Origin of the sequence: Achromobacter sp. LC458 (assembly GCF_001005835.2) — a bacterium.
Classification (GTDB): Bacteria; Pseudomonadota; Gammaproteobacteria; order Burkholderiales; family Burkholderiaceae_B; genus Achromobacter; species Achromobacter spanius_B.
The window spans coordinates 1-55,387 of record NZ_LBHW02000035.1; the positions used below are offsets into that span (position 1 = coordinate 1).

General features: G+C 65.7%; 53 protein-coding genes and 1 tRNA gene (1 of these 54 cut by a window edge). 20 read left to right on the plus strand and 34 right to left on the minus strand.

Annotated features, from left to right (window positions below):
- Positions 1-163: 163 nt before the first annotated feature.
- Positions 164-2,062 (plus strand): molecular chaperone HtpG, encoded by a 1,899-nt coding sequence (htpG, locus tag YH64_RS23125; protein WP_046806694.1) that lies wholly within the window; start codon positions 164-166, stop codon positions 2,060-2,062.
- A gap of 159 nt (positions 2,063-2,221) precedes the next feature.
- Here the strand turns inward: htpG and YH64_RS23130 are convergent, their stop codons facing one another.
- The 5 genes from YH64_RS23130 to YH64_RS23150 all read right to left on the minus strand — a co-directional run bounded on the left by YH64_RS23130 (position 2,222) and on the right by YH64_RS23150 (position 9,136).
- Positions 2,222-4,411: an acetate--CoA ligase family protein gene (locus tag YH64_RS23130; RefSeq protein WP_046806702.1), complete on the minus strand. Its 2,190-nt coding sequence runs from the start codon at positions 4,409-4,411 to the stop codon at positions 2,222-2,224.
- A gap of 126 nt (positions 4,412-4,537) precedes the next feature.
- Positions 4,538-5,533, minus strand: coding sequence for an acryloyl-CoA reductase (locus tag YH64_RS23135; protein ID WP_046806693.1), 996 nt, complete (start codon positions 5,531-5,533; stop codon positions 4,538-4,540).
- 89 nt (positions 5,534-5,622) lie between these two features.
- A complete protein-coding gene (locus tag YH64_RS23140) occupies positions 5,623-6,786 on the minus strand; it encodes an acyl-CoA dehydrogenase family protein (protein WP_046806692.1) in 1,164 nt (387 codons plus the stop codon).
- A gap of 135 nt (positions 6,787-6,921) precedes the next feature.
- Entirely contained in the window at positions 6,922-7,905 is a 984-nt protein-coding gene (locus tag YH64_RS23145) for a tripartite tricarboxylate transporter substrate binding protein (protein ID WP_046806691.1), read from the minus strand.
- Between the two features lie 64 nt (positions 7,906-7,969).
- Positions 7,970-9,136 carry an acyl-CoA dehydrogenase family protein gene (locus YH64_RS23150; protein WP_046806690.1) on the minus strand — a complete coding sequence of 389 codons (1,167 nt, stop codon included), beginning with the start codon at positions 9,134-9,136 and terminating at the stop codon, positions 7,970-7,972.
- Between the two features lie 215 nt (positions 9,137-9,351).
- Between YH64_RS23150 and YH64_RS23155 the strand changes: the two genes are divergently transcribed.
- From YH64_RS23155 to YH64_RS23165, 3 genes are all read left to right on the plus strand, one after another.
- Positions 9,352-10,149 carry an IclR family transcriptional regulator gene (locus YH64_RS23155; RefSeq protein ID WP_046806689.1) on the plus strand — a complete coding sequence of 266 codons (798 nt, stop codon included), beginning with the start codon at positions 9,352-9,354 and terminating at the stop codon, positions 10,147-10,149.
- Positions 10,139-11,089: an IclR family transcriptional regulator gene (locus YH64_RS23160; protein ID WP_255444680.1), complete on the plus strand. Its 951-nt coding sequence runs from the start codon at positions 10,139-10,141 to the stop codon at positions 11,087-11,089. The genes YH64_RS23155 and YH64_RS23160 overlap by 11 nt, the downstream gene beginning before the upstream one ends.
- 147 nt (positions 11,090-11,236) lie before the next feature.
- Positions 11,237-12,436 (plus strand): MFS transporter, encoded by a 1,200-nt coding sequence (locus tag YH64_RS23165; RefSeq protein ID WP_046806688.1) that lies wholly within the window; start codon positions 11,237-11,239, stop codon positions 12,434-12,436.
- 66 nt (positions 12,437-12,502) lie between these two features.
- Here the strand turns inward: YH64_RS23165 and YH64_RS23170 are convergent, their stop codons facing one another.
- The 5 genes from YH64_RS23170 to YH64_RS23190 form a co-directional block, all read right to left on the minus strand.
- A complete protein-coding gene (locus tag YH64_RS23170; protein ID WP_046806687.1) occupies positions 12,503-12,811 on the minus strand; it encodes a DNA-binding protein in 309 nt (102 codons plus the stop codon).
- 151 nt (positions 12,812-12,962) lie between these two features.
- Positions 12,963-14,273 (minus strand): MFS transporter, encoded by a 1,311-nt coding sequence (locus YH64_RS23175; protein WP_046806686.1) that lies wholly within the window; start codon positions 14,271-14,273, stop codon positions 12,963-12,965.
- A 144-nt stretch (positions 14,274-14,417) separates the two neighbouring features.
- Positions 14,418-15,566, minus strand: coding sequence for a galactonate dehydratase (gene dgoD, locus YH64_RS23180; RefSeq protein WP_046806685.1), 1,149 nt, complete (start codon positions 15,564-15,566; stop codon positions 14,418-14,420).
- Positions 15,563-16,216, minus strand: a complete 654-nt coding sequence (locus YH64_RS23185) for a 2-dehydro-3-deoxy-6-phosphogalactonate aldolase (RefSeq protein ID WP_046806684.1) — start codon at positions 16,214-16,216, stop codon at positions 15,563-15,565. The genes dgoD and YH64_RS23185 overlap by 4 nt, the downstream gene beginning before the upstream one ends.
- Positions 16,213-17,292, minus strand: a complete 1,080-nt coding sequence (locus YH64_RS23190) for a 2-dehydro-3-deoxygalactonokinase (protein ID WP_046806683.1) — start codon at positions 17,290-17,292, stop codon at positions 16,213-16,215. Before YH64_RS23190 ends, YH64_RS23185 begins: the two co-directional genes overlap by 4 nt.
- Positions 17,293-17,623: 331 nt before the next feature.
- On the opposite strand from YH64_RS23190, the gene YH64_RS23195 reads away from it, so the two are divergent.
- On the plus strand, positions 17,624-18,442 hold the full coding sequence (locus YH64_RS23195) for an IclR family transcriptional regulator (protein WP_046806682.1): 819 nt from the start codon (positions 17,624-17,626) through the stop codon (positions 18,440-18,442).
- A gap of 16 nt (positions 18,443-18,458) precedes the next feature.
- Here YH64_RS23195 and YH64_RS23200 read toward each other — a convergent pair whose 3' ends face one another.
- The 4 genes from YH64_RS23200 to YH64_RS23215 form a co-directional block, all read right to left on the minus strand.
- Complete coding sequence (locus tag YH64_RS23200) at positions 18,459-19,079, minus strand: glutathione S-transferase family protein (RefSeq protein ID WP_046806681.1); 621 nt, start codon at positions 19,077-19,079, stop codon at positions 18,459-18,461.
- Positions 19,080-19,098: 19 nt separating this feature from the next.
- Positions 19,099-19,677: a 1,6-anhydro-N-acetylmuramyl-L-alanine amidase AmpD gene (ampD, locus tag YH64_RS23205; RefSeq protein ID WP_046806680.1), complete on the minus strand. Its 579-nt coding sequence runs from the start codon at positions 19,675-19,677 to the stop codon at positions 19,099-19,101.
- A gap of 145 nt (positions 19,678-19,822) precedes the next feature.
- Positions 19,823-20,092 carry a PP0621 family protein gene (locus YH64_RS23210; RefSeq protein WP_046806679.1) on the minus strand — a complete coding sequence of 90 codons (270 nt, stop codon included), beginning with the start codon at positions 20,090-20,092 and terminating at the stop codon, positions 19,823-19,825.
- A 1-nt stretch (position 20,093) separates the two neighbouring features.
- Complete coding sequence (locus YH64_RS23215) at positions 20,094-20,936, minus strand: inner membrane protein YpjD (protein WP_046806678.1); 843 nt, start codon at positions 20,934-20,936, stop codon at positions 20,094-20,096.
- Positions 20,937-21,042: 106 nt separating this feature from the next.
- Here YH64_RS23215 and ffh point away from each other — a divergent pair, with 106 nt between their 5' ends.
- Entirely contained in the window at positions 21,043-22,449 is a 1,407-nt protein-coding gene (gene ffh / locus YH64_RS23220) for a signal recognition particle protein (RefSeq protein WP_046806677.1), read from the plus strand.
- A 120-nt stretch (positions 22,450-22,569) separates the two neighbouring features.
- On the opposite strand, the gene lysM is transcribed toward ffh, so the two are convergent.
- The 4 genes from lysM to trmB form a co-directional block, all read right to left on the minus strand.
- Positions 22,570-23,016, minus strand: coding sequence for a peptidoglycan-binding protein LysM (gene lysM / locus YH64_RS23225; protein ID WP_046806676.1), 447 nt, complete (start codon positions 23,014-23,016; stop codon positions 22,570-22,572).
- Between the two features lie 418 nt (positions 23,017-23,434).
- Complete coding sequence (gene thiS, locus YH64_RS23230) at positions 23,435-23,635, minus strand: sulfur carrier protein ThiS (RefSeq protein WP_046806675.1); 201 nt, start codon at positions 23,633-23,635, stop codon at positions 23,435-23,437.
- A 12-nt stretch (positions 23,636-23,647) separates the two neighbouring features.
- Positions 23,648-24,589, minus strand: coding sequence for a prolyl aminopeptidase (gene pip, locus YH64_RS23235; protein WP_046806674.1), 942 nt, complete (start codon positions 24,587-24,589; stop codon positions 23,648-23,650).
- Positions 24,589-25,413, minus strand: coding sequence for a tRNA (guanosine(46)-N7)-methyltransferase TrmB (gene trmB / locus YH64_RS23240; RefSeq protein ID WP_240433995.1), 825 nt, complete (start codon positions 25,411-25,413; stop codon positions 24,589-24,591). The genes pip and trmB overlap by 1 nt, the downstream gene beginning before the upstream one ends.
- Before the next feature lie 183 nt (positions 25,414-25,596).
- Between trmB and YH64_RS23245 the strand changes: the two genes are divergently transcribed.
- Positions 25,597-25,670: transfer RNA gene (locus YH64_RS23245), tRNA-Gly, on the plus strand.
- A 93-nt stretch (positions 25,671-25,763) separates the two neighbouring features.
- On the opposite strand, the gene YH64_RS23250 is transcribed toward YH64_RS23245, so the two are convergent.
- Genes YH64_RS23250 through YH64_RS23260 form a run of 3 tightly spaced genes read right to left on the minus strand, consistent with a single transcriptional unit; the run spans position 25,764 to position 27,144 of the window.
- Positions 25,764-26,078 (minus strand): type II toxin-antitoxin system RelE/ParE family toxin, encoded by a 315-nt coding sequence (locus YH64_RS23250; protein WP_046806673.1) that lies wholly within the window; start codon positions 26,076-26,078, stop codon positions 25,764-25,766.
- A gap of 4 nt (positions 26,079-26,082) precedes the next feature.
- A complete protein-coding gene (locus YH64_RS23255; RefSeq protein WP_046806672.1) occupies positions 26,083-26,343 on the minus strand; it encodes an addiction module antitoxin in 261 nt (86 codons plus the stop codon).
- A gap of 57 nt (positions 26,344-26,400) precedes the next feature.
- A complete protein-coding gene (locus tag YH64_RS23260; protein ID WP_255444685.1) occupies positions 26,401-27,144 on the minus strand; it encodes a Crp/Fnr family transcriptional regulator in 744 nt (247 codons plus the stop codon).
- A gap of 180 nt (positions 27,145-27,324) precedes the next feature.
- Here YH64_RS23260 and YH64_RS23265 point away from each other — a divergent pair, with 180 nt between their 5' ends.
- Both YH64_RS23265 and YH64_RS23270 read left to right on the plus strand, forming a co-directional pair.
- A complete protein-coding gene (locus tag YH64_RS23265) occupies positions 27,325-28,539 on the plus strand; it encodes an ABC transporter substrate-binding protein (protein ID WP_082134601.1) in 1,215 nt (404 codons plus the stop codon).
- 13 nt (positions 28,540-28,552) lie between these two features.
- The gene (locus YH64_RS23270; protein ID WP_143215500.1) at positions 28,553-29,467 is read left to right on the plus strand and encodes a 3-keto-5-aminohexanoate cleavage protein; all 915 of its coding nucleotides are present in this window, start codon (positions 28,553-28,555) and stop codon (positions 29,465-29,467) included.
- Positions 29,468-29,517: 50 nt separating this feature from the next.
- Here YH64_RS23270 and YH64_RS23275 read toward each other — a convergent pair whose 3' ends face one another.
- Positions 29,518-30,786, minus strand: a complete 1,269-nt coding sequence (locus YH64_RS23275; protein ID WP_046806670.1) for an NAD(P)/FAD-dependent oxidoreductase — start codon at positions 30,784-30,786, stop codon at positions 29,518-29,520.
- Between the two features lie 257 nt (positions 30,787-31,043).
- Here YH64_RS23275 and YH64_RS23280 point away from each other — a divergent pair, with 257 nt between their 5' ends.
- From YH64_RS23280 to YH64_RS23300, 5 genes are read left to right on the plus strand one after another with little or no spacing between them, the layout of a single operon-like run.
- Positions 31,044-32,147, plus strand: coding sequence for an ABC transporter ATP-binding protein (locus YH64_RS23280; protein ID WP_255444686.1), 1,104 nt, complete (start codon positions 31,044-31,046; stop codon positions 32,145-32,147).
- An 8-nt stretch (positions 32,148-32,155) separates the two neighbouring features.
- On the plus strand, positions 32,156-33,154 hold the full coding sequence (locus YH64_RS23285; RefSeq protein ID WP_046806668.1) for an NAD(P)H-quinone oxidoreductase: 999 nt from the start codon (positions 32,156-32,158) through the stop codon (positions 33,152-33,154).
- A gap of 51 nt (positions 33,155-33,205) precedes the next feature.
- Positions 33,206-33,826 (plus strand): glutathione S-transferase, encoded by a 621-nt coding sequence (locus tag YH64_RS23290; protein WP_046806667.1) that lies wholly within the window; start codon positions 33,206-33,208, stop codon positions 33,824-33,826.
- 12 nt (positions 33,827-33,838) lie between these two features.
- Positions 33,839-34,312, plus strand: a complete 474-nt coding sequence (locus YH64_RS23295; RefSeq protein WP_143215501.1) for a type II 3-dehydroquinate dehydratase — start codon at positions 33,839-33,841, stop codon at positions 34,310-34,312.
- A gap of 13 nt (positions 34,313-34,325) precedes the next feature.
- Positions 34,326-35,282: a glyoxylate/hydroxypyruvate reductase A gene (locus YH64_RS23300; protein WP_046806666.1), complete on the plus strand. Its 957-nt coding sequence runs from the start codon at positions 34,326-34,328 to the stop codon at positions 35,280-35,282.
- Positions 35,283-35,286: 4 nt separating this feature from the next.
- On the opposite strand, the gene YH64_RS23305 is transcribed toward YH64_RS23300, so the two are convergent.
- From YH64_RS23305 to YH64_RS23315, 3 genes are all read right to left on the minus strand, one after another.
- Complete coding sequence (locus tag YH64_RS23305) at positions 35,287-36,108, minus strand: ABC transporter permease (protein ID WP_046806665.1); 822 nt, start codon at positions 36,106-36,108, stop codon at positions 35,287-35,289.
- Position 36,109: 1 nt separating this feature from the next.
- Positions 36,110-36,964: an ABC transporter permease gene (locus tag YH64_RS23310; RefSeq protein WP_046806664.1), complete on the minus strand. Its 855-nt coding sequence runs from the start codon at positions 36,962-36,964 to the stop codon at positions 36,110-36,112.
- A 97-nt stretch (positions 36,965-37,061) separates the two neighbouring features.
- On the minus strand, positions 37,062-38,087 hold the full coding sequence (locus YH64_RS23315; protein WP_046806663.1) for a PotD/PotF family extracellular solute-binding protein: 1,026 nt from the start codon (positions 38,085-38,087) through the stop codon (positions 37,062-37,064).
- Between the two features lie 223 nt (positions 38,088-38,310).
- On the opposite strand from YH64_RS23315, the gene YH64_RS23320 reads away from it, so the two are divergent.
- The 5 genes from YH64_RS23320 (at position 38,311) to YH64_RS23340 (ending at position 44,465) form a co-directional block, all read left to right on the plus strand.
- Entirely contained in the window at positions 38,311-38,724 is a 414-nt protein-coding gene (locus YH64_RS23320) for a RidA family protein (RefSeq protein ID WP_046806696.1), read from the plus strand.
- 118 nt (positions 38,725-38,842) lie between these two features.
- Entirely contained in the window at positions 38,843-39,514 is a 672-nt protein-coding gene (locus YH64_RS23325) for a DUF1028 domain-containing protein (RefSeq protein ID WP_046806662.1), read from the plus strand.
- A gap of 107 nt (positions 39,515-39,621) precedes the next feature.
- A complete protein-coding gene (locus YH64_RS23330; protein ID WP_046806661.1) occupies positions 39,622-40,599 on the plus strand; it encodes a LysR substrate-binding domain-containing protein in 978 nt (325 codons plus the stop codon).
- 131 nt (positions 40,600-40,730) lie between these two features.
- The gene (locus YH64_RS23335) at positions 40,731-42,722 is read left to right on the plus strand and encodes a phosphatase PAP2 family protein (RefSeq protein ID WP_143215502.1); all 1,992 of its coding nucleotides are present in this window, start codon (positions 40,731-40,733) and stop codon (positions 42,720-42,722) included.
- Positions 42,723-42,896: 174 nt separating this feature from the next.
- Complete coding sequence (locus YH64_RS23340; RefSeq protein ID WP_143215503.1) at positions 42,897-44,465, plus strand: argininosuccinate lyase; 1,569 nt, start codon at positions 42,897-42,899, stop codon at positions 44,463-44,465.
- A 5-nt stretch (positions 44,466-44,470) separates the two neighbouring features.
- Here the strand turns inward: YH64_RS23340 and YH64_RS23345 are convergent, their stop codons facing one another.
- Positions 44,471-45,373 carry a LysR family transcriptional regulator gene (locus tag YH64_RS23345; RefSeq protein WP_046806658.1) on the minus strand — a complete coding sequence of 301 codons (903 nt, stop codon included), beginning with the start codon at positions 45,371-45,373 and terminating at the stop codon, positions 44,471-44,473.
- 160 nt (positions 45,374-45,533) lie between these two features.
- Here YH64_RS23345 and YH64_RS23350 point away from each other — a divergent pair, with 160 nt between their 5' ends.
- Positions 45,534-46,985 carry an MFS transporter gene (locus YH64_RS23350; protein ID WP_046806657.1) on the plus strand — a complete coding sequence of 484 codons (1,452 nt, stop codon included), beginning with the start codon at positions 45,534-45,536 and terminating at the stop codon, positions 46,983-46,985.
- A gap of 23 nt (positions 46,986-47,008) precedes the next feature.
- Here the strand turns inward: YH64_RS23350 and YH64_RS23355 are convergent, their stop codons facing one another.
- The 8 genes from YH64_RS23355 to YH64_RS23390 all read right to left on the minus strand — a co-directional run.
- A complete protein-coding gene (locus tag YH64_RS23355; RefSeq protein ID WP_219992783.1) occupies positions 47,009-48,418 on the minus strand; it encodes an FAD-binding oxidoreductase in 1,410 nt (469 codons plus the stop codon).
- A gap of 169 nt (positions 48,419-48,587) precedes the next feature.
- On the minus strand, positions 48,588-48,950 hold the full coding sequence (locus YH64_RS23360) for a DUF805 domain-containing protein (protein WP_046806655.1): 363 nt from the start codon (positions 48,948-48,950) through the stop codon (positions 48,588-48,590).
- Positions 48,951-49,101: 151 nt separating this feature from the next.
- On the minus strand, positions 49,102-49,884 hold the full coding sequence (locus tag YH64_RS23365) for a cache domain-containing protein (RefSeq protein ID WP_046806654.1): 783 nt from the start codon (positions 49,882-49,884) through the stop codon (positions 49,102-49,104).
- A gap of 44 nt (positions 49,885-49,928) precedes the next feature.
- Positions 49,929-50,675 (minus strand): FadR/GntR family transcriptional regulator, encoded by a 747-nt coding sequence (locus YH64_RS23370; RefSeq protein WP_046806653.1) that lies wholly within the window; start codon positions 50,673-50,675, stop codon positions 49,929-49,931.
- A gap of 44 nt (positions 50,676-50,719) precedes the next feature.
- Entirely contained in the window at positions 50,720-51,514 is a 795-nt protein-coding gene (locus tag YH64_RS23375) for a nuclear transport factor 2 family protein (RefSeq protein WP_046806652.1), read from the minus strand.
- Between the two features lie 13 nt (positions 51,515-51,527).
- Positions 51,528-52,958 (minus strand): gamma-aminobutyraldehyde dehydrogenase, encoded by a 1,431-nt coding sequence (locus YH64_RS23380; RefSeq protein WP_046806651.1) that lies wholly within the window; start codon positions 52,956-52,958, stop codon positions 51,528-51,530.
- Positions 52,959-53,161: 203 nt separating this feature from the next.
- Positions 53,162-54,127, minus strand: a complete 966-nt coding sequence (locus YH64_RS23385) for a tripartite tricarboxylate transporter substrate binding protein (RefSeq protein ID WP_046806650.1) — start codon at positions 54,125-54,127, stop codon at positions 53,162-53,164.
- Positions 54,128-54,234: 107 nt separating this feature from the next.
- Positions 54,235-55,387: the 3' portion of a CaiB/BaiF CoA-transferase family protein gene (locus YH64_RS23390; RefSeq protein ID WP_046806695.1), read on the minus strand. It continues 95 nt past the right edge of the window; the window shows 1,153 of its 1,248 coding nt (coding positions 96-1,248); the start codon falls outside the window, past its right edge; its stop codon occupies positions 54,235-54,237.

Below are 55,387 nucleotides of genomic sequence, written 5' to 3' on the forward strand. Positions count from 1 at the left end.
TTTAGCGGGGATCGCGCCGCTGCCGCGACGGGGCCTTGAAAAGTTCCCGATAGCCCCCACCTCAGTAGGGTTTCCCGGATTCCGCGCGGGCTCCTCGCCCCGGGATCCCGGTATTTGCGGTCCCTTTTTATTTGTCCCTAATTTTTTTACTTCACGTAGAACCATGAGCCAAACCGCCACGTCTTCCACGTCCGAAACCCTGGGGTTCCAGGCCGAGGTGAAGCAACTGCTGCACCTGATGATCCATTCGCTGTACAGCAACAAGGAAATTTTCCTGCGCGAGCTGGTGTCGAACGCCTCGGACGCCTGCGACAAGCTGCGTTTTGAAGCCATCGACCAGCCCGAATTGCTGGAAGGCAATGGCGAGCTGGCCATCACGGTCAGCTACGACAAGGCTGCCCGCACCATCACCATCTCGGATAACGGGATTGGCCTGTCGCGCGAAGAAGCCGTGGCCAACCTGGGCACCATCGCGCGCTCCGGCACGCGGGAATTCTTTTCCCAACTGACGGGCGACAAGCAAAAAGACGCGCAGCTGATCGGCCAATTCGGCGTGGGCTTTTACTCGTCGTTCATCGTGGCCGACAAGGTCACCGTGGTCAGCCGCCGCGCCGGCGCCACGGACGCAATCCAGTGGGAATCCGACGGCCAGGGCGAATTCACGATTGCCGCCGCCGAGAAGGCCACGCGCGGCACCGACGTGACCTTGCACCTGCGCGCCGACGAAGATGAATTCCTGAACGGCTGGAAGCTGCGCGAAATCTTGCGCCGCTATTCCGACCACATCTCCTTGCCGATCCGCATGGCCAAGGAAGAGTGGGATCAGGAAAAGGGCGAGCAGGTCAAGACCGAAGAACTGGAAACGGTGAACCAGGCCAATGCGCTGTGGGCCCGCAGCAAGTCGGAAGTTACTGAAGAGCAGTACCGCGAGTTCTACAAGACGGTGTCGCACGACTACGACGACCCGTTGGCCTGGACGCACAACCGCGTGGAAGGCCGCAGCGAATACACGCAGCTGCTGTATGTGCCCAAGCACGCGCCCATGGACATGTGGGACCGCGACGGCCGCCACGGCGTGAAGCTGTACGTGAAGCGTGTCTTCATCATGGACGATGCCGATCAGCTGCTGCCGTCGTACCTGCGCTTTGTGCGTGGCGTGATTGATTCGGCCGATTTGCCCCTGAACGTGTCGCGCGAAATCCTGCAAGAAAGCCGCGATGTGCGCGCTATTCGTGAAGGGTCGGCCAAGCGCATTCTGTCGCTGCTGGAAGACCTGGCCGAGAACAAGCCGGAAGACTACGCCACGTTCTGGACGGAATTTGGCCAGGTGCTGAAGGAAGGCGCGGGCGAAGATTCCGCCAACCTGGAACGCATCGCCAAGCTGATGCGCTTTGCGTCCACGCATTCGGGCGACCAGGCGCAGACGGTGTCGTTTGCTGACTACGTGTCGCGCATGAAGGAAGGCCAAGACAAGATCTACTACGTCACGGCCGACACCTTCGCCGCCGCCAGCAACAGCCCGCATCTGGAAATCTTCCGCAAGAAGGGCATCGAAGTGCTGCTGCTGTCGGACCGCGTTGACGAATGGATGCTGTCTTACTTGCGCGAATTCGACGGCAAGTCGCTGGTGTCGGTGGCCAAGGGCGGCCTGGACCTGGCCGAGTTGGCCGACGAGGAAGAAAAGAAGCATCAAGCCGAAGTGGCTGAAGACTTCAAGCCCTTGGTCGAGCGCCTGCAAAAGACGCTGGAAGAGCAGGTCAAGGAAGTCCGCGTGACGCTGCGTCTGGTGGATTCGCCGGCGTGCGTGGTGGTGGGCCAGAATGAACTCAGCCCGCACTTGCTGCGCATGTTGAAGGCCGCCGGCCAGGAAGCGCCCAATGTGAAACCGGTGCTGGAAATCAACCCGGAACACCCGCTGCTGGCGCGCATTCGTGCCGCCGAGGACAGCGAGTTCGACCAGTGGGCGCGTCTGCTGCTGGATCAGGCCCTGCTGGCTGAAGGTGCACAAATTGCCGACCCGGCCGCGTTTGTGAAGCGCTTGAATGCCTTGCTGCTGAAGTAAGCGGCGGGGTGGTGGGATGAGAGGGCGCCTGAACGTAAGGCGCCCTCTTTTTTATTGCGCGAGGCTGCGAGGGAAGTGAATATTCCCGATCGGTAATTTTGGAGGCCTTCATGTCTGCTTGGGCTGGAAGTGCAGGTCGTGCCCAAGCGCCCAAGATTGTCATGACCGCCCAGCGCTGGGAATAAGCACCGCATCCAAGGCCAGCACCCCCTGCCCATCCGGCAGCGCCAACAAGGGGTTGATCTCCACGGAACTGAAATCTTCCCGGCGCGCATCCGCGAAACGCGACAGCGCCACCAAGGCATCCGCTAGCGCATGGATGTCGCAAGGCGGTGCGCCGCGTGCGCCTTGCAGGAGCGCGTAGCCCTTGATTTCACGGATCATCGACAGGGCCTGGGCGCGGTCGAAGGGCGCCAGGCGGAAGCTGACGTCTTTCAGTACTTCGACGAAGACGCCGCCCAGGCCGAACATGACGACGGGGCCGAAGACCGGGTCGCTGTGCATGCCCACGATGCACTCCACGCCTTTGGGCGCCATGGGCGCGACCAGCACGCCGTCGATGCGGGCAGTGGGGCAGTGCGTGCGTACGCTGTCCAGGATGGCGGCGTGGCCGTGGCGCACGGCGTCTTCGCCCGACAGGTTCAGCTTCACGCCGCCTACATCGCTTTTGTGCAAGATGTCGGGCGACACCACTTTCAAGACCACGGGGCCGGCCGCGCGGGCAGCGGCGGCCACGGCGGTGTCGGCGTCGGTGGCAAGCGTGCAGTCGGGCACGGGCAGGCCGGCTTGGCGCAGGACGTCCATCGCCTGCACTTCGTTGTAGGTGTCGCGCAGCGGCTCGATGCTTGCTGCAACTGGCGGCATTGAGGTGTGGGTGGAGGCCTCCGACGCGGCCTTGGAGATGCCATCCGTGCTGCCATTCGATACAGCATTCGACGCGGCATCCAACGTGGCCCCCGACGCCGCAGCCAAGCCCGCCACCGCGCCTATCGTCCGTATCGCGGCGCTGGGGTCTTCGAACACCAGCGTGCCCAGCCGTTCAAGCTCGCGGCGGCGCTCAGGCGGGAACAGCGCGCAGAAGGCCAGTGGCACGTCGGGGTGGCGGGCGCGCATTTCGCGGGCAAAGGTCTCGAAGGTGGGCCACAAGGCTTCCGACGACCCGGCGGCGGCCAGGAAGACCGCCAGCGCATCGTAGCGGCCGTCGGCCAGCATGTCGTCGGCGGTGGCCAGCAGCAGGCCGGGCTCGGACACCACCTGGCCGGTGACGTCGACCGGGTTGCGCGGGCCAGCGAAGGGCACGCGTTCCAGCAGCCGGGCTTGCGCGGCCGCGTCGGGTTCGGGTAGCGACAGGCCGGCTTCCTCGGCCTCGTCCGCCATCAAGGCGCCAACGCCGCCGGATATCGTGAAGATGCCCAGGCGCTTGCCTTGGGGGCGTTGCTGCCAGGTGTCCAGCGCATAGCCCAGGTTGAAGAAGTCTTCGATGCTGCGCGCGCGCAGCGCGCCGTATTGGCGAAACAGCGCGTCGTAGACGGCGTCATCGCCCGCCAGCGCGGCGGTGTGTGACGCAGCGGCCTGCGCGCCGGCCTGGGTGCGGCCGATCTTGGTGACGACCACGGGCTTGCCGGCGTCGCGCGCGGCGGCCAGTGCACCGCGCAGCTTGGCGCCGTCGCGGCAGCCTTCCATGTAGGCCATGATGACCCGCGTGTCGGCGTCGTGCGCCAGCCAGTTGATGCAGTCGGCCACGTCGATGTCGGCTTCGTTGCCGGTGCTGATCCAGTGCGACAGGCCGAGTCCGCGTTCGCGCGCCATGCAATAGGCATAGGCGCCGAACGCGCCGCTTTGCGACACCATGCCGATGCCGCCCAACGCCACGGCGCCGTTGGCGGGCGCGGGCGAGAACGTGGCGTAGACCTTGTGGCGCACGTTCATGTAGCCCAGGCAGTTGGGTCCCAGCAGGCGGATGCCGCGCTCGCGCGCGATGGCGCATAGCGCCTCTTGCATGGCGACGCCTTCCGCGCCCGTTTCCGAAAAGCCTGACGTGAATACGACCGCGCCGCCAATCTGACCGGGGCGCGCGCTTTGTAGCGCCTGGGCGGCATGCGCGGCGGGCACGGCCAGGATGACCAGGTCCACGTCGGTATCCAGCGCGGCCAGGTCAGGCGCGGCGGGCAAGCCCTGGATGCTATCGGCGCGCGGGTTGATGGGCAGGATGCGGCCGTCGTAACCATGCTGACGCAGCAGGCTGACGGGCATGGCGCCGATCTTGCCGGGGGTGGCGGACGCGCCGACGACGGCGATGCTGCGAGGGGTAAACAGGCGCGTCAGCGAGGAGTCGGATTGCAGGGTCATGGTGGCGACGGATTCAGGTTTGGTGAGGACGGCGCGCCGCTTCAAACGAAGCGAAGCGCGCATGCTGTTCGCATTCGGGCGCACTCGCGCGCGCTCGTGTGTCGCCGCGCGCAGCCGAGGTTGCGTTCAAGAAAAGCGCACGACGGTGCGGCCGGTGCTGCCGCGTTCCAGCATCGCGGTCAGGGCGCGTGGCAGGTCCGCCAAGGCGATCTCGCGTGATGCCAGGTCCAGCCGCGTCGGGCGGTAATCGGTGGCTAGCCTTTGCCATAGCGCGCGGCGCAGCGGCATCGGGCTGTTGGCGTTGATGCCCAACAGCTTCACGCCGCGCAAGATGAAGGGGATGACGGATGTGGGCAGGTCCGCGCCGCCCGCGTTGCCGAAGGCGGCGGCCACGCCGTCGGGGCGCAAGCCGGCCAGCGCATGCGCCAGCAAGGGTCCGCCCACGGAATCAATGACGCCGGCCCAGCGCGCGCTCATCAAGGGTTTGATGGGCGCGGACAAGTCGGGTGGGGCGATGACGTCGGCCGCGCCCAGGGATCGCAGGTAATCCGCCGCCTGCACCTTGCCGGACATGGCGCACACGCGATAGCCGCGTTGGCTCAGGATGTCGATGGCGATGCCGGCCACGCCGCCCGTCGCGCCGGTGACCAGCACGTCGCCTTGCTCCGGCGTCAGCCCGCAGTGTTCCATCCAGTGCAGCGACAGTGCGGCGGTGAAGCCGGCGGCGCCCAGCACGGCGGCATCGCGCAGGGTGATGCCGTCGGGCAGGGGCAGGACCCAGTCGTGCGGCACGCGCGCATATTCCGCGTAGCCGCCGTCGCAATCCACGCCGATGCCAAAGCCGTGCACGACAACTTGCTGGCCGGGAACTAGCGCAGGGTCGGCCGAGTGCACCACGGTGCCGCTCAGGTCGATGCCGCCGATGCGGGGATAGTCGCGGACGATGTTGCCGCGTCCGGCTTGCGCCAGCGCGTCCTTGTAGTTCAGGCCGGCGTACGCGACCTTGATGAGCGTGTCGCCGGGCGATAATTCGCCTTCGGACAGCGTGTCGAATCGCCCCTGCGGGGAGGCCCCGTCGGGGCCGGCGTGCAAGCGGTACGCCTGGAATGTCGAGATGGGCATGCAAGTCTCCAAAACGGGTCGACAACGCGTGTCGACATGGCGGGTTCTCAGACCGGCAGCGTCGATCCGCAACCGGTCCTGCACAACAGTCATCGTGGCGCCAGCAATCGCCGAGCCAGTGTTGCGCGGTGCAGTTCATTGGCGCCGTCATAGATACGAAACGGCCGCATCTCCTGCCAGATCATGGCCACGGGTGTGTCGTCCGACAGCCCCGCAGCCCCCATCATCTGCACGGCCCGGTCCGCCACGCGGTTGACGGCTTCGGATACGAATACCTTGGTCATGGCGCTGTGCTGCTTGACGGACAAGCCCGCGTCCATGCGGGCTGCGCAGTCCAGCGTCATCAGACGGCTGGCGTGCAGGTCGATGTGCGAATCGGCGACCATGGCTTGAATCTGTTGCAGGTCGGCCAGGCGCGCGCCGAAAGACTCGCGCTGCGTGACGTAGGCTTGCGCGGTGTCCAACGCGCGGCGGGCGCGGCCGATGTAGCGCATGCAGTGGGACAGGCGCGCTGGTTCCAGCCGCAGCTGCGCGTATTCCAGACCGCGTCCGGGTTCCCCCAGCACGGCCTCGTCACCGACTTCACAGTCCTGCAACTCGATCTCGGCGTGGCCACCGATCTGGTAGCCGGTGACCATGCCGATGTCGCGGATGACGCGGTAGCCCTTGGTATCGGCGGGCACGATGAAAAGCGTGGCGCCGGCATCGGTCTGCGCCAGCAGCAACGCGAAGTGCGCGCCGACGCCGCCGCTGATGTATTGCTTGTGGCCGTTCAACACCCAGCCTTGACCCCGCCGCGCGGCGCGGGTGCGCAGCATCGACGGGTCGGACCCCGCACCGGGCGCGGGTTCTGTCATGGCGAAGCAGGCGCGTTGTTCGGCGCGCACCAGCGGCAGCAGATAGCGCTCGCGCTGCGCGGGCGTGGCCAGCCGCAGCAGCGTCAGCATGTTGGGTTGGTCGGGGGCGGCGCAGTTCAGGGCAGCCGGCCCTAAGAAGCCGCGCCCGGCCGCTTCCAACACCTGGGCCAGCGCGCGCCAACCCAGACCCAGCCCGCCAAATTCGACGGGCAGTTGCGGCGCGTACAGGCCGGCATCCCGCGCCTTGAGGCGCAAGCGCGCCACGCATTGGTCCAGAGCCGCCACGTTGCGGGCGATGGCGGGCGATTCTTCGGGGATGGCGATGTCATCGATGAAGCGGCGGACCCGTTCGCACAGGTCTTGGATCGCGGCGTCGTCGTAGGGCTGGGCGGGCATGGGCTGTGTCTCTTGGCAGTGGCTTGCGAATAACGGCGAGCATGTGAAGGCATGCATGTGAAGGCGAGCATGTGAGGGCACCCTCACGCAGGCATCGTCACGCAGGCACCCTCACGCCGGCACCTTGGTAGCGCCTTACTGGATACGCGTGTTGGTGGACTTCACCAACTTGCCCCACCACACGGTTTCGTCGGCGATCTGCTTGGCGAATTCCGCCGGTGTGCTGCCCAGCGGTTCAGCGCCCAGCTCCTGAAAGCGCGCGCGCAACTGCGGGTCTTGCAGCGCCTTCACGACGGCGGCATGCAGGCGGTCGACCACGGCGGGTGGGGTGTTGGCGGGCGACATCAAGCCCTTCCATGCCATCACTTCAAAGCCCGGCATGCCCGCTTCGGTAAAGGTGGGCACGTCCGGCGAGGCGGTGGCGCGCGCGTCGCTGGGTACGGCCAGCGCGCGCAGCGTGCCGGCTTTGACCTGTGGCAGCAGCGCGGGCATGTTGTCGATCATGAAATCGATGTGGCCAGCGACCAGGTCGGTGATGGCAGGGCCGGAGCCCTTGTAGGGCACGTGTTCGGCTTGCAGCCCGGCCTTCTGCTTGAGCAATTCGCCGGCCAGTTGCGCGGGCGACCCGTTGCCGGGCGAGCCAAAGGACAGCTTGCCGGGGTGGTTGCGGGCATATGTCAGAAATTCCTGCAAGGTGGTGACGGGCATCGACTTGGTCACCACCATCAGGTTGTGTTCGCGTTCGATGCAGGTGATGGCCGTCAGGTCCCGCGCGGGGTTGAACGGCATGTTGGCGTACAGGCTGGGGTTGATGACGGTGGGGCCTGCCGCTGCTAGCAGCAGCGTGTAGCCGTCGGGCGCGGCGCGCGCCACGAAGTCCCCGCCGATATTGCCGCCGGCGCCCGGCTTGTTTTCCACGATGACCGGCTGGCCCAGGATGGGGTGCAGCGCTTCGGCCAGCAGGCGGCCCAGGATGTCGGTGGATCCGCCGGGGGCGAACGGGATGATCAGCCGAATCGGCTTGTCGGGGTAGGCGGCGGCCGCTTGGGACGGCAGGGCAGCGCAGGCGAACGCGGCCGCCAGGGCGCCGATCCACTTCGGCAGGTGCTTGTGCAGCATGTCAGTCTCCTTGGGATTGTGGGCCGCGCGCTTCTTGTGGCGGCGGTCCCGAAAACGCTCGAACCTAACGGCCGGGCGTGTAGCCGGCTTGCGCCAGCGTGTGCCGCGCGATGGTCAGTTGATGGATCTGGCTGGTGCCTTCGTACAGGCGAAACAGCCGCACGTCGCGGTAGAAGCGTTCAATGCCCTGGTCCGCGATGTAGCCGTAGCCGCCATGCATCTGCACGCAGCGGTCGGCCACGCGGCCGCACATTTCCGACGCGAAGTATTTGCAGATCGACGCGTTCATGGTCACGTCCTGGCCGGCGTCGCGTTCGCGCGCGGTTTGCAGCACCAGCGCCAGCGCCGCCTGGATGTCGGTCTGGCAGTCGGCGATCATGGCCTGGATCAGCTGGAAGTCCATCAACGCTTTGCCGAACTGCTGGCGTTCGGCCACGAAGCGCAGGGTGTCGTCCAGCATGCGAATCGCCGGGCCGATGCACAAGGCAGCCAGGTGAATGCGCTGCTTGTTCAGCACCTTCATGGCGGTCTTGAAACCCATGCCTTCCTGGCCGCCGATCAGGTTGGCGGCGGGCACGCGGCAGTCGTTGAAGTACACGGCGGACACGGGCGAGCCGGCTTGGCCCATCTTGTCGTAAGGCTGGCCGGTGGTCAGGCCGGGGGTGCCCCGCTCGACAATGAAGGCCGAGATGCCCTTGGCGCCTGGCGCGTCGGGGTCCGTGCGCGCCATGACGGTGAACAAGCCGGCAATGGGCGCGTTGGTGATGAAGCACTTTTCGCCGTTCAGCACGTAGCTGTCGCCGTCGCGCACGGCGGTGGTGCGCAAGGCGGTGGCGTCCGAGCCCGCTTGCGGCTCGGTCAGCGCGAAGCAGCCGGTCAATTCGCCGGACGCCAGGCGGGGCAGGTAACGGTCTTTCTGCTGTTCGGTGCCGTCGGCGACCAGGCCCTCGGAGCCGATGCCGGTGTTGGTGCCGACTCGGGCGCGAAACGCGACCGAGCATTGCGACAACTCGATGGCCGCCCGGATCAATTCTTCGGTGCTCATGCCCGCGCCGCCGTAGGCTTCGGGGATGGAATAGCCGAACATGCCCTGGGCGGCCATGGCGCGCACCAAGTCGTCGGGCACGGCATCCAGGCGCGCAACCTCGGCTTCGCGCGGAATCAATTGCTGCCGTACAAAGCGCCGTAGCGAATCGATGAAGGCGGCATAGCCTTCCGGGTCCCTGATCATGGGCTGTCTCCGATTGTTTTTTTGTGGGCCGGGCCGATATTTCACACCGGGCGGCGCGGAATCCAAGGTAGCAAAGCAGCGCGAAATGCGAGACAAGTGTTTTGATATCTTGAACGCTTTATGAGCGCGCGGGCCGCGGTGCAGGGGGCGCCTGCACTATCATCGACCTCACTGCCCGGCGCCTGCCCGCGCGCCGTCCCACCCGGAATGCGACCATGACCACGCCCTTGGGCGGCCGCCACCCCGACCCTGATTTCGCCACCACGCTGGCCCACGGCCTGTCGGTGCTGCAAACCTTTCGCCATGGCGAGCCAGCGCTAAGCAACCGCGAGCTTGCCGACCGCACCGGGCTGTCCAAAGCCACGATTTCGCGGCTGACGTACACGCTGGTGCAGCGTGGGCTGCTGCGGTATGACGCCGGCCTGCGCCGCTATCGCCTGGGCACGGCGCTGCTGTCGCTAAGTTATCCCTTGCTGGCCAGCATCAAGCTGCGGCAGATGGCGCGTCCGCTGATGACGCGGCTGGCCAACGCGGCCGGCGGGTCGGCGTCATTAGGCATGCATCACGGCACGCACATGGTCTATGTGGAAACGTGCCGGGGCCATGACGCGGTGGCGTTTCGGCCGGACATCGGCGCCATGCTGCCGTTGCTGGCGTCCGCAATGGGCCGCGCGTGGCTGGCGCAGGCGGACCCGGCCGAGGCGCAAGCGCTGTTGCGTCAGCTGCGCGAACAAGACCCCGCTGCATGGCAACGGCATGCACCCGGCTGGGCAGAGGCGCAGCGGGATTACGCCGCGCATGGCTATTGCGTGGCCGAGGGTGAGTGGCACGCGGACGTGCACGCGGTGGCGGTGCCGATGCGGCGCCGCGTGGATGGCCAGGTATTCGTTTTCAATTGCGGGGTTCCCACGCGGCGATTGCGCGCGGGCGATCTGCGGCGGCGCATCGCACCCCGTCTGCTGACGCTGGTGGCGCGCGTGGAAAAAATGCTGGAGCGTTCGGATGCCGGTTGAACTTGACAGTGGCCACGAGCCCCGCCGTGACCGCAAGCGCGACCCCCATGGGGACGGCGGCCAACATCAGGACGGCTCCCAACATCAGGACGGCTCCCAACATCAGGACGGCTCCGCACATCGGGACGGCAGCCAACACCGGGACGGCAGCCAACACCGGGACGGCGTCGACCCTACCCGCGACCGCGACTTCGCCACCACGCTGGCGCACGGCATCGATATCCTGGGCTGCTTTCGGGCGGACCGGCCCGAGCTGGCCAACAAGGACTTCGCGCAGCAGACGGGCCTGTCGAAAAGCGCGGTGGCGCGCTTGACGCATACGCTGGTCGAGCTGGGCTTCTTGCAACGCGTGGGCTCGCCCGCGCGCTACCGGCTGGGCGCGGCGGTGCTGGCGTTGAGCTACCCCTTGCTGGCCAGCATGCAGATCCGCCAGCTGGCGCGGCCGCTGATGAAGCAGCTGGCCGACCACGCACGCGGCGCGGTGTCGCTGGTGGTGCGCGACCGCCTGCAAATGGTGTACGTGGAAACCGCCCGCTCGAACGACGCCTTGCAGACCCGCCCCGATATCGGCGCGTCGCTGCCGCTGCTGTCCAGCGCGGCGGGCAAGGCGTGGTTGTGCCGCGTGCCGGATGCCGAGCGGGCGGTGGTGCTGAACCAGCTACGTGTGGCCGACGCGCGCCATTACGCCGAGCATTTTCCCAGCCTGGCGGCGGCGGCACGCGACCTGGAGCGCAAGGGGTATTGCGGCAACAACGTGCAGTGGCGTCCCGACGCGTATGGGTTTGCGGCCCCGTTGTGGCGGCCGTACCAGTCACTGACGTACGTTTTCAACTGCGGCGTGCCTTCCGGGGACGGACCCTTTCGCGAGCGCGCCGCTGATATCGGCCCCCGGCTGGTGGCGCTGGCGCGCGAGACGGAGCGCCTGTTGGGGCTGACCTAGCGCGGGGCTGTGCATCCCTGAACCCAGCCCCCGGGGATCGATTTGTGACCCCAAGTCAAAAGTGTTTGCCCGCCAGACGGCTTTTTCCGCAAGGATGGCGCCGTCATACTGCACGCCTGTCTTTCCGACGTGCTCCAAGGAATTCGCATGAACCCGCAAGATAATCAACCGGTCAAATCCGGGCTGCCGCTACTGGCGCTGGCCGTCGGTGCGTTTGGCATTGGCGTGACCGAGTTTTCACCGATGGGTCTTTTGCCCGTTATCGCCGATGGCGTGGGCGTGTCCATTCCCAGCGCCGGCATGCTGATCAGCGCCTACGCCATCGGCGTGATGGTGGGCGCGCCGCTGATGACGCTGGTGTTTTCGCGCTGGTCGCGTCGCAAGGCGCTGATTTTGTTGATGTTGATCTTCACCATCGGCAACGTGCTGTCGGCCCTGTCACCCAATTACACGACGCTGCTGCTGGCGCGGCTGGTCACCAGCCTGAACCACGGCGCGTTCTTCGGGCTGGGCTCGCTGGTAGCCGCCAGCGTGGTGCCGCGCCACAAGCAGGCCAGCGCGGTGGCCACCATGTTCATGGGGCTGACCATCGCCAACGTGGGCGGGGTGCCGGCCGCGACGTGGCTGGGGCAGGTGATCGGTTGGCGCATGTCGTTCGCCGCCACCGCCGTGCTGGGCTTGATTGCGATGTTGTCGCTGTGGTTCGCCTTGCCCGCGGGCGAAGCCGGACGCCGCCCCGACGTGCGCCATGAACTGGCCGTGCTGAAAAGCCCCGTCGTGCTGTTGGCGCTGTTGACCACGGTGGTGGGCGCGGGCGCGATGTTCACGCTGTACACCTACATTGCGCCCACGCTGGCCGAGATCACCGGCGCGTCGCCCGGCTTCATTACCGGCATGCTGGTGTTGATTGGCCTGGGCTTCACGCTGGGCAACGGCCTGGGTGGCCGCATGGCCGACCGTTCGCTGGACGGCACGCTGATCACCTTCCTGGTGATCGTCATCATCGACCTGCTGGCGTTCCCGTGGATCGCTTCCACCCAGATCGGCGCGGCAATTTCCCTGCTGATCTTCGGCATCGCCACCTTTGCCGTGGTGCCGCCTTTGCAGATGGGCGTGATGCGCGCGGCGACGGCGGCCCCGGGGCTGGCATCGTCGGTCAACGTGGGCGCGTTCAACCTGGGCAACGCGGTAGGCGCGGCAGCGGGCGGCGCGGTGATTTCGGCCGGGCTGGGCTACGCCGCCGTACCCATCGCCGGCGCCGTCATCGCCACCGCCGGCCTGGCCCTGGTGCTGGTGCAACGCGCCGGCAACGTGCGCCGCCGCAAGCTGGCGATGCAGGGCTGCTGAGTGGCGCGTCGAACATTAGCATTAGCTGGGCGGGTTGGGCGTTGTCGCCCAACCCGCCCATTCGCATTATCTGGCGCCCACGGGTGTCAGCGGTTGTACCGCCAGCCGCAGGCCCAAGGCTTTCAGGATTGCCGTCAGGCTGCTCAGCGCGGGGTTGCCCTGGGGTGACAGCGTGCGGTAGAGCTGGGTGGGATTCAGGTGCGCCTGCGCCGCCACGGCCTGCACGCCACCAAAAGCCTGCGTCAGTTGCCGCAGCGCGATCAAGAGCTCTGCCTGGGTCCCGTCTTCCAGCACGCTGTTGATCAGGTCAACGGCCAATGCGGGGTCATCACGATACAGCTCGGCCATCGCTTCATCGTGGGGTCTGCTTTTCATGGTGTTCTCTGGTTCCAGTCTTGCCAAGCGCGTACCGCGCGCTTCGCTATATTCGTCTATAGACGAATATAGGTCAAGTTGACTACTTGCACAGCGCACAAAAAAAGGGTGCCGTTCATCCGGCACCCTTCATCTCACCCACACACATCAATCACGCATCTATCCGTTCCACCTTGCCGACCAGCAGGATGTACGACAGCGCGCCCAGCAGGGCTAGCGACGAAACGTAGACGATGGCAGGGGCGAAGTTGTCTTTGGACACCAGGAAGCCGATGACGATGGGTGTGCAGATGGATGACAGGTTGCCCACGAAATTGAACACGCCGCCCGTCAGGCCCAAGAGCCGCACCGGCGCCAGCGTTGACACCAGCGACCACGTGATGGATGCCAGGCCGTTGCCGAAGAAGGCCAGCGCCAGGAAGAAGATGACCCAGGGCGTGGAATCGGTGAAGTTGGCGCCGATCATCGACGTGGAAATCAGCAGGCCCAGGATGATGGGCAGCTTGCGCGCCAGGCCCACGGTGGCGCCGCGTCGCACCAGGAAGTCGGACAGCACGCCCGAGCACAACACGCCCACGAACGCGGCCAGGAAGGGCACGGATGCCAGGAAGCCCGACTTGATGAAGTCCATGCCGCGGTACTTCACCAGGTAAGTCGGAAACCACGTCAGGAAGAACCACAGCGTGGACGTCAGGCAGAACTGGCCCAGGTACACGCCCCACAGCTTGCGCTTGGACATGACCAGCCCCAGGTCATTCCAGTTGAACGGCGCCTTCTTGGCGCGCGCGTTGCGGTCCAGGTCGACCACGCCGCCGCCTTGCTGGATCAGTTCGATCTCGGCGGCATTGGCGCCCTTGAACTGGCGTGGTTCGCGGTAGATCAGGTACCACAGCACGCCCCACACGATGCCCAGCAAACCGGTGCTGACAAACACCATGTGCCAGCCGTAATGGTGTTGCAGCCAGGCCAGCACGGGCGTCAGAAAGGCCAGGCCCACGAACTGGCCCGACGTGTAGAAGCCGATGGCGGTGGCGCGTTCTTTTTCCGGAAACCAGGTGGTGACGACGCGGTTGTTGATGGGGTAGGCGGGCGCTTCCAGCGCGCCTACCGCCAGGCGCAACACGAACAGAATGATGAAGCTGCTGGCAAAGCCCATGAAGAAGGTTGCCGCCGACCACAGGATCAGCGCAACGGCATACAGCACGCGGGGCGATACGCGGTCCACCAGCCAGCCGCCGGGGATCTGCATGGCGGCGTAGGTCCAGCCGAAGGCGGACAGGATCAGGCCTTCATGCCAGGTGTCCAGGCCAAACTCGTCTTTCAGCGCGGGCGCGGCGATGGACAGGTTGCTGCGGTCCAGGTAATTGATGACGACGGTGATAAACAACATCACCATGATGATGTACCGGCTGCGCGTGGGGCGCTGGGTGTGTTGCAAGCCGGCGTGGGTGGCGGTTGACACGGATTGTCTCCTCGTGCGCCCTGCTAGGGGCGGGGCCATCGGCTTGGATGCCGATGGGTTATCGATATAAAGAAGAAAAAAGCGGCGCTCGTGACAGAAGCAAGAGGCGCCGCATGGCGGTCAGTCAGCGTGATCGGGCTGGCTTTACCATTCGGCGAAGCTGCCGTCGGCGTGACGCCAGATCGGGTTGCGCCAGCGGTGGCCCACGGCGGCGCGCTCCTTTACGTATTCCTCGTTAACCTCGATGCCCAGGCCCGGGCCTTGCGGAATGGCGACCATGCCGTCTTCGTACTGGAAGACTTCGCGGTTGCTGACGTAGTCCAGCAGGTCGTTGGCGGCGTTGTAGTGAATGCCCAGGCTTTGTTCCTGGATGAAGGCGTTGTAGCAACCCGCATCGATCTGCAAGCAGGTGGCCAGGGCGATGGGACCCAGCGGGCAATGCAGCGCCAGCGCCACGTCATAGGCCTCGGCCATTGCCGCGATCTTGCGCGTTTCGGTGATGCCGCCCGCGTGGGACGGGTCGGGCTGGATGATGTCCACGTAGCCTTCGGACAGCACGCGCTTGAAGTCCCAGCGCGAGAACAGGCGTTCGCCCAGCGCGATGGGGGTGGACGTCAGCGGCGCCAGTTCCTTCAAGGCTTCGTAGTGTTCGCTCAAGACGGGTTCTTCGATGAACATCAGCTTGAACGGGTCCAGCTCTTTCATCAGGACCTTGGCCATGGGCTTGTGCACGCGGCCGTGGAAGTCCACGCCGATGCCCACGTTGGGGCCGACGGCATCGCGCACGGCGGCCACGTTCTCCAGGCACTTTTCAACCTTGTCGAACGAATCGATGAATTGCAGTTCTTCCGTGCCGTTCATCTTCACGGCGGTAAAGCCGCGGTCCACCGCGCTTTTGGCGGCGGCGGCGGTATCGGCAGGGCGGTCGCCGCCGATCCAGGAATACACGCGGATGCGGTCGCGCACGTTGCCGCCCAATAGTTGCGACACCGGCACGCCCAGGTGCTTGCCCTTGATGTCCCACAGTGCCTGGTCGATACCGGCCAGCGCGCTCATGTGGATGGCGCCGCCGCGATAAAAGCCGCCCCGGTACAGCACCGTCCAGTGGTCTTCGATGTTGCGCGGGTCTTTGCCGACCAGGTAATCGGACAGCTCTTCAACGGCAGCGGCCACCGAATGCGCGCGGCCCTCCACGACGGGCTCGCCCCAGCCGACGATGCCTTCGTCCGTCTCGATTTTCAGGAAGCACCACCGGGGCGGCACGATGTAGGTGGTGAGCTTGGTGATCTTCATGCTTGGGTCTCCTGGGCGGAATAGGCGCGTTGCCAGGCGGCGGCGAATGCGCGCGCGTTCTGGCCGACTTCGGTGGCCGTCAGGCCGGGTTTGTACAAGGCGGAGCCCAGGCCGAAGCCGCTGGCTCCGGCCCGGGCAAAGTCGGAAAGGTTGTCGGGCGTGATGCCGCCCACGGGCACCAGCGCGATTGGCGGGCGCATCACGGCGCGCCATGCGCGCAGCACGTTGGGGCCCAGCTGTTCGGCGGGAAACATCTTCAGCACGTCGGCGCCGGCTGCCAGCGCGGCGAATGCCTCGGTGGGCGTGGCAACGCCGGGGCAGGACGCCATGCCCAGCGTCTTGGCCGCGCGGATGACGGCGGCGTCGCTGTGCGGCATGACGATCAATTCGCCACCCGCATCCTGCACGCGCGCGCAGTCGTCGGGGTCAAGCACGGTGCCGGCGCCGATCAGGCAATCAGTTGGCAGCGCGGCGCGCATGGCGCGGATGCTGGCCAAGGGGTCCGGCGAATTCAGTGGCACTTCGATCAGGCGAAAGCCCGCCGCGTACAGTTCGTTGCCGATGTCTTCGGCTTCGTGCGGCTGGATGCCGCGCAGGATGGCGATCAGGCCGCAGTGGGCCATGGCGGTTTGCAGTCCGGTGTGGTTCATGTGGGTTCCTGGACGGATGCCGAAGGGGTGGGGGGGGCGTAGCGCTGCCCGGCGGCGCCCGGTTCGGCCTTGACCAGCCCGGCGCAGACGGCCAGGTGCCACAAGCCGCGTTCGGTGGCGTTCTGCGCTTGTTCGGGCGTGCCCAGGCCGTAGTGCTGCATGGCGAGGATGTAGCGTTGGCACAGCGCCGGGTCGCCGCAAAGCACGATGCGGGGCCGCTCGCCTTGCTCGTGCAGCATCTGGGCCAGTGCGGCGATTTCGTGGCCGATCAGCAGGCCGGACAGGTAGTCGGCTTGCGACGTCGGCGCCAGATCGCCGGTCAGGCCCAGTGCGCGCGTGCTGAAGATGGTGGACAACACGCCGGCGCGTCCGGCCGGTGCGCCGGCTACCTTCACGCCGCGCTCGAAGGCGGCCATGTCGGCGGCCGGCGCGTCGCTCATCGTGCGGCCCAGGATGGTGTGGCCACGCAGCGCGGCGTAGACCTCGCCGGTCATGAAGGTGTCGAAGTGGGTGACGCGGCCCCGGCGGGCGGTGACCCATTTGGAATGCGTGCCGGGCAAGCCGATCAGCACGCTGTCGGCGGCATTGGCGCCGGATTTTTCAGCCTGGTCGAACATCACGCCGAAGACCTGCGTTTCTTCGCCGCGCATGACGTTGGGCAGGCCGTGACGCTGGATCAGGCCGGGCACGATATGCAGCGGGGTGGCGTCGGGTCCGGCGCTGGTGCGTTCCACCACCGTCAGCAGGGTGCCGATGCGCGCCAGGTCGACGGGCACGTCCAGGTAGGCCGCTTCACGCCAGCCTTGCGCGCTGCCAACCATGCCGCAGGCGATGACGGGCAAGCTCGGTTCCGCGCGCAGCCAGTCGCCACAAGCCTGGTCAAACGCCAGGTCGAAACCAGACAAGGCGGTGCTGGCCGCGCCATCCTGCAAAGGTTGCGGCAGGCGCATGATGCCCCAGGGCAGATGCCGCGTATCCAGCGTGCGGCCCGTGCCGTCCAGCCGATACGCGCGTAGCGAAGAGGTGCCCCAATCCAGCGCGATAAGCGCCGCGCGGGCGGGCGTTGCGGGTGTCATCTGATGTGTCTCATCGTTGGCTGCCCTGCCTGATGCGCCCGTCCGGCGCGGGGATGCGTCAGACGGGCGGGGCCGGGAAACCTTGTTGTGTCGGTGCGCACCGGGCTTGTGCAAAGCGTGGCGCGCGCTGGAAAAAATTCTAGATCAGAGCTTGAAAAATCTCAAAATATAGAATTAAATACCACATACAGGGAATGTGGCACGGTAGAAGGCGCGCTTTGGACGGTGCCCGAATCGGATGGCCGGTTGCCCTGTGTCGCGCCCCGGCCCTCGTCATCCCGGGTATGCTTGCCCCGTTTCCGCCATTGCCTCCCCGTTTCATCCCCGTTTCATGACCTTCCCCTTGCCCGCAAATCCCATTCCCACCCTGGACCCCGACGCCGCCGCGCCGGCCGGCACGCAGACGCTGATGCGCGGTCTGGCCGTTGTGCAGGCGGTGGCCGACGGCGCGCGCGACCTGAAGGAAATCTGCGCCCGCATCGGCGTGGCGCGCAGCACCACGCACCGGCTCGCCAGCTGCTTGGTGCAAGAGCGCTATCTGCGCGCTTTGCCGGGGGTGGGTTATGTGCTGGGGCCCAAGCTGATCGAGCTGGGTTTCCAGGCGCGTGAAGCGTTTCCCATGGCGACGCTGGCGCGGCCCTACCTGGATGCGTTGGCCGCGCAGACGGGCGACACCATTCATCTGGCCGTGCGCGACAACGACGAAGTGCTGTACCTGGAAAAGATTCCTGGCAAGAAGGGGCTGGAAATGCGCTCGCGCGTGGGCCATCGGATGCCGCTGGCGGCAACGGGCGTGGGCAAGGCGCTGCTGCTGGATACCGAAGAACCGCAATGGAAGGCGCTACATCGCATCGGCGCGCCGGTGTCCTCGCGCGCACCGGGCGGCCAGCAGAGCTGGGAAGCGTTTCGCGACCGCATGCGTGACTATGCGGCGCAGGGCTATGCGTTTGACCTGGAAGACAACGAGCCGTCGATCCGCTGTGTGGCGGCGCCGGTGCGCGATGCCTCAAGCGGCATCGTGGCGGCAATCAGCGTGTCCAGCACCGTGCCGTATATGTCCCTGGACCGCATGCGCGACATGGTGCCGGTGGTGCAGGAAGCCGCCGCCGGTATTTCGGCGGAAATGGGCTGGAAGGTGGACCGCGGCTGACGCGGTCCGGCACGCCTTATTCCAGCGGCAGCGTCAGCACGCCTTGCGGGGCGGGGCGCATCATCACGCGGCGATACCAGGCGGACAGCGCCGGGGTATCGGGGCGTTCGATGGGCAGGGCCAGCCAGCGGTGCGCCGAGCTGACCAGCGCAATGTCGCCCATCGTCAGGTGACGGCCCGCAATGAATTCGCGGCCTTGCAACGCCTGGTCCAGGATCTGCGCGCGGACGTTGGAGCGCTTGACCGAATTTTCAATCGCGGCCTGGTCGCGCTTGGCTTCCGGCGTGCGAATCAGGCCCAGGAATGCGGGGCCCATCGCGGCTTGCCATTCGGTGGTCTGCCAGTCCATCCAGCGGTCGGCGTCGGCGCGCATGCACGCGTCTTCCGGCCACAAGGTGCCCGCGCCGTAGCGCGCGGCCAGGTAACGCACGATGGCGTTCGATTCCCACAGCACAAAGCCGCCGTCATCAATCACCGGCACGGTGCGGTTCGGGTTCAGCTTGGCGAATTCCGGCGTATCCACCACGCCGAACGGTCCGCCTGCCTGGGTAAAGGTGTGCGGCAGCGCCAGTTCGCGCACGGCCAGCATTACCTTCTGCACGTTGACGGACGTAAGGCGTCCCCAGATCTTCAACATAACCAGTCCTTGAGTAGTGTCAGACGGGCGGCAACTGCCGCCGCGCAAAGCCGCTGTCGCGCGAAAAACGCGTCCAGTTGAAAGCGGGCCCGGGGTCGGTCTTGCGCCCCGGGGCAATGTGTTCGTGGCCCCAGGCCGCAGCCAGCGGATAACGCGCGCGCAACACCGGCGTCAGCTTGCGCAGCGCCAGGTATTGCTCGTCGGCGTACGGCAGGGTGTCCGTGCCTTCAAGTTCGATGCCGATGGAAAAGTCGTTGCAGCGTTCGCGCCGGCCAAAGCGCGACACGCCGGCGTGCCACGCGCGCTGGTCGGTGGACACGAACTGCATGATGCGCCCATCGCGGCGAATAAAGAAGTGGGCCGACACGCGCAGGCCGCGCAGGCGTTCCAGCCAGGGGTGCGACGAATAGTCCAGCGTGTTCGTGAACAGCCCAGCAACTTCCGGGCCGCCGAATTGGCCGGGCGGCAGGCTGATGTTGTGCAGCACCAGCAAAGAGACCTGCGCGCCGTCGGGGCGCGCGTCGCAGTTGGGCGAAGGCAGCAGGGTGACGCCGGGGGCCGGCGCCAGCCAGCCATGTCGATCCAGAAGCAGAGCCATAAGAGAGAACATGCGTGTTGAAGCCAACGGGCATTATGCCGTGGTCGCCGCCGCCTCCCAAATTGGCGTTTTTGCCGGGGGGGCGTGCGTAAAACGCAACCCATGCGCCGTCGCGGGCGCCCGGTTCCCCCGCCCCGCTTTCCGCTTACTTCCTGGCGGGGCCCAGCGTGGAATGTTCGGTGCTGCACCAAGTCATGCCGTTCAGCAGCACGGCCTCGGAGCGGGGCAGGTGGATGCCGCAATGCGCGCAACGCACCATGGATTCGGGGGCGGCCGGCGCGGGCGCCGAGCGTGTCGCCTTGCCGCGCCCCTGGGTGGGCTCGCCGGCTTGGCGGGCGGCCGCCATGCGGGCGGCGATGCGGGCCACGAACAGCACCGCGATGATCAGAACGATCCAGAACAACAACTTGCCCACGTCAGCCTCGATGCAGAATCATTTCCAGCACGAACCGGCTGCCGGTGTACGCCAGAATCAAAAAACCAAAACCCGTCAGCGTCCAGCGCAGCGCCACGCGGCCACGCCAGCCCCATACATGGCGGCCAACCAGCAACACGCCAAATGTCAGCCAGGACAGCAGCGTGAAGACGGTCTTGTGGTCAAACGGCAGGATCTTGCCCGTCAGTTTCATGGACGCCACCGACCCCGAGCCCACGGCCAGGGTCAGCACGATGAAACCGATCCAGATAATACGGAACAGCAGTTGTTCCTGCACCAGCAGCGGCGGCTGCGAGTCCAGCACGCGGCCGATGATGCTGCGTTCGGCGGGGGCGTCCAGCGGGCGGTGCAGGTGGCGGTCAAGCAGCGCCATCATCATGGCGTGCAGCGCGGCGATGGTGATCAGGCCATAGGCGGCCAGCGCAATCAAAAGGTGCACGCGCAGCCAGGCGTCGTCGGCGTGCGGCACGAACTGGCCTTGCGGAAAAAGGGCGGCCAGGGCGCTGGCCAGGGCGGCGGCGGGCAGCAGCAGCAATTGCAGGCCGTCGATGCGCACCAGCAGGCTTTCCAGCCAGAACACCACCATGCCCAGCCAGATGGCGGCGGACAGGGCCAGTGCCCACCCAATGAACAGATGCTGGGCGCCCAGCATCGCTTGTTGCAGGCCGATTCCTTGAAGAACCAGGGCCCCCAGCAGGCAAAGACGGCCGATTTTGCCCGTCTGCTCAACTTCCCCGGCGCCGGCCAGGCGGATCCAAAGTGACCCCCCTAGCACTGCGTACGCCAAGGCAGCCGCTGTGTGAAATACAATGCCGAGTGACATAGAAACCGTTGTCTGGATGGGGCCTTGGGGTGCGTGCCACCCGAAAGCGCAGAATCCGCGCCTGCGGCCACCGTTCAATCAACTAGTTTAAGCGGAAACGCCTCTCATGCTCGATAACCTAACTCAACGCCTATCGCGTGTCGTCAAGACGCTGCGCGGTGAAGCCCGCCTGACCGAGGCCAACACCCAGGAGATGCTGCGCGAAGTGCGCATGGCGCTGCTGGAAGCCGACGTGGCGCTGCCCGTCGTGCGTGAATTTGTCGCCCGCGTGAAAGAAAAAGCGCTGGGCGAGGAAGTGGCCGCCAGCCTCAGCCCGGGCCAAGCCCTGGTCGGCGTCGTCCACAAGGAACTGACCGCCTTGATGGGCGGCGACCTGGGCGCCGATTCCAACGAACTGTCGCTGGCCGTGCAGCCGCCCGCCGTCATCCTGATGGCCGGTCTGCAAGGCGCGGGTAAAACCACCACCACCGGTAAGCTGGCCCGCTGGCTGTCCGAAGGGCAGCACACGCAGCACGGCCGCAAGACCGGCAAGAAGAAAGTGCTGGTGGTGTCCGCCGACGTGTATCGCCCAGCCGCTATCGACCAGCTGAAAAGCGTGGCCGCGCAGGTCGGTGTCGATTTCCTGCCGTCCGACCCCAGCCAGAAGCCCGAAGACATCGCGCGCGGCGCGGTGGACCATGCGCGCCGTCACCACTACGACGTCCTGATCCTGGATACGGCCGGCCGCCTGGGCATCGACGAAGCCATGATGCGCGAAATCCGCGCGCTGCATGATCTGGTCAAGCCGGTGGAAACGCTGTTCGTCGTGGACGCCATGCAAGGCCAGGACGCGGTCAACACCGCGCGCGCCTTTGCGGACGCGCTGCCCCTGACTGGCGTGGTGCTGACCAAGCTGGACGGCGACGCCCGTGGCGGCGCGGCCCTGTCGGTGCGCCACGTCACCGGCAAGCCGCTGAAGTTTGTCGGCGTGTCCGAAAAGCTGGACGGCCTGGAACCTTTCTACCCTGACCGCATGGCGCAACGCGTGCTGGGCATGGGCGATATCGTTTCGCTGGTCGAGCAGGCTCAAAAGAACATCGACATCGCCGATGCGCAAAAGCTGGCGGCCAAGATCAAGTCGGGCAACAAGTTCGACCTGAACGATTTCCGCGATCAGCTTGGCCAGGTGAAAAAGCTGGGCGACATGGGGTCGCTGCTTGAAAAGCTGCCGGCCCAGTTCCAGCAGGCAGCCGGTCAGCTGCAAGGCGGGCAGGCGGAAAAGCAGCTGCGCCGTACCGAAGGCATTCTGAATTCCATGACGGCCGCCGAGCGCGCCAAGCCTGAACTGATCAAGGCGTCCCGCAAGCGCCGCATCGCCACCGGTTCCGGCGTGCCGGTCCAGGAAGTCAACCGCCTGCTGGCTCAGTTCGAGCAGATGCAGGGGATGATGAAGCAGATGAAGAAGGGCGGCATGGCCAAGATGATGCGCGCCATGGGCGGCATGAAAGGGCTGGGCCGCTTCGGCATGAAGTAGGCAAAAAAATGGCCAGACATTGCGTCTGGCCAAGCAGTCGCGGCAGGCAGGGGGCGCCGTGCCGCGACACAATCCGGAAAACGCATGGGTGTTCTCCGGCTTGTCGAGTTCAGTGGCCGCTTACGACAGCGGCGGAATGCGCAGCACCTGGCCCGGGTAGATCTTGTCCGGGCTGGTCAGCATGGGTTTGTTGGCTTCGAAGATCAGCGTGTTCTTGGCGCCCTGGCCCTTGCCGTATTGCGCTTCAGCAATCTTCCACAGGTTGTCGCCCTTTTGCACCGTGTACATCTTGGCTTCCGGCGTGGCCTGCTTGACCTTCAACTGGTTGTCCACCGCCGCCACGCCCACCGTGTTGCCCAACGCCAGTGAAATCTTCTCGGCGTCTTCGGTACTGAGCGCCTCGCCGGCTACCGTGACTTTGTCGCCGTCCACGGTGATCTGTAGGCCGTCGGCGTTCAGGCCGTGCTTATCCAGTTCTTTCTTCAGTTCGTCAGCCGTCGCGGCCTTGGCCTCGCTGGCGCCGAAAAGCTTTTCGCCTACGTCCTTGATGAAATTGAGCAGACCCATAGTGTTTCCTTTATCTGTGCTGCGGTGAGAAAACCAAGTCCCTGGCGAGCGCGCGCGGTGGGCAACATGCCCTGGAATGCCGCAGAGGGCGGGTGACGCAAAGCCCCCCGCTTGACCCGCAATTTGCCGCGTAACGAGCCAACAGCAACGATTATTACTCGCACAATTGCCGCCAGACGAGGGGTTATCGTGTAACAGGTTGCTAGTCGCTCGCCAGACTACGCAACAATGCTCGTCACTTTGCACGGTGACTCGCGCGCTTGGCGCAAACCCCATCGGACAAGCCGTGCAATGAAGAAAGGTGTCAGCGTTACGATGACGCCACCCCCTGCGTCAAACTTCCGTCCGAACGCAAAGGGCCGCTGATCCTCAGCGGCCCCTTCGTCGTTGCAAGCAGGTCAATGCGCGTGGCGGACGTTCAGCCTCCGCCCACCGCCACCACGATCTCGATCTGGTCGCCGTCAGTCAGCGTGGTTTGCTCGTGCTGGCTCTTGGGCACGATTTCGCCATTGCGTTCCACCGCCACGCGCTTGCCGGCGTAGCCCAGCGTTTGCAGCAGTTCGATCACGGTCGTGTCCAACGGGAATTCGCGCGCGTCGCCGTTCAGGTTGATGTGCATGTCAGGGTGTCCTCACTGTTTTGCGTAAGCGTCGGTGGCGGCGATCAGGCGCGCCAGCGTGCCGGGTTCATCAAAGGCGTGGCCCGCGTCGGGCACCAGGTGGAAGTCCGCTTCGGGCCAGGCGCGATGCAGGTCCCAGGCCGTACGCGCGGGCGTGCAGACGTCGTAGCGGCCCTGCACGATGGTGCCCGGTATGCCGCGCAGCTTGTGCGCGTCGCGAATCAGCTGGCCTTCTTCCATGAAGCCCGCGTTCACGAAGTAATGGTTTTCGATGCGGGCAAACGCCAGCGCGGCGCGGTCGGCGGCGTGGCTTTGCTGATGGCGCGGGCTGGGCAGCAGCGTGATGGTGCTGTCTTCCCATTTGCTCCACGCCTTGGCCGCGCGCAACTGCTCGGCCGGATCATCGCCCGTCAGCCGCTTGTGATACGCCGCGACCAAGTCGCCGCGCTCGGCTTGGGGAATGGGCGCCAGATATTCTTCCCACCGATCCGGAAACAGCCACGACGCGCCTTCCTGGTAGAACCACTGGATTTCCGCGCGCCGCAAACCGAAGATGCCGCGCACGACCAGCTCGCTGGTGTGCGACGGGTGCGTCTGCGCATACGCCAGCGCCAATGTCGAACCCCACGATCCGCCAAACACCAGCCACTTTTCCGCGCCCATGATTTCGGTGCGCAGGCGCTCGATGTCGGACACCAGATGCCAGGTTGTGTTGTTGTCCAGGCTGGCATGCGGCTTGGATCTTCCGCAACCACGCTGATCGAACAGCAGCACGTTGTAGCGCTGCGGATCGAACAGCTGGCGATGCACGGGCGAACAACCGCTGCCCGGCCCGCCATGCAGGAACACGGCGGGCTTGCCGTTCGGATTGCCCGACATTTCCCAATAAATCTGGTGTCCGTCTCCGGTATCCAGCATGCCGTGGCGGTAGGGTTCGATCGGCGGATAGAGCATCAGGCGACTCGCTTGAAGATCAGGTCCCAGACGCCGTGGCCCAGGCGCAGGCCGCGTGTCTCGAATTTGGTCAGGGGGCGGTAATCGGGGCGCGGCGCGTAGCCGTCGACCGTATTGGCCAAGAGCGGTTCGCCGCTAAGCACTTCCAGCATCTGCACCGCGTAGTCTTCCCAGTCGGTGGCGCAATGGATGTAGCCGCCCGGCGCGATGCGGCTGGCCAGCAGCGACACGAACGCCGGTTGCAGCAAGCGGCGCTTGTGATGGCGCTTCTTGGGCCACGGGTCCGGAAAGTACACGTGCACGCCGGCCAGCGAATCCGGCGCGATCATGTCGCGCACGACCTCGACCGCGTCGTGCTGGATGATGCGCAGGTTCTGAATCTTGGAATCTTCAATGCGGCGCAGCAGCGAGCCGACGCCGGCGTTGAACACTTCCACGCCCAGGAAGTTGTCGTCCGGACGCGCCAGCGCGATCTTCTCGGTGGTCTCGCCCATGCCGAAACCAATCTCCAGCACCGTCGGCGCTTGTCGGCCAAACGCGGCGGCGGGGTCCAGGCGGCGGGGCGCGTACGGAATGGACCATTCGCCCATCAACCGTTCCAGCGCGGCCAACTGACCTTGGGTGATGTGGCCACGGCGGTGCACAAAGCTGCGGATATGCGTCGCGCCGGGGCTGTTCGGCGCATGCGCGGTGCTGGCCAGCGCAGCCTGCGTCTCGGGGGAAACGGGGGCGGCGGTGGACGCCGAAGCGGAGGAATCGGCGGTCGTGTCGGAGGGGTTCACGGGGGGCGTCGCGGGCTTGTCCGCGGGGTTGTTCGTATTCATAGCCCCGAATTGTAGTGGCAGGTGCCGGCCGGCGGAGTCGGTCGGATGCACTAAATAAGGGACGCATTAATCCGCCCCGACCCGCAAGCGCGGCGGCAAGCCAAAATTCCTGCCCGAATCCAAAAAAAGCCGCGCTATAATCGCCGACTCTGCCAGGGACCCGCGCCCTGGCACGACACCCGAGCGGGTGTAGTTCAATGGTAGAACGGCAGCTTCCCAAGCTTCATACGAGGGTTCGATTCCCTTCACCCGCTCCAACTCCCGCCTCGTTGGCAGCTTCAAAACAAAGCCAGGGCGCGTTGCGAAGGCCTTCTGGGCCAAGCATGGTCTTCCCAAAATACCCCGTGCGTTTATAAGCCGAATTCGTCGCGAAATCGGTCGAACTGGTGCATCCGTTCGTGCAGCACGGTGACGATGCCGATGTCGCCGCTTGAAAGCCGGCGCCAGTAGACGAAGTGGCGCTCGTAACGGAAGAAGTAGCCCTCAATGCCGAACTCAGCCGGAATGGGCTTGGATGAAGTGCGGTGGGTCTCGATGCCGTCAAAGGCATCGAACAGGCCGGTGATGTACCGGTCGGCTTGGTCGCCGCCCCAACGATCGCGCGTGTAGCGATAGATTTCGTCGAGCCGCCAGGAGGCTGCTTCCTGGATCAACACCTTGGCCACGCCATCAGCCCCGGTTGCGCGCGATGACGTCGGCTGCCGTCAAAGCCTGGTACGACGCTTCCGGTGCTGCGTAGGCATGGGCCAACTCGGCCTTCAACCGGTTGAAAGCTTCCTGTTCCTTGCGTTCTTTGTCGCGGCGGATCAGGTCGCGCATGTATTCGCTGACGTTTTCGTAGTCGCCATGTTCGCCCACATTGGCGGCGACGAATTCACTGAGCGGTCCGCTAAGGCGAACGGTCATGGTCGTAGTTGTGGTCCGGGGCATGTCGAGCTCCTGTCGCGATGAATGTATTCAATATTATCAAAAATGAATACGACGACGTCACCCGGCAATCATCGCCCGCCGATACAGCGCATCCTTATCCAATATCGTCATGCCGCCGTAGTGCGTTCGTAGCACGCCCGCGCGTGCCAGCCTGGTCAGGGCGGCGTTGCAGCGTTGGCGGGACACGCCGCACAGGCTGGCGATTTCTTCCTGGGATATCTTCAAACGCCCCTGCGTATCGGCATGGCGTTCGGCATCGAATTGCGCCGCCACGGCGCGGGCTACGGTAGTGTCGACATCCAGCAATACGTTGCCGGTGTAGCAGGCCATCAGCCAATTGACGCGCTGCGCCAAATGCATCGTCACGGCCTTGGTGAATTCGATGTTGTGGTTCCACAGCCGTTCGCAGGTGTCGCGCGGCAGGATCACGATGCGGCTGGGGCGCAGCGCCACGACCTCATATTCGAAGCGCTCGCGGCGCAGCATCGTGGCTTCGCCGAACCAGCTGCCGATGCTGAAACCGGCCAGCGACAGGCACTTGCCGTTCGCACCCGGCGACGTCCATTTCACCAGCCCTTCGACCACGCCGTACCACCCCAGCGACTTCGACCCCGCGCGAAAAAGATATTCGCCGGTGGCCAGCGACACCGTGCGCAATTCCGAGCGGACCAGATTGCGTTCAAGTTCGGGCAAGCCGTTGTACCAGGGCACAACGCTCAACATCCTGTCCACCGGACACGGGGCCGGCTGGCGCCCGGGAGCACCGGTCTGGCTGCCTGCGCTGGCGGTGGATGCACGCATGGTTACTCCGTTAGACCAAAAGGGGGAAGGGCCATAAGGGCAAGGGCCAAAAGGGGGAAGGCGCTCAGGTAAACCCTAGGCCGCTTTGTCACCATGATGACTGTACGGGCCAGGGGGCGGTCCCAGAATAGTTGAGGCATCAAGAGCCAAAAAACATAAGAGGAGACAGGTATGTTGTCAATGCCACGCATCATGTCCGGCAGCGCGCTCGCCTGCGGCGTCGCCGTGTCGCTGCTGCACGCGGGCGCCGCCCACGCCCAGATTTCGGACGATGTCATTCGAATCGGATTCATCACCGACCTGTCCGGCGTGTACTCGGGCCCCGACGGCCCCGGCGGCGCCGAAGCCATCAAGATGGCCATCGAAGAAATGGGCGGCGAGATCAACGGAAAGAAAATCGAACTGTTGACGGCGGACCACCAGAACAAGGCGGACATCGCCTCGGCCAAGGCGCGGGAATGGTTCGATCAGCGCGGCCTGGACATGCTGATCGGCGGCACCAATTCCAGCACCGCGCTGGCCATGTCTCAGGTGGCGGCCGACAAGAAGAAGCCCATCATCGTGGTGGGTGCCGGCGCGCCCGCGCTGACCAACGAGCAATGCACGCCCTACACGCTGAACTACGCGTACGACACCGTCGCGCAGGCGCGGGGCACGGGCGCCGCCGTGGTCAAGGCGGGCGGTAAAAGCTGGTACTTCCTGACGGCCGATTACGCCTTTGGGAATGCGCTGCAAGCCGATACGACGAAGGTGGTCGAGGCGGGCGGCGGCAAGGTGGTGGGCGCGGTCAAGCACCCCTTGTCGGCCAGCGATTTTTCGTCGTTCCTGTTGCAGGCGCAGGGCAGCAAGGCGGACATTCTTGCCTTGGCCAATGCCGGCGCGGACGCCACGAATGCGATCAAGGCCGCCAATGAATTCGGCGTGACCAAAACGATGCGGCTGGCGGGCATGATCATGTTCATCAACGACATCCACGCCATGGGCCTGCCCGCCACGCAGGGCATGTACCTGACCGACAGCTGGTACTGGAATGCGTCGGACGCCACGCGCGCCTGGGCTCAGAAGTTTTTCGAACGCCGCAACGCCATGCCGTCGTCGTTGCAAGCCGCCGACTATTCCGCCGCGCTGCAATACCTGCGCGCCGTCAAGGCCACCGGCACCGACGACGCCGACCGGGTGCTGGCGTATCTGCGCCAGAACAAGCTGAACGACATCTACATCAAGGACGGCGTAGTGCGCCCCGACGGCCGTGTCGTGCACGACATGTACCTGCTGCAAGTGAAGACGCCGGACGAGTCCAAGCAGCCTTGGGATTACTTCAAGGTGCTGCAAACCATCGACGGCAACGAGGCCTTCACCAAGCAGTCGGAAAGCCGCTGCACGCTGTGGAAATGAACCGGAGACAGCCATGGCCAAACGCAAAGTCATCGTAACCATCGCCCCAACCGGGGGCATGGCATTCAAGACCCAGAACCCGCATCTGCCCACGCAGCCGGCAGAGATCGCCGAGGATGTCTACCGCTGCTACAACGCGGGCGCCAGCGTGGTGGCGCTGCATGCGCGCCGGCCCGACGACCAGGCGACGTGCGATGCGGCGATCTATCGCGACATGAACCAGCGCATCCGCGAACGCTGCGACATCGTGCTGAACAACTCCACCGGCGGCGGCGTGCATGGCGACATGGTCAAGGAAACGTCGCCGGGCACCTGGGAAATCCTGTGGGAAGAACGGCTGAAAGGCATGGATGCCGGCGCCGAAATGTGCACGCTGGACGCCACCACGCTGAACCTGGCGTTTGGGGATCACGAATACCTGATGAACACGCCGCTGACCAAGGCGCGCGAACTGGCGGCCGGCATGAAGGCGCGCGGCATCAAGCCCGAATGGGAAGTCTTCAGCCCCACGCACATCCTGCAAGACGCCACCACGTTGATCGATGAAGGCCTGGACGAAGGGCCGCATTTCATCAACCTGGTCATGAACGTGCACCGCAATTTTCAGAATGCGATGCCGTTCTCGCCGCGCCATTTACAGATGATGGTGGACCTGCTGCCCAAGAACAGCATCTTTTGCGTCAGCGGCATCGGCCCGTCGCAACTGGAAGCCAACATCAGCGCCTTGCTGCTGGGCGGCCATGCACGCGTGGGCCTGGAAGACAACCTGTACTACCGCCACGGCGAGCTGGCCACCAACGTGCAACTGACCGAGCGCATCGTGCGCATCATCCGCGAAATGGACATGGAACCCGCCACGCCCGCCGAAGCACGCGAGATCCTGGGGCTGCCCCTGCAAAGCGGTATCCGGCCCGAGTTTTCGTTGTGATCGGATCTGTGGTCGCAAGATCACAGGACCCATGCCCGGGCCGAACGGATTCACCGCCCGGGCATGCCCCCGTTTTTCTCATACGCCAGATAATCCAGGTGTATTCCGATATGGTCCGCGATGTACTTCGCGTCGTGCCACACGCCCCAGATGAACGATGAAGACCGGTTCGACTGGTTTGGCAGGCCCAGAAAATAGATGCCTTTTTCGCCGGTGATGCCGCGCTTGTGCACGGGATAGCCCTTGTCGTCGAAGACGTCCACTTCCATCCAGCGGTAGTCCACCTTGAAGCCGGTTGCCCAGACGATGCTCTTGATGCCGGCCTGCGCCAGGTCCAGGCTAAGAATGGGGTGCGTCAAGCATTCGGGGTCGTCCAGCAACTGCCAGGCGTCGGGTTCGGGCGGCAGGTCCAGGCCATTTTGTTCGATGTAGGCGTCGGCTTCGCGCAGCACCTCGAAGTAGTCCGCGTCGCCTTGCGCGATGTTCCTGGCCAGCCCTTCTTCAAACGTCATCACGCCATTGTCAAAGCGTTGGGTGATGCCGACCAGCTGGATGCCCGCGTGCGCCAGCCGCCGAAAGTCGATGGTCTTGCCGTTGTCGTAGCCGCTGACCGCAAAGGCCACGTGCTCGCGCTTGGGTTTTTTCTTGACCTCGTCCCACATGCCCAGCGCGCCCAGCCACCAGCAGTAATCGCGTTCGCGATACGAGCGGGGCGGGCGGTAGTGTTCGCCCACCGACAGGTACACCGTGCGCCCGGCGCGTCGCAGTTCTTCGGCAATCTGCGAACCGGAAGCGCCCGCGCCCACCACCAGCACCGCGCCGTCCACCAACTGGCCCGGGTTTTTGTAGGCGGACGAATGCACTTGCTGAATGCCGGCATCCTCGGGAACGATAGCCGGGTAGCTGGGGATCTGGAACGCGCCGGTGGCGGTGACGACGTGCAACGCTTCGAACACCCCGTCCGACGTGGTGACGGTAAAGCCCGGGCGCTTCTGGTTGCGCGTCACGCGCAGCACCTCGACGCCGGTGCGCACGGGGGCGTGGATCATTCGGGCATAGTCCTCGAAGTATTGCGCCATGCGTTCCTTCGGTGGAAACACATCCGCGCCGATGTCGTCGAACTTCAGGCTGGGAAAGCGGTCGTGCCAGGCGGGGCCATTGGCGACCAGCGAGTCCCAGCGTTCGGAACGCCAACGCTCGGCGATGCGTTTGCGTTCCAGCACGATGTGGTCAATGCCCATCGCGCCCAGGTGCTCACTCATCGCGATGCCGGCCTGGCCCGCGCCGATCACCAAGGTATTGGTTTTTTCCACTGACATTGCGTTTCCTAAGTAGGTTCAAGACCACGTTCATGCTTCGATGCGGCGCAGTGTGAGCCAGATACCAGGGCTTGATAACTTGGTTTTTTGGACGCTGGGCTTAGGAAAAAGCAAATCACTCGGCCGGGGCCGGTCCGGCGCCTCGTTTCGTTTTTTCCGATGGACCGCATCAATATCCACAAACGGCCGGCGCACCCCCTTCGGCGTATTCTGCAAAGCATCGCGCAACACACAGAGCCGCCATGCAGAACAGCCCCATGCCCCCGAAATCGTCCAGCGCGGTAAGCCTGGAAGGAGTGGTCAAGAAATACCGCCAGCAAACGGTGTTGCAGGAGCTGTCGCTGAAAATCCGGCGGGGAGAATTCCTGACGCTGCTGGGGCCGTCCGGTTGCGGCAAGACCACCTTGCTGAACCTGATCGCCGGCTTTGCGCAAGCGGACAACGGCGAGATCTTCATCGAAGACCAGCTGGTGACGGACACGCCTCCGTATCAGCGGCAGATCGGCATGGTGTTCCAGAACTACGCGCTGTTTCCGCACATGACGGTGGCGCGCAACATCGGCTACGGCCTGCGCATGCGCCGGATGCCGGCCGACGAGATCGCCCAGCGTGTGCAGGAGGCGATGGCGCTGGTCAAGCTGGACGGCCTGGGCGAACGTCGCCCGCGCGAATTGTCCGGCGGCCAACAGCAACGCGTGGCCTTGGCCCGCGCCTTGGTGATTCGCCCCAAGGTGTTGTTGCTGGACGAGCCGTTCTCGGCGCTGGACAAGGGGCTGCGCGGCGCCATGCAGGTCGAGATCCGGGAGATCCAGCGCAAGCTGGGCGTGACGACGGTGTTTGTCACCCATGACCAGGGCGAGGCGCTGGCCATGTCGGATCGCATCGCGGTGATGTCCAGCGGCGTCATCCGCCAGATCGCCACGCCCGACGAGCTTTACCGCAATCCGCAGGACCCGTTCGTGGCCTCGTTCCTGGGCGATGTGAATATTCTGCCCGCGCACTATCACGGCTCGGACCCCGACGGCCTCCTGCTGCGCCTGGGCGCGGGCTTGATCCGCGTGGCGCGAGACCGGCTGGTGGGCGGTTCGCACGAAGGCCGGCGGCTGGACATCTACGTGCGGCCCGAACAGATCCGGCTGGAAAACCTGCATAGTGAATCAGTCTTGAGCGGCACGGTCGTGAACCATGTGTTCCAGGGCGATCACATCGATTCCTACATCGACGTGGACATCCCGGTGGCCGGGCATCAGCGCGTCATGGTGCGCAGCGCGGGGCTGGACGCCTTGCGGCAATGGCCCGTGGGTGCGGTGACCGGGCTGGCGCTGCCCGGCCAGGGCATCAGCGTCTTCAACGTGTCGTAACGCCGGCCATGACCGCTATCCCCACCACCATGCAGGCCATCGTCGCCCGCGAGCCCGGCGATGCCGGCGTGCTGACGCTGGCAACCCGGCCGGTGCCGACCCCCGACCCGGGCGAAGTGCTGTTGCGCGTGCGCGCGGCGGGCGTGAACCGGCCCGACATCATGCAGCGGCAAGGGCTGGCCAAACCCGCCGACGGCGTCACCGATGTGCTTGGCCTGGAGGCGTGCGGCGACGTGGCCGCGACAGGGCCGGGTGTGCCGACGGCGCTGCTGGGGCAACGGTTGATGAGCCTGTTGCCCGGCGGCGGGTACGCGCCCTGGTGCGTAGCGCGAGTCGACCATTCGCTGGCCGTGCCGGACGGCCTGGACGACGACGCGGCGGCCGCCTTGCCCGAAGGCCTGTACACCGTGTGGCACAACCTGTTTGAGCTGGGACGCCTTCGCATGGGCCAGACGGTGCTGGTGCACGGCGCGGCCGGCGGCATCGGCACGCTGGCCGTCCGCATGGCGTATACGGCGGGCGCCACCGTCATCGCCACGGCGGGCCGCGTGGATCGCTTGCCGGCGCTGCGCGAGATGGGCGCGGCACGGGCGGTCTGCTATCGCGATACGGATTTCGTGCAGGCCTGTCTGGACGCCACGCAGGGGCGCGGTGTGGACGTAGTGCTGGATATGGTGGGAGGCGACTACGTGCAACGCAACCTTCAGGCGCTGGCGTTTGGCGGTCGCCACGTCAGCCTGTCCTTCCTGCAAGGGTCGGTGGTGACGCTGGACCTGCTGACCCTGATGCAAAAACAACTGAGCCTGCATTCGTCGACGCTGCGGCCGCAAAGCGCGGCCGAGAAAACCCGAATGGGGCAGGCCATCGCGCGCCATGTGCTGCCGCTGCTGGCGGACCGGCGCATCACGCCGCGCGTCCATGCAAGCCTGCCGCTGTCCCAGGCGGCGCACGCGCACCGCATGCTGGAGGCGGGCGACGTGTTCGGCAAGGTCGTGCTGCGTCCTTGATTCCCTGGATCCCTGGTTCCTGTCGCACGCGCGACAAAGGCATGGTCTTCTATGTTCAAGCTGCTTTACGCGCCCACGTCGCCCTACGTCCGCAAAGTGATGGTCTGCGCCCACCTGGCGGGCGTGGCGGACCAGATCCAGTGGCTGGACAGCGCGGCAAACCCCATCCGACGCGACGATCGCATCGCCGCCCACAACCCCTTGGCCAAGGTGCCGACGCTGATCCTGGCCGATGGCCATGCGCTTTACGACAGCCGCGTCATCTGCGAATACCTGGCCCACCTGGCGCCCCAGGCCGGTCTGTTTCCCGACATCGGGCCGCGCCGCTGGCTTGCCCTGGCGCAACAGGCGCTGGGCGATGGCCTCTTGGACGCGGCCTTGCTGGCACGCTACGAGCGCACGGCGCGGCCGTCCGAATATCAATACGCCGCCTGGCGCGACGCGCAACTGGTGAAGGTAGCTGCCTGCCTGGATCAGATCGAGCAACGGGCGCCCGCGCTGGCAACCCAGGCGCCCACCATCGGCGAGGTGACCTTGGGCTGCGCGCTGGGTTACCTGGATTTTCGCTTTCCTGAAATCGATTGGCGCGCCCGCCATCCCGGCGCCGCGCAATGGGAAGCCGCGTTTCGTACGTTGCCCGCCATGCAGGCAACCCTTCCCCATGAAGCCTAAAACCGTACCACCATGACCGAACCCACCGCCGCTATGCAAACCGCCGCCACCGTCTGGTTTCTGAATGGGCCGAACGCCAATCTGTACGGGCTGGACGCCAACAAGACCTACGGCACCGAGAGCTTTCCCGCGTTGCGCGAGCGTTGCGAGCGCAAGGCGGCCAGCCTGGGCCTGACGCTGAATTTCGTGCAATCGAACCATGAAGGCCAGCTGATCGATTGGATTCAAGAAGCGCGCGGCGACGCCCAGGGCATCATCATCAACGCCGCCGGGCTGACGTATTCGTCAATCCCTATCCTGGATGCGCTGCTGTCGTTTCCCGGCCGCATTATTGAAGTCCACATGAGCAACATCTGGCGGCGCGAAGCGTTTCGCCATCATTCCTATATTTCCAAGGCGGCCGACGGCGTCATCGCGGGCTTGGGCGGCGAGGGCTACGAGCTGGCCATCGACGCCATGGCGCGCCTGATCGCGCGCACCGCTTGATAAGGCCATTTCCATGAATGCCAGCAATACGACGCCCTCGGGCGCGATGGTTTTCTACAGCCAGTTCGATGACTTCTCGGCCTGGAAACAGGCACTGCAAGCGCGCATGCCGCATTTGCGCGTGCTGCACGCCGACGACATCGACGACCGCGCCGACATCCATTACGCGCTGGCCTGGAAGCCGCCCGCGGGCTTCTTCGACCGCATGCCCAACCTGCGCCTGATCGTCAACCTGGGGGCGGGCGTGGATTCGCTGGTGGGCCGCACCGATCTGCCCGCCGGCGTTCCCATCACACGCATCACCGATCCGCGGATGGCGCGCATGATGGCCGGCTACGTGCTGTTCGCCACGCTGCGCCACGCGCGCGACATTCCGTGGTTTGAACAAGCTCAGCGCCGGGGCGAATGGGCGTATCGGCATCCCCGTTCGCCGGAGGACACGCGCGTGGCGGTGCTGGGCCTGGGCGAGCTCGGCGCCTGCGCCGCGCACGAACTGCAACGCCAGGGGCTTACCGTGCTGGGTTGGTCGCGCAGCCCGCGCCAGATAGCCGGCGTGCAATGCCACGCGGGCATGGAGACGCTGGACGCGGTCATTTCGCAGGCGGACATCCTGGTCGTCATGCTGCCGCTGACGCCGCAAACGCGCGGTCTGCTGAACCGAGCGCGGCTGGAAAAGCTGCCGCGTGGCGCCGCGCTGATCAACGTGGCGCGCGGCGCCCTGGTGGACCAGGCCGCCATGACGGCGCTGCTGCAAAGCGGCCATATCGGCGCGGCAACGCTGGACGTCTTCGAACGCGAACCCTTGCCCGGTGACGACCCGCTGTGGCGCATGGACAATGTGCTGATCACCCCGCATCTGGCGTCGGTTGCCATCCCGGCATCGGCGGCGGCGCAGATCGCCGAGAACATCGCCCGTGTGTCGCATGGCGATGCCCCGGCAAATCAGATCGACCCGGCGCGCGGGTATTGAACGCCTAGTCGGTGTCTTCGATATTCAGGATCTTGCCCAGGCCCAGAAAGGCATTGGCCACGGCCAGCAGGGTCGCCGTCACCACGATGTAGACCACCGATAACGCCGCCAGGGTCGGGTCGGCAAATTCGCGCACGTAGTTGTACATCGACACCGGCAGCGTCTGCGTCAACTGCGTCGTGACAAACAGCGACGCGGTGAACTCTCCAAACGACATGATGGCTGCGAACAGCCAGCCGCCGAACAGGCCTGGCGCCAGCAAGGGCACCGTCACCGTGAACATTACCTTCAAGGGCGACGCGCCCAGGCTGGCCGCCGCTTGCTCCAGACGTTCGTCGATGTTCTCCATGGAAACGTAGACGCTGCGCATCACGAACGGCAGCACCAGCATCACGTGGCACAGAATCACCAAGCCGTAGCCACGGTCCATATCAAATTGCGCCACCAGGATCAGCAGCCCGAGCCCCAAGGTGAAATGCGGAATCACCAGCGGCGACAGCAACACCGCTTGCAGCATGTCCTTGCCCGGAAACCCCATGCGCTTGACCGCGATAGCCAGCGCGGTGCCGATGAACAGCGCCAGCAACGAGGCCCAGAACATCACGATCAGGCTGGCACGGAAACCCTGCTGGAAGTCTGGATAGGTGAACACGCGTTCGAACCAGCGCAGCGACCAGGTTTCAGGGGGAAACGTCAGCAGCGCCTTGTCATTGAAGGACGCCACCGTGACCACCACCACGGGCAGCAACACAAACGCCAGGATCAGCGTAACGAGCAACGGGGCGCCGATGCGCAGCGGCAAGGGCAGGGAATGTTTGATGGCCATGCTAGTGCGCTCCCATTGCGTTGAGCCGCTTGGTTGCCCGGCCGAGCAGCATCAGCGACACAACCGTCAAGGTCAGGCCGGCAACGCTCAGGCTCGCGGCCAGGGGGAAATTCATCGACGAAAAGCCCAGCTGGTAAACCAGCGTCGATACCGTGGGCACGCGGCCGCCGCCGATCATCTGCGGCGTGGCGAACGCGCTGAACGTCCACGCGAACGACGTGGTGATGCTGGCGATGATGCCGGGCATGGACAGCGGCAACGTCACCGTGACGAACGTGCGCACGGGGCCGGCGCCCAGGCTTTGCGCGGCCTTTTCAAAATCGCGATTGATGTGCGAAATGGCGGTGGCCAGCATCAGCACCACGACCGGTATCGTCACGTGCACCAGCGCGATCAGCACACCCAGGTGCGTGAACATCAGGTTCAGCGGCAGGTCGATCAGCCCGATCTTGCGCAGCACCGTATTGATGAACCCGTTATTGCCCAGCACGATGATCCACGAATACGTGCGCACGATTTCACCCAGGAACAGCGGCGTGATCGACACGATCAGGATGAACGACTTCAGCACCCGCTGACGCACCCGCACCATTGCGTAGGCCAGCGGGTACGCCACCAGCAAAGAGCAGATCGTGGTTTCGATACTAAGCAGCAGCGTGTTGGCGAAGGCGGACAGGTAGACCGACTTGCCCAGGCCGGTGAAGTTCTCCAGCGTCAGCCCGCCCACGTCCAACGAGCCGGGGATGAAGGCGCGCACGCTGAATTGCAGCACCGCCGCCATCGACACACAGATGCAAACCGCCACAAGGCCGGCGGGCGAGATCAACCAGCCTCGCAAACTGGAACGCGTATTCATAGGTCGTGGTCACTTCCAAGTGCGGGGATGCGGTGTGGAAATGCCCGTGTCCCGACACAGGCGTGGCCGGGACACGGGCGGCGCGACGGCGCGCGTTTCAGTTCATGATGTTTTCGGTGAACCACTTGCGCCATTGCGCCGTCTTCTCGGCGCGCAGCTTGTCGTCGATGACGATGGCCTGCTTGTCCCACTGTTCCTTGGTGGTGAAGACGCCGGGCAGCGCCGCGTCCTCGGCCGATACCTTGGCGTTGGTGACGACCGGGCTGGCCTTCTTGTAGGCCACGATCTTGGACTGCACCTCGGGCGACAGCGCGATGTTCATGAACTTGTAGGCCAGGTCCGCCTTGGCGCTGCCCTTCATGATGCCCATGGTGTCGATGCCCAGCACCGCGCCTTCCTTGGGCATGACGACCTTGATGGGAACACCCTGGCCGATCATGTAGTAAGCATTCATTGACAGCAGGATCTGCACGGGAGTTTCACCGGTGGCGATCAGCTGCTGGCTGTTGGCGTCGTTGGTGTAGAACGCCTTGAAGTTGGGCTTCAGCGCGCGCAGCTTGTCCTGGCCTTTTTCCCAGGTCTTGGCGTCACCGCCGGACAGCATGGCCGACACGTCGATGATGTGGCTGGGGTCGAAATCCGGCGCCGACAGCTTGCCCTTTAGCGCGGGGTTCCACAGGTCGTTCCAGCTGTCGAACTTGATGTCCTTGGGGGTCAGGTCAGGCCGATAGCCGATCGTGTACACATAGGCCCAGCTGCCCACGTGAAAGGGGCTGACCTTGGCGCGGTCCACCAGGTTGGCGTAGTTGGGCAGCTTGGCGGTGTCCAGCTTTTCGAACAGGCCGCTGTCCACATACAGCCAGCCGATGTGCGACGTGGTGAACGTGACGTCGCTTTCGGGCGTCTTGGTCAGCTTGGCCTTGTTCAAGCGGTCGATCGTGCCGCCGGTAATGTATTTGACCGGCACGCCCGTCTGGCGCGTGAATTCCTTGCCGATGTTCTCGTCGATCAGGTCGCGGAAGCTGCCGCCCCAGGTGCTGACCACCAGCGCGTCCTCGGCCACGGCCACGTTGGCGACCAGCGCGCTGGCAAGAAGCCCGGCTACCGTAAGTTTGCGAATCATTGAATTCCCCTTGTCTGTGTTGGTTCCGCCGAGCGCTTCCGACTGGAAGCCAGATGATGGAAGAGGGCATGGCAGGGGCCAAGTCGGAAATTCCGAGAGAGGGCAAAGGAAAAAACAAATAGGCGTCGGGGCGGCCCGAGTCTGACCATGGATGCCATGCAACGCGCCGCACGCTTGCGGCGCCACGTTCCCGATACCAGCCTCCTTCATCCTTCTTGCCGCCATGAAACACACGCGCATTCGCACCTTCAATACCAAGGTCACGTACCCGGAGCAGAACCTGGATAACGACCTGTGCCAGGCCGTGGTGGCCCGGGGCAGCACCGTGTTCCTGCGGGGACAGATCGGCCAGAACCTGGACACCTCTGAAAGCGTGAGCATTGGCGACGCCGCCGGCCAGGCCGAGCAGGCCATGGCGAACATCGCCATGCTGCTCAAGGAAGCGGGCGGCGAGCTTCAAGACATCTGCAAGATCACGATTTACCTGATCGACCCGCGCTATCGCGAGGCCGTCTACCGCGTGGTGGGACGCTGGCTGAAGGGGGTTTACCCGGTGTCCACCGGCATTGTGGTGTCGGCCTTGGCCCGGCCGGAATGGCTGGTCGAGATCGACGCCACCGCCGTTATCCCGGATTGATGGATACCGGGCAGGCAGCCGCGACGGTGTCGACGCCACGGCATCGACGCCATCCCTACGCTATGACTTCCTCGACCCGACCTCATCGACCTGACCTCATCGACCCGAACTCATCGACATGACCTTTTCCATCATTGCCCGTTGCCCTGCTACCGGCCAGTTCGGCGCGGCCGTTTCCTCGTCTTCGCCGGCCGTGGCGTCGCGCTGCATTCGGGCTCGCGCGGGCGTGGGCGCCGCCGTCAGCCAGAACATCACCGACCCCGCCCTGGGGCCGCTGACCCTGGACCGGATGGCGGCGGGGCGCAGCCCGCAACAGGCGCTTGAAGATATGCAGGCGCGTCCCTTTATTGCGTATCGCCAATTGATGGCTATCGACGCCTCGCATCCGCCTGCCATCTACACCGGCGCCAGCGCCCTGGGCGTCCTGGCCAGCGCAGCGGGCGAACATGCCGCCTGCGCGGGCAATATGCTGGCCAGCACCGACGTGCCGCACGCCATGCTCGCCGCCTTCGAGCAAGCGCAGGGCGAGCTGGCCGAGCGATTGATGCAGGCCTTGCTGGCCGGCCAGGCCGCCGGCGGCGAAGCGGGGCCTGTGCATTCCGCCGGCGTGCTGGTCTATCAGGATCTGGACTGGCCCATCGTCGACTTGCGACTGGACTGGGTGGAATCCGACCCGGTGCAGGCCCTGTACGACGCCTGGAAGATCTACCAGCCCCAGGTTGCCGCTTACGTCACCCGCGCACGTGACCCGCGCGACGCGCCCAGCTTCGGCGTGCCCGGGGACCTGTGAACCGGCGGCGGCCATCCCGGCTGCCATGGCCCACCGAGGAAACTGTTGCCCGCCGCCACGGGTAGACCGGATACTGTGCAACATTCTTTGTTTGCTCAAGTTGGACCATGCTCAATCGCATTTCCTTGCGCCAGATGGAATACCTCGTGGCGACTGCCAAGCACGGCAGTATCGCGGCGGCGTCGGCCCAGATCCATATTTCACCGCCATCCATTTCGGCGGCCATCGCCCACATCGAGACCGAACTGGGCGTGCAGCTGTTCGTGCGGCATCCGTCCAAGGGCCTGGCGCTGACGCCGTTGGGCATGCAGGTCATGCAGGAATGCGAAGACCTGCTGGAACGCGCGACCAAGCTGTACGAGATTGCCTCCAATTCGAACGACATGATGCAGGGCGTGCTGCGCGTGGGCTGTTTTCAGCCGCTGGCGGCCATGATCGCGCCCGAAGTCATCTTCGGTTTTTCACGCGCGTTCGAGAAAGTCGAACTGCATATGGCAGAGGGCGACCAGCAAGAGCTCATCAACAAGCTGCATACGTTGGACGTCGACGTGGCTCTCACGTATGACCTGCAACTGGGCGAAGAGATCAGCTTTGAAACGCTGGCCCACATGCCCCCGCACGTGCTGGTCAGCGAATTGCATCCCTTGGCGCAGCAAATTGCGGTCACGCTGGACGAGCTGGCGCAACTGCCCATGGTCTTGCTGGACCTGCCCATGAGCCGCGAATATTTCCTGTCGCTGTTTTCCAAGTCGGGGCTGGAACCCAATATCGTGGCGCGCTCGCGGTCTGAAGACGTGGTGCGGTCGATGGTGGCCAACGGCATCGGGTATGCGCTGTTCAACGTGCGCCCCAGGTCGACGCAATCGCTGGACGGCAAGCGCCTGGTACGCCTGCGCCTGGCCGGCGAGCACCGTCCGATGCTGCTTGGGCTGGCCACCTACAAGCCCATGAAGCCGTCGCGGCTGACGCAGGCGTTCATGCAGCGGTGCCGCGCGTATATCTCGGATCAATACATACCCGGCATGAGCGCGGCCAGTTTTTTTGATCCGTATATCTCGGGCATGGCCCCGGCAGACCCGGGCTGACGGCGCGCCGTGCAGGCAAGCCTACACCGGCGCACCGCTGCACGCGATGACAAGCGCCGCGCCGCCTGTCATCGCGCGTAAACAATAGCTACCTACCATGCGGCGTTCTGCAAACCGTTGGCTGAACGCTCATGATTCAAGCACGACCCTTGCGCAGGGGGCTTCCCGCCTATGCCCTGCGCGCCACGTCCCTGGCCGTTATCCTGGCCCTGTCCGCCTGCGGCGGCGACGACGATAACGACACCGACGCCCCGCAACAGAATGACGACGTTGCCTACGTGGTGCCGGCACCGCCTGCCGGCCTGGGTCGCGTCGATACCGCACCCGTTCCGGATGCGCCCGCGTTCGTGGATTTTGCCGCCACGAACCAGCGCGGCGATCCGCGTTACGCCACGTTGGAATCCAATGCCGGGGTGCGCGTGCTGAGCGGCTTCCTGGACATCTGGGAACCGCGCACGCGCCTGGTGGACGCGGGCGTCACCGCCGCCGGCGCCGACGGCTTCCCGGGCATCATCGCGTCGGACTGGACGGGCATACCGGGCGACGCCACCGATGGCCGCGTGAAGAACAAAGCCGTGCACGACGAGAACATCGACTTTGTGGTGCGCACCACCGCCAAGCGCACGCCCGAGCAGGCCAAGGCGGCCTACCTGGACGATCGTCGTGGCAAGAACTACAGCGTGACGGATGGCCTGGGGCCGCTGACGGCGGCATGGCGCACGGCGGCGCAGCAGACCACCAGCATCAACGACGTGGCGCCCGATGCCACCACCGTCAAGTACGACGACACCGGCAACAACACGGGGGTGGGCGGCGCGGCCAACCCGGCCTTCGGCGATGTCATCGACTTTGTGAACAGCATGGGCGGCAATGCGTCCACCGAACCCAGCAAGCGCTTCTACAAGTACGCGCGCCCGTGGCGCTGGAGCGCCAACGTGCAGGTCGTGCCGGCGCTGGAACCGGCCAAGAGCACGTCCGCGCCCACCGACGGCGGCTACCCCAGCGGCCATACCGCCGAGTCCGTGCGCAATGCAATCGGCATGGCCTACCTGGTGCCGGAACGCTTCCACGAACTGCTGGCGCGCGGCCTGGAGCTGGGCGAAAGCCGCATCATTGCCGGCATGCATTCGCCGCTGGATGTGATCAGCGGGCGCGTGTTGGGCCAGGCGTCCGCGCTGGGCAACATCTATGCCGCCAGCGAAGGCACGCGGTCGGTCGCTTATGCGCAGGCGCACCAGACGCTGATGGCCGCGGTGGGCGCCAGCACGCCCGAGCAGTTCCTGGCGTTCGCCCACTCTCAGGACGTCAGCCAGGACCGCTTCGCGGATCATGCGGCCAACAAGGCCGAGTACCGTCGTCGCCTGACATTCAGCTTTACGCAGATTGGCGACACCGGCAAGCCGGCCGTCGTGCCCAAGGGCGCGGAAGTCATGCTGGAGACGCGCTTGCCTTACCTGAGCGCCGAGCAACGCCGCGTGGTGCTCAAGACCACGGCCTTGCCGTCGGGCTATCCCGTCATTGACGACGCCGAGGGCTTCGGCCGGCTGAACCTGTTTGCGGCCGGCGACGGCTACGGCGCGTTCAACGGCGACGTGGACGTCACCATGACGGCCAGCCGAGGCGGCTTCCATGCGCTGGACGTGTGGCGCAACGATATCGGCGGCGCGGGCAAGCTCACCAAGAGCGGCACCGGAACGTTGGGGCTGGCGGGCGCCAACACCTACACGGGCGGCACGCAGGTGGCGGGGGGCGTTTTGCGCGCCGACGCCGCCCAGGCCTTGGGCCAAGGCGCGGTCTACGTAGGGGGCGGCGCGCTGGCCATCAACGCCACCGAGGCCGTGCAGGTGCAAGGCCCCTACACGCAGACGTCGGCGGGCACGCTGCAAACCTGGATCGGCGACGCTGACGCCGGCCAGATCGCGGTGACGGCCGATGCGGCCTTGGCCGGGCAATTGAACGTCGACTTCCGCCCGGGCTACACGCCGCAGGCGGGTACGACGCTGACGGTGCTGCGCGCGGGCAAGGTACACGGCACGTTCGACGGCGTGACCGTCAAGGGCTTCAAGGCCACGGCGATCTATAACGCCGACAGCGTGCAGGTGCGTCTGGACCCTGCCGTCTGATGGAGCGGCGCGGGCGGCGCAATGATGCCGCCTGCGCCTGCGCCTGCCATGCCCCTGCCTGATCCATGGCAGGGGCATTTTTTTTGGGGCCGCCGCGCCTATCCGTGAAATCGCGGGTTTTCCAGCGCCGGGGTTTTCCATAAACTGACCGGCCCACCCCATAACGAGAACGCCATGAGACAGAGTCTTCCCACCCTGGGCGCCGCCCTGGTCCTTTCAGTGTGCGCGCAGGCCGCGCTGGCGCAAGCAGCCCCGGCCGCCGGTGGCGCCGCGCCTGCCACGGCGTCCGCCCCTGCCGCCGCCGCCCCGACGCCGCGCGACCCCTTCTTCTGGTTGGGAGAGATCAACAAGGCCACCACCGTCATCAACACCGATGAAGGCTTGTTGGACAAGGCCATGGCGCCGCGCCTGGCGGCAGGCGTGGCCAAGGTCATCCACGACGGCAACCAGCCGGGCGCCAAGCGTCCCGCTACCGTCATCACGTTCGAACCGCTGCTGATCAAGGCGGCCGGCGAAGACATCACCTTGCTGCACGCCGGCCGCTCCAGCCAGGACATGCACGCCACCTACCGCAGCGCCATCCTGCGTGACAAGCTGCTGGACCTGGCGGACCAGTTGAACAAGACATCGACCACGCTGGTGGAGCTGGCGGCCAAGCATGCCGGCACCGTCGTGCCGAACTACACCAATGGCGTGGCCGCGCAGCCCAACAGCTATGGGCACTACCTGCTTGGCCAGGCGGCCGGGCTGGCGCGCGATGCGCAGCGCATACGCGAGGCCTATGCCCGCATCGACCGGTCGCCGATGGGCACCACGGTGCTGAACGGCACCAGCTGGCCGCTGGACCGCAAGCGCATGGCGCAATACCTGGGCTTTGAAGCGCTGGTGGACAACGCGTACGACGCCTCGCAGATTTCGTCGATGGACCAGCCGGTGGAAGTGGCGTCGATTGTGACCAGCATCGCGCTGCGTACCGGTAATTTTGTTGAAGACGTCATGACGCAGTACGCGCAGTCGCGGCCTTGGATCCTGCTGGAAGAGGGCGGCGGCAACACCTACGTGTCCAGCGCCATGCCGCAAAAGCGCAACCCCGGGTTGCTGAACGACACGCGCAGCGATGCGTCCACCGCCATCACGCTGGCGATGGGCCCCGTGATCCAGACGCACAACATCACGCCCGGCATGAGCGACCCGAAAGACGTGAAGCAGAATTCAGCGATGGTCGATAGCGGCATTTCGGCGCTGAAGCGCTGGGACCGCGTGCTGCGCGCCATGGTCATCAGCCCCGACCGCGCGCTGGAAGAGTTGAACAGCGACTGGACGGCGTCGCAGGAATTGGCCGATGTGCTGATGCGCAAGTACAAGCTGCCGTTCCGCGACGGCCATCACTTTGCGTCCGAAGTGGTCAGCTACGCCAAGGCCAACAACATCAAGCCCTTGGACTTTCCGTATGACCAGGCGCGCCGCATTTACGCCGACGCGATGAAGGATTCCAAATACGGCAACGAGCTGCCCATGAGCGAAGCCGAGTTCCGCGCCACGCTGGACCCCGTGGCCATTGTGAAAAACCGCGCGACCATTGGCGGCCCGCAGCCGGCGGAAATGGAACGCATGGTGAAGGCCGCGCGCGAACAGCTGGCGGCGCAAGGAAAATGGATCAAGGACCGCCGCGATCACATCAACCAGTCGTTAGCCAGCTTGGACAAGGCGTTTGACGCGCTGGCGGCCAGCGCGGGCAAGTAGGCGCGCTATCCCGCGGTGTCGTGCTGGACGGCGTCCAGCAGGCAGCTCCGCAGCCAGCGGTGAGCGGCGTCCGCGTCCATGCGCGGATGCCACAGCATGGACACGGTGAAGGGTGGCATCGTGAAGGGCAGCGCGAAAGTGTGCATGCCGCCGCGCAGGCTGCCCGTGTGCCGCTCGGGTACCGTTGCGATCAGGTCTGACCCGCGCGCCAGCGCCAGCGCGGCCGAAAAGCCGCTCGCGCTGGTGGCGATGCTGCGTTCCCGCCCTGCGGTGGCCAATGCGGCGTCCACCGGCCCGCTGTCCCGGTTGCGCCGGGATATCTGAATGTGGCGCGCCTTGGCATAGCGGGCCAGTGTGATCTTGCTGGCTGCCAGCGGATGGCCCTTGCGCACTACGCCAACGAATCGATCTTGAAACAAGGCGCGTGTGCGCAGTTCGGGGCTGGCCGCGTCGCCGACCACGCCGGTTTCCAGGTCGACGTTGCCTTCGCGCAGTGGGGCGCTGTCCTTGTCGGTTTTCTGTACAAAGCGCAGCCGCACGCCGGGGGCTTCATGGGCGGTACGCGCGAGCAGGCGCGCCCCGAAATTCTCGACGAAACCGTCGCTTGCGCGCAGCGTGAAAGTGCGCGTCAGCCGCGCCAGGTCAGGCTGCGCGGCGGGACGCAGCACCGCTTCCACCTCCTGCACCAGCCCATGAACCCGGCCGCGCAGTTCCAGGGCGCGCGGCGTGGGCACCAGCCCGCGTCCGGCACGCACCAGCAGCGGGTCGCCGGTGGTGTCGCGTAGCCGCGCCAGGGCGCGGCTCATGGCGGACGGGCTCAGGCGCAGGCGCCGCGCCGCGCGCGCCACGCTGCCTTCGTCCAGCAGCACGTCCAGCGTGATAAGCAGATTCAGATCGGGATGGGCCATGCGGCAAACGTAGCATGCCGCCGGGTGCTGCGGGGGTTTTGGCATGGCGTCCCGTGCAGGTATTCAGTGCATCTGCTGCGTCTTCCGCTTGGTGTGGCGCACGCCTAGGATGTGCGAAAGGGCGCCGTGTTGGCGTCCCGCCTTTCTTGCAGGCCCGATCATGCCCACCACTCCTCCCGCAGTCCCCGTGCCGCCCCGACCTGCCCCCCGGCTGTTGGCGTGCCTGTCCTTATGTATGTTGCTGCCCGCGCTGGGCGCCAGCATTGCCAACGTGGCCTTGCCGACGCTGTCAGTGGCGTTGGATGCGCGCTTTCAGGACGTGCAGTGGATTGTGCTGGCCTACCTGCTGGCCATCACCACGCTGATTGTCAGCGTGGGGCGGCTGGGAGATCTGCTGGGACGGCGGCGGTTGATGTTGGCGGGAATCGGGCTGTTCACCGTGGGGTCGCTGGCCTGCGGCGCGTCGCTCGGCTTGGGTGGATTGATTGCGGCGCGCGCGGTGCAGGGCCTGGGTGCGGCGATCATGATGGCGCTGACCATGGCGTTCGCCAGCGCGTCCGTGGCCAAAGAGAAGACGGGTAGCGTCATGGGGCTGATGGGGACGATGTCGGCCATCGGTACCGCCTTGGGGCCGACGTTGGGCGGGCTGTTGATCGGGGCGTTTGGCTGGCCTTGGATTTTTCTGATCAACGTGCCGCTGGGCGTGTTGGCATTCGGGCTGGCGTGGGTTCATTTGCCCAGAGACGGCGTGCAAGGCGGCCCGATGCACTCGCTGCAAGCCGTGCCTTCAAGAGCACGCTTCGATGTGCCCGGCTCGGCGCTGTTGGCGTGCGGCATCGCCGCCTACGCATTGGCGATGACCGCCGGCGGCGGCTTCGGGGCCGCCAATGCCGCGCTGCTTGCTGCGGCGGCCGTGGCCGGCGGGGCGTTCGTGTGGCGTCAAGCCCGGGCCGTGTCCCCGCTTGTCCAACTGTCGCTGTTTCGCCAACCCGCGTTAAGCGCGGGCGTGGCGACGAATGGGTTGGTGTCTACCGTGATGATGACGACGCTGGTCGTGGGGCCGTTCTACCTGGGCGGCGCGTTGGGCCTGGACACCGCGGGGGTAGGCCTGGTGATGTCGTGCGGCCCTGTCGTCGCGGCGCTGGTGGGGGTGCCGGCCGGGCGGGCGGTGGATCGGTTTGGCGCGCAACGCGTGATGCTGGCCGGTTTGGTGGCGATGACCGCCGGCGCGGCGGTGCTGCCGTGGGTGCCGGCCGCCTTTGGCATTGCAGGGTACGTGGCGCCGCTGGCCGTGATCACCAGCGGCTATGCGCTGTTTCAGGCCGCCAACAGCAGCGCCGTCATGGGCAGCGCGCAGGCGGATCAGCGCGGGGCGGTGTCGGGCGTCTTGAACTTGTCGCGCAACCTGGGGTTCATTACGGGCGGGTCGTTGATGGGCGCCGTGTTTGCGTGGGGCGCCGGCAGTGTCGACCTGCGGTTCGCGTCGCCCGCCGCGTTGGCGGCGGGCATGCGGTGGACCTATGCGCTGGCCGTGGTGCTGCTGTGGGTGGCGGTAGCCGTAGCCATCAAGGGCCCCGACCGCGCGCGGTCTCCCGCCCTGACCGGAGCCTGATCGGCAGGCATCAGGACGCGCGGCTAGAACGACACCATGTCGGCCGGGTTCAGGATGCCCATCACTCCCAGCGCACCCTTGATCAGCGGGATGGCCACGGGCGACAAGTGGCGTCCCAGCGGGATGCCCGCATGGTCAAAGCGCGTCAGCATGGCGTAGTCGGTGTTGCGGCCGGTGACGTCATCGCTGATGGCGCGGCCGATGCGCACCGTTTGCGCCACGCCGTGGCCGCTCCAGCCGTGCACCATGTACACGGGCACATCGCCCGCGCTCTTGCGGCTGTCGGTCGCGCCGTTCAGCGTCAGGTCGCTGATGCCGCTCCAGGAATATTCCAGCGCCGGGTTTTCCAATTGCGGGAACACGGTCTTGATGCGATCCAGCAGGTAGTTGTTGACGTCGCGCGGCGACCACGAGTTACCGGTGCCCTGGCCTCCGAACAGCAGGCGGTTGTTGCGCACCGGCCGGTAGTAGTCGATTTGCAGCTGCGTGTCGTAGATGGGCAGGCCGGACGGGATCAGCGCGTTCAGCGTATCGCCCAGCGGCGGGGTAACGGCCACGTAGGTGAAGAACGGCACGGTGGTTGAGCTACCCGGCATGAACTGGAAGGTGGCGCTGTGCACGGCCAGCACCACGGCGCGGCGTGCCTTGATGGCGCCTTGCGCCGTGGTCACGCGCGTATTGCCCGGCGATTCGTCGATGGCTTGCGCGGCGGTGTTGTCGTAGACGCGGCCGCCCAGTTTGACGAAGGCGTGGATCAGACCTCGCAGCAGCGCCAAGGGCTGCACCTGGCCGCCGCCGCTGTCGATGGCCGCGCCGAAATAGATGTCGGACTTCACGTACTGTTCTTTCAGTTCGTGCCTGCCGATGATCTTGACGGCGTCGTCGCCCAGCCGCCGACGCGCGTCGGCATTTTCAACCAGCGCGCCCATATGGCCCGCATGCACCGCCGCCGTGACGTGGCCGCGCTTGCGGTCGCAATCGAAGCCGTAGCGCTCGCGCAGGCCGTCCACCGTTTCCATGGCTTCGACCGAGGCAAAGCGCCACAGCCGCCGCGCGTCGTCCAACGGCAGGTTGTCCAGCATCGTGCCCGCTTCCCAGCGCGCCAGGCCCGGCGTCATCTGGCCGCCGTTACGGCCCGATGCGCCCGAACCGATATGGTCTTTTTCGATCAGCACCACATCGACGCCGGCTTCGGCCAGGTGCAAGGCGGTGGACGCGCCCAGCAGGCCGCCTCCGATGACGACCACTTCGCAGTCCACATCGCCCGGCAGCGGGCCGAAGGCGGGCCACTCGGACAGCGAGGCTTCGTAGTAGTTGGCGGGCATGGGGTCGGTGGGTTTGGCGTCGCGCCGCCAGTTCCAGATGCGCGGATCAATGCCCAGCCGGGTGGGTATCGGCTGTGCATCGTGCAGCAATTGGGCGGGCGGCAGCATGGTGTCGCGGGGTGGCACACTGGCGTAGGCGGTGGTCAAGGCGTGCGAGGTCGCGGGCCACAAGCCCAGTGCGCCGACGGCGGTGGCCGTCGTTGTGGCCGCCGCTGTCTTGAGGATGAATTCGCGTCGATTCAATGTCATGTCGATGTTCCTGGAATCGGAAAAGGGCTCAGGCCGTGGGGGCCGGGCCGAAGCGGTTGCGGCCGGGGGCGCCGGCGGGCAGCATGAAGGGCTGCAACAGCAGCGTGCCGATGACGGGCACGGCATGCAGCAAGCCCCACCAGCCGCTGCGGCCCGTGTCGTGCAGGCGGCGGATGGTGACGGCCAGCGCGGGCAGCAGCGTCAGCAGCAGAAAGCCCGCCGTGTACCAGCCAAACAGGATTTCAGGGTTGGCGATGGCCAGCGCGCGTTCCACCGCCGAGATCGCCAACACGGCCATCAGCTGGAACAGCACGAAGTACCAATATTCGCGACGCCGTGCGCGGCCTTGGAAGACGGCGTAGTGTTTGAGGGCTTGCAGATACCACTTCATGGGGGGGCTCCTGGTTTGTAAAGATGTGCGCCATCCGCGCCGGGCGTGAGCGCGGGCGGCGTCATCGGCGCGCGGGGGCGCCAAGGGATTGCAAAGAATTAAGGGAAGGGGCGTGGGCGCGGGCGGGCGTCGTGCCGGCGCGTCGGACCCCTCAGCTGCCGGGGCTGTGCGCCAGTCCGGGCAGGCTGGGCTGGCCGGCGTGGCCGCCCGCCGCGTGTGATGGCGGGGCGGGCAGCACCGCCAGGCGTAGCGCGCCGGGGGCGCCGATAAGGCGGTCACCGTGTTGCGGCTGCCACAGGCTGCCGGTGCGAATGCGGTGGGCGGTGGACATGACCACGCGCGAATCCGCGTTCAGCACCAACGCGGGCTTGCCGATGCGCCGCAACGCGGGCAGCAGCATGCGGTCCAGCGTAGAGACCAGAACATCCACGGCGGCCACGCCGGCGAACGCCTGGCGGACCAGCACGGGGTGCGCGGCGGTGATGGTGTAGGCGCCGTTGCAGATGTAGTCCACGTAGGGGCCTTCGATAACGGGAAGATGGCGGCGCGCGGGCTGGTCGAACCAGGCGAACGCGCGAAAATCCAGCCGCCGCCGGGTTTCCTGATTGCGTTCCAGGGGCACGTGTTGCAGGGAGCGCCCCTCTTGCTGCCACCATTCCAGCGTCCAGTAACCGTCATCGGTGTCGGCATGCGCTTCAAAGCTGGCGAAGCCCGCGCCGTTGCACCAGGGGTTCAGTTGCAGCGCCACCTGGATGTGGGTTTGCAGCGCGCGGCGATGGTCCGCCGACAGCCGCAGGCCGCTACCGGGCGTCGGGGTCTGGCCCGACAGAATCTGCGCGGCGGCCTCGGCCAGCGCGGCGGCGGTGTTCCGGGCGTCGTTCACGACGCAGTCCAGAATGCCGTGGGCCCGGTCGATATGCGCGTCTTCGTTCATCTGCCGTCTCCTGTAGCCAAGGTTGCCGCCGGCGTTCAGCGGCCCTAGGTCTGTTGTGGCGGCGGCGCCGTGGCGTCCAACCGCAGTTTGTGTTCAAGCAGGTGGTCCGTCTGCGTGCTGATCATGTCCAGGGCAAGCGCGCTGCCGGCAAGATCGTCGCCCGCTTGCAGCGCCGCTTGCAGCCGGCGATATGCCGCCACCATCTCGGCGTGCACTGACCCGTGCGGATACAGCGCGGCAACCAGCGGCGCCCATTCCGCCTGGATTTCAAGCTCTTGGTTGGCCAGCCGCGCCGACTGCGCGTGCGTGGCCAGCAGCAGCAGGCAACGCATGTCCGACTGCGCGCGCGCCTGCGCCGCCTTAGCCGCTTCGAACTGGTCGATCTCTTGCGCCAGGCGCCGGTGATCGTCAGCCGTTGAACGCTGCGCGGCCAGCTTGGCGCTGTGGCCGATCACGGCGCAATGCAGCTCGCCCAGGTCGGCCAGATCGCCCGGCGTGGCCAGGCGCAGCGGATGGCGGTCGTGCATCATCTGCGCCGGCACGGGGCACACGAAGCTGCCCCCATTGCGCCCGCGCCGGGTGTCGATCAGCTGGCGCGCGCGCAAGGTGTTCAGGGCCTCGCGCACGGTTACGGGCGACACCCCCATCAGGCGCGACAACTCGTTCTCGTTGGGCAGCTGCTCGTCGGGATGCAGCAGGCCGGCGACGATCGCATTGCTGAGGCGTTCGACGACCTGCTCCGAGCGCGTGCCTTGGCCGATCGGTGCGTAGACGATGGCGTGGGCGGTCATGGGGGGCTCCGGCGCGAATGGAAAACGTGCATCATGCCACGGCGCTAGAAGATGCCGTGGCGATGCAGCGCCTGGCTGTCGTCGGGCACGGGTGCGATGGCATCCCAGAGTTCGACGACCTTGCCGTCTTGCACGCGCCACAGTTCAAAGTAGGCGTGGCGCTGGTCGGCGATGCTGCCCTCGGAATGCGTCAGCACGAAGTCGCCTTCGGCCACGCAGCGATGGATGCGGCTGTATTGCAGGCCCTGGCCGGATTCGCGCAGCTGGTTCAGAAAGCCGATGACGGCTGCCGTGCCGTCGGCAATGTCCGGGCTGTGCTGGTGGAAGGCTTCGCCGTTGCAGTTGTCGATGAACGCTTGATAGTCGCCTTCGATCAGGGCGCGCGTGAAAAAGCCCAGCACCAGCGCTCGGTTTTCATCGACGTCCTGGTCGGCGCGCGGTTGCGTCGGGCCGTCCAGCTGGGTGCGGCCACTGGCGTTGGGCGGCGCTTCGGGCACCAGGCCGTCCCAATGTTCGACGATGCGGTTGTCGGCCACGCGATAGATGTCAAAGCCGACCAGCGGCTGTTCGCCCAGGCCGGTGTAGCGGCCGTGGATGGCGACCAGGTCGCCGTCCACCAGCACGCGATGGGCCTCGTGCTTCAGGTCGGGATGTTCCTGGACCAGCATGAACAGGCCGTCCAGCCCGTTTTTGACCAAGGGGGAATGCTCGATGAAGCGCGGCGAGAAATAGCGTTCCAGCGCGCCGGTGTCGCGCAGCGTGAACAATTCATGGTGCGCGCGGGCAACGCGTTCGCGCAGCGCATCGGCTTGGGTGGTGGGCGTGTGTTGGGTGCTCATGATGTTTCCCCGGTCAGTCGTGCGCGCTCATCACGTGCTTGACGCGCGTGTATTCCTCGAAGCCATAGGCGGACAAGTCCTTGCCATAGCCCGACCGCTTGAAGCCGCCGTGCGGGGCTTCGGCGGTCAGCGGAATGTGCGTGTTGATCCATACCGTGCCGAAGTCCAGCTCGCGCGACAGGCGCTGCGCACGGCCGTGATCGCGTGTCCAGACGCTGGCGGCCAGGCCGTATTCCACGTCGTTGGCCATGGCGATGGCCTGTTCTTCGCCAGCAAACTTCTGCACCGTAATGACGGGGCCGAAGACTTCGGTCTGGATGGCTTCGTCCTGCTGTTGCAGGCCGGTGATGACGGTGGGTTCGAAGTAGTACCCGGCGCGCGCGGCCTGGCGGCCGCCGGTTTCAATGCGGGCGTGGGCAGGCAGGCGGGTGATGAAGCCCTGCACGCGTTCCAGCTGCGCGGCATTGTTCAGCGGACCGTACAGCGCGTCCTGATCGTCGGGGTCGCCAAAGCGGGTGTCGATAGCCGCGGCCACCAGCTTGGTGACGAACGCGTCGTGCACGGATTCAGCCACGATGACGCGGGTGGCGGCGGTGCAATCCTGCCCCGCATTGAAGAAGCCCGTCAGTGCGATGTGTTGCGCGGCGCGGTCCAGGTCGGTGTCTTCAAAGACGACGACCGGCGCCTTGCCGCCCAGCTCCAGATGTGCGCGGGTCAGGTTGGCGGCGGCGGACGCGGCCACTTGCAGGCCGGCTCGCACCGAACCGGTGATGGACACCAGCGCGGGGGTCTTGTGCGACACCACCTTGGCGCCCGTGGCGGCATTGCCCAGCACCACGTTGAACGCGCCGGCGGGGAAGAACGGCGCGGCCAGTTCGGCCAGCAGCAAGGTGCTTTCGGGCGTGGTGTCGCTGGGCTTGAGCACTACCGTGTTACCTGCTGCCAGTGCCGGCGCGATCTTCCAGACGGCCATCATCAGGGGATAGTTCCAGGGGGTGACCTGGCCCACCACGCCCAGCGGTTCGCGGCGGATGCTGGACGTCAAACCTTCCATGTATTCGCCCGTGGCCTTGCCCTCCAGAAAGCGCGCGGCGCCGGCAAAGAAACGGATCTGATCGACGCAGACAGCGACTTCTTCAGAGGCGATCAAGTGCTTGAGCTGGCCGGTGTTGCGGCTTTGGGCCTCGACCAGGCGGTCGCTGTTGGCCTGGACGGCGTCGGCCAATTTCAATAACGCCTGCTGGCGCGCGGACGGCGTGCTGCGGCCCCAGATCTTGAAGGCCGCGCTGGCGGCGGCGTAGGCGGCATCGACGTCGGCGGCGTTGGCGTTGGGAGAGCGTGCGATAGGCTGGGCGGTGACCGGGCTGATCAGGTCGAAGTATTCAGAGCCCGTGGATTCGGCGTACTGGCCGTTGATGAAATGCTTGAGGGTGGGCAGCGCCATGTTTTGTCTCCCGGAGGGTTGTTCTGGTTTGGGTTTTTCTAGCGGGTGGGCCAGCGCATTGGCTGACGGGTGGGCTAGCGATAGTTATATTCTCTGAGGTTATAGGTATTTATTCTGCTGGGGTTAACCCTGGATGCGAGCCCCATGCAAAACGCCCGGGAGCGAGGCCCGGGCGTTGGGTGCAAAGCAAATGCGGTGAGAGGCTATTCCGCTTTCAGTCCGGCCTGGATGATCAGCGGTTGCCACTTCAGCCGTTCGCTACGCGCAAAGGCTTCCAGTTCAGCGGGCGTGCCGCCGCCGGGCTCGTGGCCAAGTTCCAGCAGGCGTTGGCGCACCTCGGGCTGCGCCAACGCCTTGGCAAGTTCCGCGTTCAACTTCTGCACCACGGCGGGCGGCGTGCCCTTGGGGGCGTACAAGCCGTTCCACGCAATCACCTGGAAGTCGGGCAGGCCCTGCGCCGACACCGGCTTTACGCCCGGCAACAACGCGGATTCCTTCAGCGACGTGACGGCCAACGCGCGCAGCTTGCCGCTGGTAATGAACGAGCGCGCGGCGCTGACGGTGTCGATACCCAACTGCACCTGGCCGCCCATCAGGTCCGTGGTGGCGGTTGCCGAACCCTTGTACGGAATGCCCCGGATGCTGGCCACGCCTTGTTGCTTGAGCAATTCGAACACCAGCCGCGCCGTGGTGCTGGGCATGCCGACATTGACGCTGTCGGCCTTGGACTTCGCGGCGTCTTGCAGGTCGGACAAGCTGTTGTAGGGCGAGCCGGGCGCGGTCAGCAACACCATCGGAAACGAGCTGACCAGCATGATGGGCGCGAAGTCTTTCGCGGGGTCGAAATTGGTGGACGCATAGATGTACTGATTCAGCACGTGCGTGCCGTTGGTCCCCATCAGCAAGGTGTAGCCGTCGGGGGCGGCGCGAGCCGCTTCGGACGCGCCGATGTTGCCGCCCGCGCCCGGCCGGTTTTCGACAATGAACGGCTGGCCCATGCTGCGTGCCAGATACTCGCCTAGATACCGGGCGGCCACGTCGGTGCCCTGTCCCGCCTGGTAGGGCACGATGATGCGCACCGGCTTTGAGGGATAGCTGTCCGCGGCCGACACCGGCTGTGTGAACAGAACGGATGCCGCCAGCGCGGCGATCATGCGTAAGGGTTTCATGGTGGTCTCCTGGATTTTTTTATAGGGTCGTGATGCCGCGGACGCGGCTGCTGCCGTTGCCGCGGTGCTGCTGCTGCTGCTGCTGCCGTCGTTGCTGTTGCTGCCTGCTATCGCTTGCGCGCGGGCCCGAGCGGCAAGACGCCGTCTGCGCGCAACCCGGCGATGTGCGTGTCGTCATACCCCGCCTGCCGCAAGACTTCATCAGTGTGTTGCCCAAAGCCGGGCGGGGGGCGGCCGATGCGCGTGGGCGCTTCGGACAAGCGCGTGGCCGGACCAATGCCTTGATAGCCGTCGCGCGACACGCGCATGCCGCGATGCACCGCGTGCGCCTGTTCAAACGCTTCGGGCACGCTGTTGATGGGGCCGGCCGGCACGCCCAGCCGCATCAGGTCGTGGCAGAGATCGGCACGCGTGCGGTGGGCCAGCGCTTGCTCGATGGCGGCGCGCAAGGCGTCGCGGTGTTCCAGCCGCTGGCGGTTGGTGGCAAAGCGCGCGTCTTCCAGCAAGGCGCCCAACCCGGCGTAATCGCAGAATTTGCGGAACTGGCGGTCGTTGACCACACCCAAAAAAATCTCGCCGTCGCGGCATGCAAACCGGTCGTATGGCGCGATATTCGGATGCGCGCTGCCCATCAACGCGGGCGTCTGGCCCGTGTGCATCCAGTTGGCCGCGTGCGGCACCAGCAGGCTTAACGCGGTGTCGAACAAGGTCACGTCCACGCGCTGGCCCTGGCCCGTGCGTGCGCGGTGGTACAGCGCCAGCAAGATGCCCGACTGCGCGGTGTAGCCGGTCAGGTGGTCGACGATGGGGATGCCGATGCGCGTCGGGCCGCCGGCCGCGTCACCGTTCACGCTCATCAAGCCGCACATGGCTTGCAGGATGGCGTCGTAGCCGGGCATGCCGCCCAGCGGGCCGTCTTCGCCAAAGCCTGAAATGGCGCAATAGATCAGCTGGGGAAAGCGCGGCTTCAAATCTGTTTCGTAATCCAGGCCCCACTTGGCCATGGTGCCGGGCAAGAAATTCTCGACCAGCACATCGGCCTCTTGCAGCAGGCGCAGCAGGACGTCGCGACCGCCGGGCAAGGACAAGTCCAGGCCAATGGCGCGCTTGCCCCGGTTGACGGCGGTGAAGTAGGCCGCGTCGCCGTCCGCGTTGACGGGCGGGCCTAGCGCTCGGGTTTCGTCCCCGCCTGGCGGCTCGACCTTGATGACGCTAGCGCCCTGGTCGGACAACATCTGCGTGCAGAGCGGCCCGGCCAGC

Excerpts from the sequence above, each read along its gene's own strand:
- htpG (WP_046806694.1), top strand. The coding sequence starts at position 164 with ATGAGCCAAACCGCCACGTCTTCCACGTCCGAAACCCTGGGGTTCCAG.
- YH64_RS23130 (WP_046806702.1), bottom strand. The coding sequence starts at position 4,411 with ATGACCCTGCAATCCGACTCCTCGCTGACGCGCCTGTTTACCCCTCGC.
- YH64_RS23135 (WP_046806693.1), bottom strand. The coding sequence starts at position 5,533 with ATGCCCATCTCGACATTCCAGGCGTACCGCTTGCACGCCGGCCCCGAC.
- YH64_RS23140 (WP_046806692.1), bottom strand. The coding sequence starts at position 6,786 with ATGCCCGCCCAGCCCTACGACGACGCCGCGATCCAAGACCTGTGCGAA.
- YH64_RS23145 (WP_046806691.1), bottom strand. The coding sequence starts at position 7,905 with ATGCTGCACAAGCACCTGCCGAAGTGGATCGGCGCCCTGGCGGCCGCG.
- YH64_RS23150 (WP_046806690.1), bottom strand. The coding sequence starts at position 9,136 with ATGATCAGGGACCCGGAAGGCTATGCCGCCTTCATCGATTCGCTACGG.
- YH64_RS23155 (WP_046806689.1), top strand. The coding sequence starts at position 9,352 with ATGACCACGCCCTTGGGCGGCCGCCACCCCGACCCTGATTTCGCCACC.
- YH64_RS23160 (WP_255444680.1), top strand. The coding sequence starts at position 10,139 with ATGCCGGTTGAACTTGACAGTGGCCACGAGCCCCGCCGTGACCGCAAG.
- YH64_RS23165 (WP_046806688.1), top strand. The coding sequence starts at position 11,237 with ATGAACCCGCAAGATAATCAACCGGTCAAATCCGGGCTGCCGCTACTG.
- YH64_RS23170 (WP_046806687.1), bottom strand. The coding sequence starts at position 12,811 with ATGAAAAGCAGACCCCACGATGAAGCGATGGCCGAGCTGTATCGTGAT.
- dgoD (WP_046806685.1), bottom strand. The coding sequence starts at position 15,566 with ATGAAGATCACCAAGCTCACCACCTACATCGTGCCGCCCCGGTGGTGC.
- YH64_RS23185 (WP_046806684.1), bottom strand. The coding sequence starts at position 16,216 with ATGAACCACACCGGACTGCAAACCGCCATGGCCCACTGCGGCCTGATC.
- YH64_RS23190 (WP_046806683.1), bottom strand. The coding sequence starts at position 17,292 with ATGACACCCGCAACGCCCGCCCGCGCGGCGCTTATCGCGCTGGATTGG.
- YH64_RS23195 (WP_046806682.1), top strand. The coding sequence starts at position 17,624 with ATGACCTTCCCCTTGCCCGCAAATCCCATTCCCACCCTGGACCCCGAC.
- YH64_RS23200 (WP_046806681.1), bottom strand. The coding sequence starts at position 19,079 with ATGTTGAAGATCTGGGGACGCCTTACGTCCGTCAACGTGCAGAAGGTA.
- ampD (WP_046806680.1), bottom strand. The coding sequence starts at position 19,677 with ATGGCTCTGCTTCTGGATCGACATGGCTGGCTGGCGCCGGCCCCCGGC.
- YH64_RS23215 (WP_046806678.1), bottom strand. The coding sequence starts at position 20,936 with ATGTCACTCGGCATTGTATTTCACACAGCGGCTGCCTTGGCGTACGCA.
- ffh (WP_046806677.1), top strand. The coding sequence starts at position 21,043 with ATGCTCGATAACCTAACTCAACGCCTATCGCGTGTCGTCAAGACGCTG.
- lysM (WP_046806676.1), bottom strand. The coding sequence starts at position 23,016 with ATGGGTCTGCTCAATTTCATCAAGGACGTAGGCGAAAAGCTTTTCGGC.
- thiS (WP_046806675.1), bottom strand. The coding sequence starts at position 23,635 with ATGCACATCAACCTGAACGGCGACGCGCGCGAATTCCCGTTGGACACG.
- pip (WP_046806674.1), bottom strand. The coding sequence starts at position 24,589 with ATGCTCTATCCGCCGATCGAACCCTACCGCCACGGCATGCTGGATACC.
- trmB (WP_240433995.1), bottom strand. The coding sequence starts at position 25,413 with ATGAATACGAACAACCCCGCGGACAAGCCCGCGACGCCCCCCGTGAAC.
- YH64_RS23255 (WP_046806672.1), bottom strand. The coding sequence starts at position 26,343 with ATGCCCCGGACCACAACTACGACCATGACCGTTCGCCTTAGCGGACCG.
- YH64_RS23260 (WP_255444685.1), bottom strand. The coding sequence starts at position 27,144 with ATGCGTGCATCCACCGCCAGCGCAGGCAGCCAGACCGGTGCTCCCGGG.
- YH64_RS23265 (WP_082134601.1), top strand. The coding sequence starts at position 27,325 with ATGCCACGCATCATGTCCGGCAGCGCGCTCGCCTGCGGCGTCGCCGTG.
- YH64_RS23270 (WP_143215500.1), top strand. The coding sequence starts at position 28,553 with ATGGCCAAACGCAAAGTCATCGTAACCATCGCCCCAACCGGGGGCATG.
- YH64_RS23275 (WP_046806670.1), bottom strand. The coding sequence starts at position 30,786 with ATGTCAGTGGAAAAAACCAATACCTTGGTGATCGGCGCGGGCCAGGCC.
- YH64_RS23280 (WP_255444686.1), top strand. The coding sequence starts at position 31,044 with ATGCCCCCGAAATCGTCCAGCGCGGTAAGCCTGGAAGGAGTGGTCAAG.
- YH64_RS23285 (WP_046806668.1), top strand. The coding sequence starts at position 32,156 with ATGACCGCTATCCCCACCACCATGCAGGCCATCGTCGCCCGCGAGCCC.
- YH64_RS23290 (WP_046806667.1), top strand. The coding sequence starts at position 33,206 with ATGTTCAAGCTGCTTTACGCGCCCACGTCGCCCTACGTCCGCAAAGTG.
- YH64_RS23295 (WP_143215501.1), top strand. The coding sequence starts at position 33,839 with ATGACCGAACCCACCGCCGCTATGCAAACCGCCGCCACCGTCTGGTTT.
- YH64_RS23300 (WP_046806666.1), top strand. The coding sequence starts at position 34,326 with ATGAATGCCAGCAATACGACGCCCTCGGGCGCGATGGTTTTCTACAGC.
- YH64_RS23305 (WP_046806665.1), bottom strand. The coding sequence starts at position 36,108 with ATGGCCATCAAACATTCCCTGCCCTTGCCGCTGCGCATCGGCGCCCCG.
- YH64_RS23310 (WP_046806664.1), bottom strand. The coding sequence starts at position 36,964 with ATGAATACGCGTTCCAGTTTGCGAGGCTGGTTGATCTCGCCCGCCGGC.
- YH64_RS23315 (WP_046806663.1), bottom strand. The coding sequence starts at position 38,087 with ATGATTCGCAAACTTACGGTAGCCGGGCTTCTTGCCAGCGCGCTGGTC.
- YH64_RS23320 (WP_046806696.1), top strand. The coding sequence starts at position 38,311 with ATGAAACACACGCGCATTCGCACCTTCAATACCAAGGTCACGTACCCG.
- YH64_RS23325 (WP_046806662.1), top strand. The coding sequence starts at position 38,843 with ATGACCTTTTCCATCATTGCCCGTTGCCCTGCTACCGGCCAGTTCGGC.
- YH64_RS23330 (WP_046806661.1), top strand. The coding sequence starts at position 39,622 with ATGCTCAATCGCATTTCCTTGCGCCAGATGGAATACCTCGTGGCGACT.
- YH64_RS23335 (WP_143215502.1), top strand. The coding sequence starts at position 40,731 with ATGATTCAAGCACGACCCTTGCGCAGGGGGCTTCCCGCCTATGCCCTG.
- YH64_RS23340 (WP_143215503.1), top strand. The coding sequence starts at position 42,897 with ATGAGACAGAGTCTTCCCACCCTGGGCGCCGCCCTGGTCCTTTCAGTG.
- YH64_RS23345 (WP_046806658.1), bottom strand. The coding sequence starts at position 45,373 with ATGGCCCATCCCGATCTGAATCTGCTTATCACGCTGGACGTGCTGCTG.
- YH64_RS23350 (WP_046806657.1), top strand. The coding sequence starts at position 45,534 with ATGCCCACCACTCCTCCCGCAGTCCCCGTGCCGCCCCGACCTGCCCCC.
- YH64_RS23355 (WP_219992783.1), bottom strand. The coding sequence starts at position 48,418 with ATGCTGCCGCCCGCCCAATTGCTGCACGATGCACAGCCGATACCCACC.
- YH64_RS23360 (WP_046806655.1), bottom strand. The coding sequence starts at position 48,950 with ATGAAGTGGTATCTGCAAGCCCTCAAACACTACGCCGTCTTCCAAGGC.
- YH64_RS23365 (WP_046806654.1), bottom strand. The coding sequence starts at position 49,884 with ATGAACGAAGACGCGCATATCGACCGGGCCCACGGCATTCTGGACTGC.
- YH64_RS23370 (WP_046806653.1), bottom strand. The coding sequence starts at position 50,675 with ATGACCGCCCACGCCATCGTCTACGCACCGATCGGCCAAGGCACGCGC.
- YH64_RS23375 (WP_046806652.1), bottom strand. The coding sequence starts at position 51,514 with ATGAGCACCCAACACACGCCCACCACCCAAGCCGATGCGCTGCGCGAA.
- YH64_RS23380 (WP_046806651.1), bottom strand. The coding sequence starts at position 52,958 with ATGGCGCTGCCCACCCTCAAGCATTTCATCAACGGCCAGTACGCCGAA.
- YH64_RS23385 (WP_046806650.1), bottom strand. The coding sequence starts at position 54,127 with ATGAAACCCTTACGCATGATCGCCGCGCTGGCGGCATCCGTTCTGTTC.